Origin of the sequence: Mesoflavibacter sp. CH_XMU1404-2 (assembly GCF_037029465.1) — a bacterium.
Lineage (GTDB): Bacteria > Bacteroidota > Bacteroidia > Flavobacteriales > Flavobacteriaceae > Mesoflavibacter.
In genome coordinates this window covers 1-55,220 of the sequence record NZ_JAYMEM010000002.1, presented here as the reverse complement: position 1 = coordinate 55,220, position 55,220 = coordinate 1, and the positions used below count along the sequence as shown (strand labels likewise).

58 protein-coding genes and 2 tRNA genes are annotated in these 55,220 nt (G+C 31.4%); 39 read left to right on the top strand and 21 right to left on the bottom strand.

Annotated elements, in window-relative coordinates; translation table 11 throughout:
• The first annotated feature begins 92 nt into the window (after positions 1 to 92).
• Positions 93 to 275, top strand: coding sequence for a hypothetical protein (locus WA327_RS01560; RefSeq protein ID WP_336065667.1), 183 nt, complete (start codon positions 93 to 95; stop codon positions 273 to 275).
• A gap of 157 nt (positions 276 to 432) precedes the next feature.
• On the opposite strand, the gene WA327_RS01555 is transcribed toward WA327_RS01560, so the two are convergent.
• Positions 433 to 663, bottom strand: coding sequence for a hypothetical protein (locus WA327_RS01555; protein ID WP_336065665.1), 231 nt, complete (start codon positions 661 to 663; stop codon positions 433 to 435).
• Between the two features lie 247 nt (positions 664 to 910).
• Here WA327_RS01555 and WA327_RS01550 point away from each other — a divergent pair, with 247 nt between their 5' ends.
• The 22 genes from WA327_RS01550 to WA327_RS01445 all read left to right on the top strand — a co-directional run bounded on the left by WA327_RS01550 (position 911) and on the right by WA327_RS01445 (position 17,609).
• On the top strand, positions 911 to 2,449 hold the full coding sequence (locus tag WA327_RS01550; RefSeq protein ID WP_336065663.1) for a hypothetical protein: 1,539 nt from the start codon (positions 911 to 913) through the stop codon (positions 2,447 to 2,449).
• The gene (locus WA327_RS01545) at positions 2,449 to 3,279 is read left to right on the top strand and encodes a hypothetical protein (protein ID WP_336065660.1); all 831 of its coding nucleotides are present in this window, start codon (positions 2,449 to 2,451) and stop codon (positions 3,277 to 3,279) included. The genes WA327_RS01550 and WA327_RS01545 overlap by 1 nt, the downstream gene beginning before the upstream one ends.
• A 22-nt stretch (positions 3,280 to 3,301) precedes the next feature.
• A complete protein-coding gene (locus WA327_RS01540; RefSeq protein WP_336065657.1) occupies positions 3,302 to 3,769 on the top strand; it encodes a hypothetical protein in 468 nt (155 codons plus the stop codon).
• 84 nt (positions 3,770 to 3,853) lie between these two features.
• Positions 3,854 to 4,438: a hypothetical protein gene (locus WA327_RS01535; protein ID WP_336065654.1), complete on the top strand. Its 585-nt coding sequence runs from the start codon at positions 3,854 to 3,856 to the stop codon at positions 4,436 to 4,438.
• Positions 4,439 to 4,530: 92 nt separating this feature from the next.
• Positions 4,531 to 4,920 (top strand): hypothetical protein, encoded by a 390-nt coding sequence (locus WA327_RS01530; RefSeq protein ID WP_336065652.1) that lies wholly within the window; start codon positions 4,531 to 4,533, stop codon positions 4,918 to 4,920.
• A 17-nt stretch (positions 4,921 to 4,937) separates the two neighbouring features.
• On the top strand, positions 4,938 to 5,291 hold the full coding sequence (locus WA327_RS01525) for a hypothetical protein (protein ID WP_336065648.1): 354 nt from the start codon (positions 4,938 to 4,940) through the stop codon (positions 5,289 to 5,291).
• A gap of 15 nt (positions 5,292 to 5,306) precedes the next feature.
• Entirely contained in the window at positions 5,307 to 6,218 is a 912-nt protein-coding gene (locus tag WA327_RS01520; RefSeq protein ID WP_336065647.1) for a hypothetical protein, read from the top strand.
• 9 nt (positions 6,219 to 6,227) lie between these two features.
• Positions 6,228 to 6,389, top strand: coding sequence for a hypothetical protein (locus WA327_RS01515; protein WP_336065646.1), 162 nt, complete (start codon positions 6,228 to 6,230; stop codon positions 6,387 to 6,389).
• A 12-nt stretch (positions 6,390 to 6,401) separates the two neighbouring features.
• Positions 6,402 to 6,959: a hypothetical protein gene (locus WA327_RS01510; RefSeq protein ID WP_336065644.1), complete on the top strand. Its 558-nt coding sequence runs from the start codon at positions 6,402 to 6,404 to the stop codon at positions 6,957 to 6,959.
• 9 nt (positions 6,960 to 6,968) lie between these two features.
• Positions 6,969 to 7,355: a hypothetical protein gene (locus WA327_RS01505; protein WP_336065641.1), complete on the top strand. Its 387-nt coding sequence runs from the start codon at positions 6,969 to 6,971 to the stop codon at positions 7,353 to 7,355.
• On the top strand, positions 7,355 to 7,798 hold the full coding sequence (locus tag WA327_RS01500; RefSeq protein ID WP_336065638.1) for a carboxypeptidase-like regulatory domain-containing protein: 444 nt from the start codon (positions 7,355 to 7,357) through the stop codon (positions 7,796 to 7,798). Before WA327_RS01505 ends, WA327_RS01500 begins: the two co-directional genes overlap by 1 nt.
• A gap of 3 nt (positions 7,799 to 7,801) precedes the next feature.
• Complete coding sequence (locus tag WA327_RS01495) at positions 7,802 to 9,562, top strand: sialate O-acetylesterase (RefSeq protein WP_336065636.1); 1,761 nt, start codon at positions 7,802 to 7,804, stop codon at positions 9,560 to 9,562.
• 65 nt (positions 9,563 to 9,627) lie between these two features.
• Complete coding sequence (locus WA327_RS01490; RefSeq protein ID WP_336065634.1) at positions 9,628 to 9,996, top strand: hypothetical protein; 369 nt, start codon at positions 9,628 to 9,630, stop codon at positions 9,994 to 9,996.
• Between the two features lie 87 nt (positions 9,997 to 10,083).
• Positions 10,084 to 10,533 carry a TIGR02594 family protein gene (locus tag WA327_RS01485; RefSeq protein WP_336065632.1) on the top strand — a complete coding sequence of 150 codons (450 nt, stop codon included), beginning with the start codon at positions 10,084 to 10,086 and terminating at the stop codon, positions 10,531 to 10,533.
• A gap of 93 nt (positions 10,534 to 10,626) precedes the next feature.
• Positions 10,627 to 11,079, top strand: coding sequence for a hypothetical protein (locus WA327_RS01480; RefSeq protein WP_336065630.1), 453 nt, complete (start codon positions 10,627 to 10,629; stop codon positions 11,077 to 11,079).
• 2 nt (positions 11,080 to 11,081) lie between these two features.
• Complete coding sequence (locus tag WA327_RS01475; RefSeq protein ID WP_336065627.1) at positions 11,082 to 11,456, top strand: hypothetical protein; 375 nt, start codon at positions 11,082 to 11,084, stop codon at positions 11,454 to 11,456.
• Complete coding sequence (locus WA327_RS01470) at positions 11,446 to 12,054, top strand: glycoside hydrolase family 19 protein (protein ID WP_336065625.1); 609 nt, start codon at positions 11,446 to 11,448, stop codon at positions 12,052 to 12,054. The genes WA327_RS01475 and WA327_RS01470 overlap by 11 nt, the downstream gene beginning before the upstream one ends.
• The gene (locus tag WA327_RS01465) at positions 12,051 to 12,587 is read left to right on the top strand and encodes a glycoside hydrolase family 19 protein (protein ID WP_336065623.1); all 537 of its coding nucleotides are present in this window, start codon (positions 12,051 to 12,053) and stop codon (positions 12,585 to 12,587) included. Before WA327_RS01470 ends, WA327_RS01465 begins: the two co-directional genes overlap by 4 nt.
• Complete coding sequence (locus tag WA327_RS01460; protein WP_336065622.1) at positions 12,584 to 13,048, top strand: hypothetical protein; 465 nt, start codon at positions 12,584 to 12,586, stop codon at positions 13,046 to 13,048. The genes WA327_RS01465 and WA327_RS01460 overlap by 4 nt, the downstream gene beginning before the upstream one ends.
• Positions 13,049 to 13,050: 2 nt before the next feature.
• Positions 13,051 to 16,773 (top strand): hypothetical protein, encoded by a 3,723-nt coding sequence (locus WA327_RS01455; protein WP_336065620.1) that lies wholly within the window; start codon positions 13,051 to 13,053, stop codon positions 16,771 to 16,773.
• 114 nt (positions 16,774 to 16,887) lie between these two features.
• Complete coding sequence (locus tag WA327_RS01450; RefSeq protein ID WP_336065618.1) at positions 16,888 to 17,199, top strand: hypothetical protein; 312 nt, start codon at positions 16,888 to 16,890, stop codon at positions 17,197 to 17,199.
• 2 nt (positions 17,200 to 17,201) lie between these two features.
• On the top strand, positions 17,202 to 17,609 hold the full coding sequence (locus WA327_RS01445) for a hypothetical protein (RefSeq protein ID WP_336065616.1): 408 nt from the start codon (positions 17,202 to 17,204) through the stop codon (positions 17,607 to 17,609).
• 90 nt (positions 17,610 to 17,699) lie between these two features.
• Here the strand turns inward: WA327_RS01445 and WA327_RS01440 are convergent, their stop codons facing one another.
• The 4 genes from WA327_RS01440 to mutS form a co-directional block, all read right to left on the bottom strand.
• The gene (locus WA327_RS01440; RefSeq protein ID WP_336065614.1) at positions 17,700 to 18,968 is read right to left on the bottom strand and encodes a tyrosine-type recombinase/integrase; all 1,269 of its coding nucleotides are present in this window, start codon (positions 18,966 to 18,968) and stop codon (positions 17,700 to 17,702) included.
• A gap of 57 nt (positions 18,969 to 19,025) precedes the next feature.
• Positions 19,026 to 19,110: transfer RNA gene (locus WA327_RS01435), tRNA-Leu, on the bottom strand.
• A gap of 28 nt (positions 19,111 to 19,138) precedes the next feature.
• A tRNA-Gly gene (locus WA327_RS01430) sits at positions 19,139 to 19,210 on the bottom strand.
• A gap of 103 nt (positions 19,211 to 19,313) precedes the next feature.
• Entirely contained in the window at positions 19,314 to 21,887 is a 2,574-nt protein-coding gene (mutS, locus tag WA327_RS01425; RefSeq protein WP_336065675.1) for a DNA mismatch repair protein MutS, read from the bottom strand.
• A gap of 183 nt (positions 21,888 to 22,070) precedes the next feature.
• On the opposite strand from mutS, the gene WA327_RS01420 reads away from it, so the two are divergent.
• Positions 22,071 to 22,535, top strand: coding sequence for a DUF1573 domain-containing protein (locus WA327_RS01420; RefSeq protein ID WP_336065611.1), 465 nt, complete (start codon positions 22,071 to 22,073; stop codon positions 22,533 to 22,535).
• Positions 22,536 to 22,604: 69 nt separating this feature from the next.
• On the top strand, positions 22,605 to 23,150 hold the full coding sequence (locus WA327_RS01415; RefSeq protein WP_336065610.1) for an RNA methyltransferase: 546 nt from the start codon (positions 22,605 to 22,607) through the stop codon (positions 23,148 to 23,150).
• A 21-nt stretch (positions 23,151 to 23,171) separates the two neighbouring features.
• Here WA327_RS01415 and WA327_RS01410 read toward each other — a convergent pair whose 3' ends face one another.
• Positions 23,172 to 23,651, bottom strand: a complete 480-nt coding sequence (locus WA327_RS01410; protein ID WP_336065608.1) for a GyrI-like domain-containing protein — start codon at positions 23,649 to 23,651, stop codon at positions 23,172 to 23,174.
• Complete coding sequence (folK, locus tag WA327_RS01405; protein ID WP_336065606.1) at positions 23,623 to 24,774, bottom strand: 2-amino-4-hydroxy-6-hydroxymethyldihydropteridine diphosphokinase; 1,152 nt, start codon at positions 24,772 to 24,774, stop codon at positions 23,623 to 23,625. Before folK ends, WA327_RS01410 begins: the two co-directional genes overlap by 29 nt.
• A gap of 71 nt (positions 24,775 to 24,845) precedes the next feature.
• Here folK and WA327_RS01400 point away from each other — a divergent pair, with 71 nt between their 5' ends.
• The 4 genes from WA327_RS01400 to rpsU all read left to right on the top strand — a co-directional run bounded on the left by WA327_RS01400 (position 24,846) and on the right by rpsU (position 29,556).
• Positions 24,846 to 25,550 carry a queuosine precursor transporter gene (locus WA327_RS01400; protein ID WP_336065603.1) on the top strand — a complete coding sequence of 235 codons (705 nt, stop codon included), beginning with the start codon at positions 24,846 to 24,848 and terminating at the stop codon, positions 25,548 to 25,550.
• Between the two features lie 94 nt (positions 25,551 to 25,644).
• A complete protein-coding gene (locus WA327_RS01395) occupies positions 25,645 to 28,317 on the top strand; it encodes an AsmA-like C-terminal region-containing protein (RefSeq protein WP_336065600.1) in 2,673 nt (890 codons plus the stop codon).
• Between the two features lie 103 nt (positions 28,318 to 28,420).
• Complete coding sequence (locus tag WA327_RS01390; protein ID WP_336065597.1) at positions 28,421 to 29,284, top strand: RNA polymerase sigma factor RpoD/SigA; 864 nt, start codon at positions 28,421 to 28,423, stop codon at positions 29,282 to 29,284.
• A 77-nt stretch (positions 29,285 to 29,361) separates the two neighbouring features.
• Positions 29,362 to 29,556, top strand: a complete 195-nt coding sequence (gene rpsU / locus WA327_RS01385) for a 30S ribosomal protein S21 (protein ID WP_336065594.1) — start codon at positions 29,362 to 29,364, stop codon at positions 29,554 to 29,556.
• A 52-nt stretch (positions 29,557 to 29,608) separates the two neighbouring features.
• Here the strand turns inward: rpsU and murI are convergent, their stop codons facing one another.
• The 8 genes from murI to WA327_RS01345 form a co-directional block, all read right to left on the bottom strand.
• Positions 29,609 to 30,388 (bottom strand): glutamate racemase, encoded by a 780-nt coding sequence (murI, locus tag WA327_RS01380; protein ID WP_336065591.1) that lies wholly within the window; start codon positions 30,386 to 30,388, stop codon positions 29,609 to 29,611.
• 66 nt (positions 30,389 to 30,454) lie between these two features.
• Positions 30,455 to 30,964 (bottom strand): OmpH family outer membrane protein, encoded by a 510-nt coding sequence (locus tag WA327_RS01375; protein ID WP_336065588.1) that lies wholly within the window; start codon positions 30,962 to 30,964, stop codon positions 30,455 to 30,457.
• A gap of 83 nt (positions 30,965 to 31,047) precedes the next feature.
• A complete protein-coding gene (locus tag WA327_RS01370) occupies positions 31,048 to 31,896 on the bottom strand; it encodes an OmpH family outer membrane protein (protein ID WP_336065586.1) in 849 nt (282 codons plus the stop codon).
• Between the two features lie 211 nt (positions 31,897 to 32,107).
• Positions 32,108 to 34,723: an outer membrane protein assembly factor gene (locus WA327_RS01365; RefSeq protein WP_407942423.1), complete on the bottom strand. Its 2,616-nt coding sequence runs from the start codon at positions 34,721 to 34,723 to the stop codon at positions 32,108 to 32,110.
• Positions 34,695 to 35,378, bottom strand: a complete 684-nt coding sequence (locus WA327_RS01360) for an isoprenyl transferase (RefSeq protein WP_336065669.1) — start codon at positions 35,376 to 35,378, stop codon at positions 34,695 to 34,697. The genes WA327_RS01365 and WA327_RS01360 overlap by 29 nt, the downstream gene beginning before the upstream one ends.
• Before the next feature lie 54 nt (positions 35,379 to 35,432).
• Positions 35,433 to 36,122 carry a DUF6089 family protein gene (locus WA327_RS01355; protein ID WP_336065584.1) on the bottom strand — a complete coding sequence of 230 codons (690 nt, stop codon included), beginning with the start codon at positions 36,120 to 36,122 and terminating at the stop codon, positions 35,433 to 35,435.
• A gap of 98 nt (positions 36,123 to 36,220) precedes the next feature.
• On the bottom strand, positions 36,221 to 37,090 hold the full coding sequence (locus WA327_RS01350; RefSeq protein ID WP_336065582.1) for an NAD kinase: 870 nt from the start codon (positions 37,088 to 37,090) through the stop codon (positions 36,221 to 36,223).
• 1 nt (position 37,091) lies between these two features.
• Positions 37,092 to 37,751 carry a CBS domain-containing protein gene (locus WA327_RS01345; RefSeq protein WP_336065580.1) on the bottom strand — a complete coding sequence of 220 codons (660 nt, stop codon included), beginning with the start codon at positions 37,749 to 37,751 and terminating at the stop codon, positions 37,092 to 37,094.
• 94 nt (positions 37,752 to 37,845) lie between these two features.
• Between WA327_RS01345 and WA327_RS01340 the strand changes: the two genes are divergently transcribed.
• The 6 genes from WA327_RS01340 (at position 37,846) to clpX (ending at position 43,211) form a co-directional block, all read left to right on the top strand.
• The gene (locus WA327_RS01340) at positions 37,846 to 38,559 is read left to right on the top strand and encodes a pyridoxine 5'-phosphate synthase (protein WP_336065577.1); all 714 of its coding nucleotides are present in this window, start codon (positions 37,846 to 37,848) and stop codon (positions 38,557 to 38,559) included.
• The gene (locus WA327_RS01335; RefSeq protein WP_336065575.1) at positions 38,560 to 39,321 is read left to right on the top strand and encodes an alpha/beta fold hydrolase; all 762 of its coding nucleotides are present in this window, start codon (positions 38,560 to 38,562) and stop codon (positions 39,319 to 39,321) included.
• Positions 39,322 to 39,343: 22 nt separating this feature from the next.
• Complete coding sequence (locus tag WA327_RS01330; RefSeq protein ID WP_336065572.1) at positions 39,344 to 39,697, top strand: phage holin family protein; 354 nt, start codon at positions 39,344 to 39,346, stop codon at positions 39,695 to 39,697.
• Positions 39,698 to 39,825: 128 nt separating this feature from the next.
• Entirely contained in the window at positions 39,826 to 41,154 is a 1,329-nt protein-coding gene (gene tig / locus WA327_RS01325; protein ID WP_336065570.1) for a trigger factor, read from the top strand.
• A gap of 131 nt (positions 41,155 to 41,285) precedes the next feature.
• Entirely contained in the window at positions 41,286 to 41,963 is a 678-nt protein-coding gene (gene clpP, locus WA327_RS01320) for an ATP-dependent Clp endopeptidase proteolytic subunit ClpP (protein ID WP_336065568.1), read from the top strand.
• Positions 41,964 to 41,978: 15 nt separating this feature from the next.
• Positions 41,979 to 43,211 (top strand): ATP-dependent Clp protease ATP-binding subunit ClpX, encoded by a 1,233-nt coding sequence (gene clpX, locus WA327_RS01315; RefSeq protein ID WP_336065565.1) that lies wholly within the window; start codon positions 41,979 to 41,981, stop codon positions 43,209 to 43,211.
• 244 nt (positions 43,212 to 43,455) lie between these two features.
• Here clpX and WA327_RS01310 read toward each other — a convergent pair whose 3' ends face one another.
• Positions 43,456 to 44,970, bottom strand: coding sequence for a GH3 auxin-responsive promoter family protein (locus WA327_RS01310; RefSeq protein WP_336065563.1), 1,515 nt, complete (start codon positions 44,968 to 44,970; stop codon positions 43,456 to 43,458).
• Between the two features lie 43 nt (positions 44,971 to 45,013).
• On the opposite strand from WA327_RS01310, the gene WA327_RS01305 reads away from it, so the two are divergent.
• Positions 45,014 to 45,808 (top strand): DUF2797 domain-containing protein, encoded by a 795-nt coding sequence (locus tag WA327_RS01305; protein ID WP_336065562.1) that lies wholly within the window; start codon positions 45,014 to 45,016, stop codon positions 45,806 to 45,808.
• Positions 45,809 to 45,865: 57 nt separating this feature from the next.
• Positions 45,866 to 46,087, top strand: a complete 222-nt coding sequence (locus WA327_RS01300) for a hypothetical protein (protein ID WP_336065559.1) — start codon at positions 45,866 to 45,868, stop codon at positions 46,085 to 46,087.
• A 129-nt stretch (positions 46,088 to 46,216) separates the two neighbouring features.
• On the opposite strand, the gene WA327_RS01295 is transcribed toward WA327_RS01300, so the two are convergent.
• The 3 genes from WA327_RS01295 to WA327_RS01285 form a co-directional block, all read right to left on the bottom strand.
• Positions 46,217 to 46,732 (bottom strand): gamma carbonic anhydrase family protein, encoded by a 516-nt coding sequence (locus tag WA327_RS01295; RefSeq protein ID WP_336065558.1) that lies wholly within the window; start codon positions 46,730 to 46,732, stop codon positions 46,217 to 46,219.
• 231 nt (positions 46,733 to 46,963) lie between these two features.
• Positions 46,964 to 47,698 (bottom strand): LytTR family DNA-binding domain-containing protein, encoded by a 735-nt coding sequence (locus WA327_RS01290; RefSeq protein ID WP_027880468.1) that lies wholly within the window; start codon positions 47,696 to 47,698, stop codon positions 46,964 to 46,966.
• Between the two features lie 47 nt (positions 47,699 to 47,745).
• Positions 47,746 to 49,911, bottom strand: a complete 2,166-nt coding sequence (locus WA327_RS01285; RefSeq protein WP_336065556.1) for a histidine kinase — start codon at positions 49,909 to 49,911, stop codon at positions 47,746 to 47,748.
• A gap of 208 nt (positions 49,912 to 50,119) precedes the next feature.
• On the opposite strand from WA327_RS01285, the gene WA327_RS01280 reads away from it, so the two are divergent.
• Positions 50,120 to 51,124 carry an SIMPL domain-containing protein gene (locus WA327_RS01280; protein ID WP_336065554.1) on the top strand — a complete coding sequence of 335 codons (1,005 nt, stop codon included), beginning with the start codon at positions 50,120 to 50,122 and terminating at the stop codon, positions 51,122 to 51,124.
• A gap of 56 nt (positions 51,125 to 51,180) precedes the next feature.
• On the opposite strand, the gene WA327_RS01275 is transcribed toward WA327_RS01280, so the two are convergent.
• Positions 51,181 to 52,197 (bottom strand): type IX secretion system membrane protein PorP/SprF, encoded by a 1,017-nt coding sequence (locus WA327_RS01275; protein WP_336065551.1) that lies wholly within the window; start codon positions 52,195 to 52,197, stop codon positions 51,181 to 51,183.
• A 262-nt stretch (positions 52,198 to 52,459) separates the two neighbouring features.
• Here WA327_RS01275 and WA327_RS01270 point away from each other — a divergent pair, with 262 nt between their 5' ends.
• A complete protein-coding gene (locus WA327_RS01270; protein WP_336065549.1) occupies positions 52,460 to 53,362 on the top strand; it encodes a NifU family protein in 903 nt (300 codons plus the stop codon).
• A 99-nt stretch (positions 53,363 to 53,461) separates the two neighbouring features.
• Here WA327_RS01270 and WA327_RS01265 read toward each other — a convergent pair.
• The coding region (locus tag WA327_RS01265) for a T9SS type B sorting domain-containing protein (protein WP_336065546.1) at positions 53,462 to 55,220 on the bottom strand (1,759 nt) is incomplete at its 5' end.

Below are 55,220 nucleotides of genomic sequence, written 5' to 3'. Positions count from 1 at the left end.
ATAAATATTAACTCACGATTGCCGATGCGTAGCCATTACGCTGCCCGTTATGCTACAATAAGCAATCTTTTAGAATTTTAAAATTATTTAGCATGAAAGAATTATTAGAATTACCAACCCATTTGTTAAGCACTAAAGACTTGGCAAAACTTTTAATGAAAGCTTATCAAGAAGGAATTAAGGATTATGCAAATGGTGAATTAAAAGGAAAATCCATTGAGGAATTGAAAAGTTTTGTAAATCCCAAGTTTATGGATATAATTTTAAAAGGCTGATTGCGTGCCTCGATGGCTATTGTAGCATAACACCAAGCTAAACGAAGTTTTGCCTAAAGCAAAATTTTGTTTTAGCGACTGTTATGCGCAGTATTGCCATAAAGCAATATTGCGCACCAAAAAAATCAAACAAACAACCGTAATTTTACGTTTTTTTTTATTTCCAATTTTCAATAACTTTTGCAGCTTCAGATCCTTTTAAGCTTTTTACCCATTTAGCTTCTTGCAAACTTATATTTCTACTTTCAGCAATAATATTATTAATATCTGGCATTAGTTGTTTTTCGTAAGAAAATAAATTAAATAAATGCTTTAAATCCTTTTTTGTACAACCTTCAATACTGTACTTATCAAATAATTCTTTTTGGGTTAATTGTGTTACACTCATGTAATTGTGGTTTTTTTATATGGTATAACAAAAATATAAAAAAAACTTCATCAAAATACATAACAACTTCATCAATACACATAACAACTTCATCAAAGCACAACAAACCAAACAAACAACTATAATTTAAGCTAATATTTGTAACCAACAGTTATGGTAAATTCATAAATGGTTAGTATTGGTAAAATTAAAAGCTAGCCTATTTTTTAGGTTAGCTTTTTTTATTTAAAAGTTATTTGAAATAAAAATGAGCGAAAATGCAGCTAAAAGAGTTATAAAAAAAGGTAGTCAGTTTGAAAAGTATTTCAAACCTTTTTGTAATACCACTTTTTTAGGTTATGGTAATACCGATTTGTCTATTAAAATAATGGCAAAATGGGTAAAAAAATACAAACACCAAACCAAACAACTAGCATTAGATCATTTTGCAGGATATAACCTTTTAGATACGGTTAATAAAATCTATCAATTTGCACACGATCATTTTCAGTACAAATTAGATGGTGCAGATCAACAAATAAGAAGTCCTTATTGCGCATGGTTAGATAGGTATAACGGTATAGATTGTAAAAGTTATAGTGTAATAATTGGTACTATCTTAGATAATTTAGGTATCAATTATTACTTTAAAAAAACAAAACAACCAGGTTATTCTCCAGATCAATTTACGCACGTTTACGTTTCAATACCAAAAAACCAAAAAACTAACAGTTTAGAAGATTATTACATAATTGATGCCACAATACATAACAACATAGAATTACCATACTTAGAAGCAAAAACAAAGCTTATGAGTAGTAAAGGTTTAAAACATTACGGTTTAGGTAAACCAGCTTTAGGTTATCCTAATCCTTTTAACCAATTGGATAATCCATATTCAGTACCAGCACCAAATTTTGGTTTAGCTGGTTATAATGGTTTAGCTGGAGAGAATAATCAAGATATTTTTAATCAAATAGGAGATTTTTTTAAAGACTTAGATTTTGGAAATCTATTTTCATCTATTGATTGTTGGGGCGGTACAGCTTTTGACGGAAATATATTACAGGATTTAATACCTAAAATAGTAGATTATTTTTTATCTAAAATAGATATTTATAATCAAGCAATAGCAAATCAAGATTGGCAAAATATACACAAAATATTAGCTGAAATTTACGCGCGTAAAGATTTAATGGTAAGAACTTTTCATGCTAAACAAGCTTCTAAAGATTGGAATAGTTGTAGTAATAGTTCTTTTAATTTTGTTAGTAATTTTTTAATAAACAAAATAGAAGGTGTTTTACTTACAGCTTTACACGCTCATAATGTTAAGTATTTTACAGGTCCACACCCAACACCAAACCAATTTACATTTACACAACCAGCACATTCTGGAGATATGTTTGACGGTGTTAAACTTTGGGGTACTGCAATACCTAATCCAGTAGAATCAGAAGTACACGCTTATACCACAATACAGCAACCTAAATACGATGTAATACCAGCTTTTACAATTACACCAGAAATAGAAAATGCTTTAAATAGTGATGTTAATACTAGCAATTTTAATGTTACTAATTTTTTACAAACACTCGCAAACACAGCACCAATAATATACGATACTGTTACAGGTAATAATACAGGATCAAATAACCCAACAGATAACTCACAAAACACAGGGCAAGACTTAGATAATCCAAGCCAACAAAACGCTGGTTTTAGTTTAACGCAAGGATTAGTTTTAGCTGGTTTAGTATTTGGTGCTTATAAGTATTCTCAAACATCTAAAAAATCTAAAAAGTAATGATTATTAATCTAGTTAATAAAATAGATAACAACAATACCTATTTAAGAGAAAAAAAGTGTGGTTGGTTTTGTCGTAAATGGAAAAAACTAGCAACCGCAGTTGTAACACTTGTTACAGCAGGACCAATAGCAGCTATAGGATATGCTTTAACACAAGACTGGTCAATGGATGAAAATAAAATATCGTTATCTGACTTTATGGGAGATGATGCAGAAATTTCAGAAAAAGAAGCCAGACCTTTAGATATATGGGTAAGAAATAATTTTTTACCTAAATACGACGCTTTACTTAAAGAAGCTAATACTATTTTAGATAGTAATTCACTTCAAAATCAGTTATCAGATATTAACAATGTATTAGATAAAATTTATCTAGTAAAAAAATATGTTGCGTTAAAAACTTTTCCTTATCAAACACCAGAAGGAAGAACACTAATTAATGATTATGTACAAGATCTTTTAAAAGATGTTGAAGATGTTATTGCAACTATTTTAGATAATTCTGAAATTGAAATAGAGCAATTTTCTAAAACAGTTAGTTCATCAGTTGAAAAATTAGAGCCAATATTAGATAAGCAGTTAATAACAAATGAGATAATTAACTATAATCATTTTTCAACTAGCAGTATTAATTATAAAGTTTCAAAAACCAATACAAGTGATACAGTATTAACTATTAATGATGCGCCAACAGACTTAAATCAAACAATTAATGCTAATACACCAGACACAGTTAGCACAGCAAATTCAAGCAGTTTAAAATTATTAGGCTGGTCTATTTTTGCTTTTGGTGTAGTAAAAGTATTAACCAAAAAAAACAAAAAATAATTATTAATAAATTCAGTTAAACATGAAAATCGGTAAACCAAACACAAAAAATACTGAAAAAACTTTAATCATGGGTGGTGGTGCTGTTGCAGGTGCTATTACAAGTGATGTTGTTGTAGAAAAAGCAGCAGCTAAGTTTCCTTCAGTAGAAAAAAACAAAAAAATCGCTAGAGGTGTAATTGCAGCTATTGGCGTATTAGGCTATTTATCTGTAGGAGGATCAGACACAGCAGCAGATTTAACCAGAGGTGCATTTTTAGGAATGACAGTACAACAAGGTGGTAGATTAGCAGCAGAAGCAGTTAATAAAGCCTTACCAGAAACAGTAAAAGACGAAGCTACACGCAAAGCTTTAGGTAGTCCTTGCGGTTGCAATAGCACACCAAGTTATCAAGCTTTAAATGGTCCTAGAAGAAGATCTTTAGGTATTCCTGTAAATGGATACCAAGCACCAGAGCAGATGCAAAGCGCACCTACAATGATTGCTTAATCATTTAGTATTTACCGATACAAACCATATAAGAATACCACAAAAACAAAACAAAATTTTTAAAAACTTATAAAAACAAAAACAATGAAGTATCAATTAGTAATCGCCTTTTTAGGCATGGTATCGTTCTTATTTCCAGAGCAAACAAGAGCAGCTATCCAAAGCAACAAATTAAAAGTAACAGACACTGCTGTCTATATTCGTAAACAATTTACAGCAGGTAATACCGCTAAGTTAATTGACGGATCTACAGATAAATTAGTAGGTATTACCAATGTAGACGGTAATAAGTTTGATGCTTTCCGTAATCTAGTTATCACAGATATTTCTGTAAAATACGGTAAAGATGCAAGTGCTACAGATGCAGCAGCAATAGATTATAACGCAAACGCTATGCCAGCAGCTTTACGTAATGCAGAGTTAGTAGTACGTCAAGGTAGTCGTGTAGTTGTTAGTATGCCATTATCAACTTTTGAGCCTGGTAAAAATGCATCGCCAGCTTCTATTGGTGCAGATGCTTACAGTCTTAAAACATGGGCAGTATTAGTAGAAGGACAACCATTTACTTGTAATATCGAGTTTGCAAACGGTGCAACTATTGCAGGTACAGACAACCACTTTGTAGAAGTGCAGTTCTTCGGTGCAGAAACAGGATCAAGAGTAAACTAATCTTGTAAAATACACAGTTAAAAACGAGTAATAATAATCAAAAAAGGCAATGGTTACTCATTGCCTTTTTTTGATAAAAACAAACAATAACTATGGAATTTCTACAAGGATTTAACCCACTTACACACGTCTTAAAGCACGAAGTTGTTAATCTAACTATTGCAAACGGTACTAACAAAGTAATAGGATCTATAGATGTTAGAGAAGGCGAAGTAATTGGCGTTTTAGCAGATACAGACGGTACAGAAAAAGCCAATAACAATATGTGTTATTTAGGCATACAAGACGGACGTAGACAATACCACGAAGAGCCTGTTAGTATAGAGTTTTACAAAAAACCAGCAAACGGTTATAGCGGTATTAGACCACTACAAATGACAGGCGGACAAAAACTATACGCCGAAGTCAGTACACTAAACAACGTAACAGCAGCAACAAAAATACAAGTAGTATTTATTGTTAAGCAAGAACGTAAAGCATAATTAATTAATCATAACAAATGGATATTATCAAAGCATTAGCACAGCAGTTTTCTAAGTTTTTAGTAGAAATTAAAAGCTTTTTAAACGAGTTATCATTAAGTAAACCAACAGGAAGTAGTTTAACATTTCCTATTACTGAAGATACAACAGAACATTTTGACGGTGTTATAAAACCTAGCTTTTATAATGCTGGTAACGTACCAGTAGAAGTAGACGGTTTTCCTATTCAGCCAGGTGTGCTAATACATTGGGATTATCCATTTGTATATGTTGGTAAGACGGTAAAAATCAAATTCAATCCAGATGGTGTTACCGATCCTAATCAGTTACTATATATCTCTTGGGGATCTTACCACACTAACAAATATTAAAAATCCTCTTTAAAAATGTCAAACCGTTTAGAACAAATACAAACAGAGTTAGAGAAACTAAAAAACAAATATGTTTTTCAGTTTGTCAATAAATCTACCGCAGATAAGCTTACAAAAAACGAGCCTGGTAAATACAACTCAAAAGTAGTTTGGTCATACGATGATGTTGTAAGCTATTTCGGAAGCTTTATAGGATTACTAAAGCACATGCAAAATAATCTTAATGCCGAAGGTGTCAATATTCTATTTAGAAAACCTAACGGATCAAGAAGCATAGCAACAAAAAAAGAAGCTTTAGATATTTCTTTTAAAAAATCACAACCTATGAATAATACTACACCACAAACAACACAAAGCGTAACACCAGCAGCACAAAATCAAACATATACTCCAGCACCAACACCAAATTTTGGTTTAGGTGGTCCAGGACAAAGCATTGGTTTAGGTTTTGCACAAGTTTTAGACTACGAAAAAAAAGCAAACCGTTTAGAGTTGTTAGAAGAACATCATGCTAAACAAAAAAAACAAATAGAAACGTTAGAAACGCTAAATACCAAACTGCAAAGAGAGTTAGACGAAGCTAACAGTAAATGCAGATTAGCTGAAGACAGAAAAAACTTTGAAGTAGAAAAAGCCGAAGCTAAAAAGCAATCTTTTATTACACCAGAATTGATTGATGCAGTTATGAAAAATGCACCAGGTATTTTACAATCATTTTCTGGACAAGGTAGTGCAACACAACCAAACACAGACACAGGTTTAGGTAATCCATACGCTAACTTAACAAAGGATCAGCAAACCTTAATAAACGAGATAGCACAAGGCAATTTTACCGAAAACCAACAATTTATAATCTATCAAATTGTAGAAGGCTTAAAAACCAATCCAAACCTAGAAGTACAACTAGCAGCAATGTTTAACCAATAACAACTAACTATGAGCGCAATAGAAACAGCACAAAGACAAAAAGCAATAAACCAGCTTAACGCATTAGATACAGAAACCCTAGTAGATTTAGGTAATCTAGCAGCCAACCCAAAAGCAGTACAAAAGTTTAAATCTAACCGCAAAATGATAAAAACATTTATCGGTATTTAAAACACACTAAAAATGGCAACAGAAGTAGCAAAAAAAACTAACAAAACCGCTAAAGTAAAAGACAGCGTTACTAAAAGCATTAACAAAGCAGGCGATTACGCAAAGAGCAATCCAAAAACCGTGCTTTATGTTGTTGGTGGTTTAGCTGCAATCTATTTAGGTTACAAAATTGTAAAAGGATTTTTACCAGCAAAAATAGATAATAGCGTTTCTGGTACAGGTGGCAGCACAGTAGGTGCAACACTAAGCAGCACAGAAGCAGCAAACTTAGCGCAGCAGTTGTTAGATGCTTTTAATGCTAAAGAGCCATTTTGGGGTACAGACGAAGATACCGTAATAGGCGTGTTTAAATTGATAAAAAACAATGCCGACTTCTGGAAAATCTCTAACGCTTTTGGCGATAAAGATTACAACGGTTACAACAGTCCGCCAGAAGGTGCCTGGAGTTGGTTAGATAGTTACGAAAAAAGAAACCTAGTCTATTGGTTAAAAAGCGAAATTAAACCAGGTGACGGAGAAGTTTACGACATCGTAAAACAAAGATTAACAAGCTTAGATATAGCGTTTTAAACTAATACAATGAATTTACAAAAAACAGCAACAATAGTAAGTATTTTGGCAGGCGTAGCAGGATTATACTCATGGAACAAAAACCGTCAAGCACAAAGCACAAATACACAACCAGAACAAAGCATAGTAGATAAATTGTTAGGTAAAACAGCTTATGCAGCACAACCAAAAACAATCGTTAATCTAGCAAAAAAAGAAGGTACACTTTGGACAGATACAAACACACAACGTCTTATAGTTAACCAAAACAATACCATAGGTACAGTAATAGCAGTAGTAACAGATCCATACATAAAAACAGACATCTACCTAATAATAGATATACCGTTTTATGTAGGTAGTCCAACACAAGTAGGACACGGTATAATTAAATTAGAAAACGTAAAATTTCAATAATGGTAACAACAGGAACAGGCTTAATAGCACCACCAAAAACAATAAGCGGTGTAGTAACAGATACAGAAGGTAACATCTTAGAAGGCGCACACGTCTTTTATAACAATGGTAAAGAAAACATTGGTATAGTTACCAATCAACATGGCGAGTTTTGGCTGGACCAGGTACCAGCAACCGCAGTAGTAAAATTTAACTACCAAGAACAAGAGTTAGCAAAGTATTTTACGTATGAATTGCCAAAAAAAGTTGTTTTAGACATTACCAATCAATTAGACGGTGTATATCTAACCAATAAAAAAAGCAACTTAAAATGGTGGATAGCAGGATTAGCAACAGTTTTAGTTGTTAGACATATCTCAAAAAAAAATAAAACAACCAACACAAAAAAGTCTAATAAAAAAGGACTAGGTAAACCAAAAAAAGTAAAAGAAGTAACACTATAAAAAATGGGTGTAGTACTATATAATCCAAGTTTAAACGCAAACAACAACACAGCACAAGTAAACAAACTTAAAGTGCAACAAATGCTTACAACAAGTCCAGACAATGTAGAGCCTGGTTATGTAAGTTTACAGTATGCAGATGCCGAACTTGAAGCCGACCAATACATAACAAACCTAGTATTTAACACAGATTTTAGCCAATATCTAAACGAGTTTAAAGACGTTGCAGGATCAAACAGCTTTGTAGTAAAAATAACCAACCTAACTAAAGAAACTACGTTGTTAGGTACAGTTACAAACATAGCCAACACCGAAGTAAAAATAACAATTGCTACAGACGACGAAAAAAGCTTCACAACACAAGAAATAGACGTAGAAGATGAGTTAATTATCGAGTTAGATTTTATAGATAAAGATGATTATTTATACGCAGGTTTTTCTGGACAATCTAACATGAATTGCATAGTAGAAGGACAAACAGGTGGCGGTGATGATACTATAGATGATGATATTCAAGCTTGGGATGATATTCAAAACATTTGGGTAACAGCAGATTTAACTAAATATCCTTTTGGTGAACGTGTAAGTGTTGGAGGTGCTGATATTAGCGGTAATAATAACCTTGCTTTTCATACTGCAAAAAGGTTAAAAGAAAGAACAGGAAAAAAAATAAGAATATTATTCAAAGCTTATTCTGGTATATCAATAGATAGGTGGTTATTATCTAGTGAAACTCATGCAGCTTGGGATGGACTTTTAAATGTTATTAATTCTTCTGGTACAAAAAAATTAGATGTTTTCTATTTTTTTCAAGGCGAAACAGATAGTAATAACGCTGTAGACTTACCAACAATATATGCAGGTAAAATAAAAGAGTTTATAAATCAAATAAGAAGTTTAGAAGTTTCTAAAAAAGAAATACCTTTTATAGCTGCCGAATTAGATAGCCAATATAGGCTTAATGATGTTTTTTATAGATTTCCTCAATATTTAAAATACATAGAAGATAAAAACTTTACTGTTATTAAAACAGAAGATTTACAAAGATTAGATACTATACATTTAACAGGACCTTCTATTGTTACTGCTTCTTCTAGGTATGCAGATGCTTTTTTAAGCTTACCTGTACAAGTCGATAAAATTTTTGATTTTAATTATAAAACACTAACTAATAATGGAGAATTTATTGATCCTAATATAAATTATGTAGAGTTAGATGTTTCAACAGCTTCTAAAAACTTTTCTTTACCTTATCTAAATACTTACAAAAAAGTAACTATAAAAATAATAGGTACTTCTAACTTAAATTTTGCTCGAATTAACACAAAAACAGGAGAATTTTATAATGACGGAACAACTAATAAAATTGATTTATACGGTGTTGGTACAGAAATAACTGTAGTTTCTACACCAGAAGGGCATAAAATAGTTAAAGAAAAAATCAATAATATCCATACAAGAGAAATAACAGGGACTTCATCAGTTACAAATATTACATTAACAAAATATTCATCTAAACATATAATTGTTAGAGGTAGTACAGATACTGCAAACGTTAATATTACACTTCCTCAACATTTAAAAGGAGATGATATTTATATAGAACGAGAACCAGGAACAACGCATTCAGTAAATATTATTAATGCTTCTGGTGCTGAGATAGATAATAGTGGTTCTAATTTCACAATTAACGACGGAGATTTAATGAGGTTTTATTATTCAGAAGAAGTGCAGTTATACCGTTGGCAAACCATAAGAACTTAAAGTGTAAAAAAATGTAAATAATCTATTAACCTAAAAATTTAGCAACATGAAAAAATTAAGATAACATGCAACAAAACCCAATTAAAACAGCAGTAGAAGTTGTAGAAGCAGCGTCTAACATTCCAGCAACACTAAAAGACATACTACTATTTGCAGGTTGTATCTTTTTTGGTGGTTTCTTTAAGATGTATAAAGCTAAAGAGAAAAATAAAAGCCAAAAAGTAACGCTATCATGGATATTGGCAGAATTAGTTGTAGGCTTATTTGTAAGTGTGCTTGTATTGGTAATTTTAGATTATTTAGTACACCTACCAAAGTTGTTAACCTATATGTTATGCGCCTATGCAGGTAGTTTAAGTGCATCAGTACATGATACTGTAGAAGAAAATATAAAGCTTCTTATCAATACATTATTTAAAAAAGTAACAAAATGAAAACTCAAGTAATTTCATACAAGCAAATCGTAATGTTAATTCTAGCGGTGCTATGCTTTGTTATAGCATTTGCATAAATTATAAATCATGGTAAACACCTGCAATAAAGAATATCTAATCATAGCTTTAGCCGAAGCCAGACAGCAAGAAGTAAAAGGCACGCAAGATAACCCTCGCATCATACAATATTTTGAAGATCTAGGCTTTGACGGTGCAAAACTAAAAGACGAAACAAGCTGGTGCAGCGCATACATTAATTGGGTATGCTTGCAGGCAGGTTTACCACGTAGTAACAAATTAACAGCTAGAAGCTGGCTTAAAGTAGGACACAAAGTAGAAAAAGACCAGCAAGAAATTGGCGATGTAGTAGTTTTTTGGAGAGAAAGTCCGCAATCCTGGAAAGGTCATGTAGCCTTTTACATACGTGAAGATAAAAATTGGATTTACTGTTTAGGTGGCAACCAAAGCGATCAAGTAAAAGTAAGTGTCTACCCAAAAAGTAGATTATTAGAATACAGACGTTTAACAAGCTATTAAAATGAAAAAACACCCATTAGCAACAGTAATAGCTATCTGGTTTATCTTTTTGTTAATACTGTTAGCTGCAACGTTTAATTAAACACCAGGACCATGAAAAAATTAATACTTATCGTTATACTCTTTAGTTTGTTTAGTTGTGACGTTCAAAAAAAAGCGATTAAAAACAAAACAGATCGTCAATTAACAGAGCAAATAGAAACTAAAACCTATCGTCCAGGCGATACCATAAGTATTGATATACCAAACATCAAGCTAAAAGATACGGTTATAGAAAGAGTAAGCTATAAATATAACAAACCTTCAATAGCAAGAGTAACTTATGATGAAAACGGAAACATAAAAGTAGAATGTTTACAGGCTCAAATTGAAGAAACTAACCGAATTAACAGACAATTATTAGAAGTAATAAAAGATAAAAACCAAGAAAAAACAGAAAACTTTAAACCGCAGTATTTTATTTACGCATTAGCGGTTTTAGTGCTATTTGTGGTTATCGGTTTTGTGATAATTTCTAATAAAATCAATAAGATAAAACTACTTTAATTATGGATAAAAAGTTAAAAATAGCAGGCGTAGCAGCAGGATTAGGATTAGCGTATTACTTTTTAAACAAAACATCAGTTTCGTTTTCAAACTTTGATCCGCAATTAAAAACAGTAGACGTTAATGTAAGCGTAGGACTTAGTACCTACTCTACTACAATAGATATTTCAACACCAAAAAAAGATGCTTTTAAATTTTTAAACAAAAACGTAAACCTAGCAATTACCAAAAGCGGTATAGTTAGCGTAGTGGTAACCAATCAAAACAAAGAAGAATTAGATAAAGCTATGTTTAAGTTTTCTGCACAACCATTAGAGCCAGCAAACTTAAATAATATCGAAGTGCAAGAAGTTAAAGAAGTAAGGTATGAAAAATAAAAAAATAATAGCAGGTGCAATTTTAGGGTTATTTGCCATTAGCGGTTTAGCAGCTTCAAAAAATGTAAGCTTACAAAACCAAGCAATTAATGCGGCAACCAACACATTTGGTTTTTTAACTTCAGAACAACAAAACAACATACGTTTAATAACCAACGCATTTACAAAGTATGGCGATGGCGATAATAGTAAACTAGCCTACATTTTAGCAACCGCATGGCACGAAAGCTGGTTAAAACCAATTAAAGAAATTAGAGCAGCACAAGGTACAAGTCTATACAATACCCAAAACCAATATTGGTACACAGGTTATTACGGACGTGGTTTTGTGCAATTAACATGGCAAAGTAATTACCAAAAAATGGGTAATTGGTTAGGTATAGACCTTGTTAATAATCCAGACTTAGCATTACAGCCAGATATTGCTGCAAAAATATTAGTCTACGGTATGATTAACGGAAGCTTTACAGGTAAAAAACTATCAGATTACATAACAGGATCGTATAACGACTTTTACAACGCTAGACGTGTTGTAAATGGCTTAGATCAAGCACAAAAAATAAACAATTACGCAATAAGTTTAACACAATACGCATGAAAACACTACACACCATATTAATAGGCGCAGCGCAAAGTGCATTTGGCTTTTTAACTTCAGAACAAATAAACAACATACGTCTTATAACCAATGCGTTTGCAAAGTATGGCGATGGCGATAATAGTAAACTAGCATACATTTTAGCTACTGCATGGCATGAAAGCTGGTTAAAACCAATAAAAGAATACAGAGCAACGCAAGGCACAGCACTTTATAACACACAAAACCAATATTGGTACACAGGTTATTATGGACGTGGTTTTGTGCAATTAACATGGCAAAGCAATTACCAAAAAATGGGTAATTGGTTGGGTATAGATTTAGTAAACAATCCAGATTTAGCACTACAACCAGATGTAGCTGCAAAGATATTAGTCTACGGTATGATTAACGGTAGTTTTACAGGTAAAAAACTCTCAGATTACATAACAGGATCGTATAACGACTTTTACAACGCTAGACGTGTTGTAAACGGATTAGATCAAGCACAAAAAATAAACAATTACGCAATAAGTTTAACACAATACGCATGAAAACATTACACACTATATTAATAGGCGCAACAGCATTAGCAATGTATGCATACAACAAAGCAAATAATACGGTTACAGAAGCCAAAAATATTATTGACAACCTAAAGGTTAAAGTAAAAAAAATCAATAATATAACACAAGGTTTTGGAAAATTAACCATTAATCTCGATATTGCGTTAATAAACCAAACTAACCATAATTTTGAAGCTAATTTTGGCGACACAGCAACGCTTAAAAAATTAGAATTATACACCAATACAGGCGTATTACTAGCAACCGCAAACAAAGAAGTAAGCAATTTAAACCTGCAACCTTATACAGAAACGGTAATACAAAATGTAAACGTAGATATAGACACTTCTAACATTGTATCTACCATAACACAAATTTTATCATTAACACCAGAAAATATAGTTGTGCAAGCACATGTACAGGTATTAGGTAAAAACTTTGTGATTTAATTATGGAAAAATTAATCCAAGAATACAACGCATTACACGGAAAAGTTATTGATTACGATACACTTTATGATTTGTTTGAAAAAATGGAACAAGTAGACGTTTTTGACAATGATTATCATAAAGGAAACACAGAAAATAAAATAGGAAAACAATTTAGTGATGCAACAGCAAAGCTAGAAAACCTATTAATGAATAACCCAGACACCACACATTTTAAAATTAACCTTTCAGAAAAAATAGACCTACCAACAGGTTTAGGCGCACCAAGACATAAAGGTATTGCAAAAGAAGCATTAACCGATTGCGGTAGACTTAAACCTGGTTACAAATACGTAAAAGGTGGTAAGATTGAAAAGGTTGCTGCTAAAAAAGAAAAATCTACCGTTAAAATAGATGCAGATATTTCTGAAAAATATAACATATCCAGATATGGTAAAAAAGGATTTCAAATTACTTCAGATGATCCTTATGTAAAAAAAGCTTTAAAAATATTTAATTCAAAAAAATTAAATATAGAAAACTATCAAGATGCTGTTTTATGGGGAAAATCTAATTTTGAAAAAATTAAGCCAACTAAAAAAAATGAAGCTTCATATATCAATGTAAACCGAAATATAAAAACACTTTCGGATACAGAATTAAAAGCTTTAAGTAAAGAATATGCTAACGATATACTTTGGAAGCCAGACGTTGTTAAATTCATGGAAAAAGTACGTGAAGAAATTATTTTACGTAAAGAAGTAACAAAAAAAGCAATTAAAAAACACCTTTTAAATCAATCTAAAGAAAAATTAGCAGATAATTACGCTTATATTTTTAGTGCAGATTTAGATCGTGTAGAAGCAAGATTATTAGATAGTAAAGCAGAATACAAAAAACATCTTAATAAATTAGTAGATAAGGTTTTTGATAATAAACAGCATTTAAGCGCTATTGATTTTAAATTATCGGAAAATTCAAAAAAAAAAGATGATCCGCAATTAGATTTATTTAAAGGTTTAGCGGGTCCGCAACATGAAGGTATTGCAAAAGTAGCTTTAAATAGTTGTGGTAGGCTTAATCCTGGTTATAAATATGTAAAAGGAAAAGGTATTGTAAAAGTTAAACCAAAAGCTAAAGACAAACCTACTCAAAAAGAACATCCAAAACTTAAAAAATATCAAAAACAATTAGAAGATTTGTTTTCTAAGGTTTCAGGCTTAGAAACCCAAAAAGATAACTTTCAGAAAAAAATAGACAAAGCAGAAAACTTTTCTGAAAAAAATGATTTAATGAGAGAAAAATTTGCGCTCGTTAAAAAAATAAATAATCTTTTAAAAGAACAAACCGCTTTAGTAAATATAATACTTGCGGTAGATAATGGTGGCGATGTAATTAGTGTTACCGATAAAAAAGGTAAAAAACATAATGACATTGCAGACTTTACCAAAGTAAATACGCAAGAAATTGTGTTTAATGAAGAAACAATACTTACCGATAAAAAACCTATTTACATACCAGCATTAGACGAAAAAGCTTTAGAAAGTCATGGTTTTGTGTTTGATGCTATAAAAACAAAAGAAGATACTTATTTAGTAAGTGTTAATAGCTTTCAAGACACTAAAGACAATGTATTTGTGCTATTAACATTAGATCAGTTAGTATTAACAAGTATGTACTATACAACCAGAGCAAAAGCGTTGTACAAACAACAAGCTGAAGATAGTACAAAAAGACAAAAAGAGTATTACAATAATCTACCAGAAGAACGAAGAAAAAAATACTTTACCGTTAACAGCGCAAAAGCATTATACAACAGTCTACCAGCAAAAATTAAGAAAAAAATAACGTTAGCTGAATATGAAAAATTAGACTGGAACGAAAAAGAAGCACTTTACAAGCCATACAAACGTTATGGTACAAAACGTATAAAATCTAAGCTAGATAGTAAGCATATGTGGGCATCAACACACTATATGTATGAGCGTTTTGTCAACCCAAAAGCAACAATGCCAAAACCACGTACAGCAAACCCAGAAGTATTTGAGTATTGGCGAGAATTTAGACAGTTTTTAGACTTTAAAATAAACGATATTAATGTTCAGGCGCAAGACTATTCAGATAGTCGTAAAAAAGGCTTAGAAACAGCTTACGGTATAAAAAACACAAGTAAAGAACTATTTGATAAATATGGTATTTTAATAAAACGCCAAAACGGTAGTAATTTAACCGTAGCACAAATAGAAAACACGCAAGATGCATGGCAAAAAATATTAGATACTTATGGTAATTTAGTGCCAATAGCCAAAGATTATGGTTTAAAAATATCACATACAGGATCTAAATTAGTTTATGCACGTAAAGCATTAGGTGTATTTAATCCTAATTTTAACGCTATATCTGTTAGTGCAAAATATGGTTTTGAAAACTTTACTAATATCATGGCGCACGAGGTAGCGCATTTGTTAGATTATTTAGAAGGTCAAAAAACAGGTAAACGTTACGCAAGTGACAACTACGAAAGTCTTGCAGGTCAAATAGCAATTACTTTTAAAAAGAATATGAATGCAAAAAGCTCTAGTAGTTACATAAATAGTATAAAAGAGTGTTTTGCACGTGCATTAGAGCAATATTTTGCTTTACAAAATTACGGAGATACAGCAACCGCATATTATATAGAAATGATAGGCGATTTAAAACAAGAGTTTCCTTATACGCAAGTAGATCAATATGTAGGATTAACAAATTTCAATACTAAAGTTAAACCGCTTATAGAAGATTTTTTAAGCAGTTTTAAGAGTAAAAAAAACAAACCAACCAAACAAGGCTTAGGTAATCCTAAACCAAAAACAATAGAAGTAGATTTAAGCCAAGTGCCAAATCCAGCACCAAAAGCATTAGGTAATCCAAATACAGAAGTGCAACCACAACCACAAACAGAAGCATTACATCTGGAGAGGTCAAAACCGCAATCCGTTAATACGCAAAAAGAGGTCGTAAAGACGGATGCGGCTTTGCAAAACACAGCTAGTAAAGTAATAGGTTTAAAAAGCAGTAAAGAGCAAAGAGAAAACGCAAAACCTATTAATTATTTTGCTTTAAATGGTACAATAGCCAAGTTTTTAGGAAACCTAGAGAAAAAGCATAAAGAAAGTTTATCTATTAACATATCTGGTCCAGCAGGATCAATGAAAACACGTTTTAGTTTTCAGTTTGTAGACGAACTTTTAACGGACGGTTTAACCGTAGGATTTGCAAGTTTAGAAGAACATTACCAAAGCGCATTGTTTAGAAACAAAGAAGATCAATATATCAAACCGCAAAATTTAGAACACTTTTATCCGTTTAGTGATTTGCCAGATACTTTTGAGCAGTTTGTAGCAATAGTAAATCAATGCGATGCATTTTTTACAGATAGTTGGCAAAAGCTAGTAGAAAAATATGGTAACATAAATTACGATAGTCAATTTAGAAAAGCTATTGACGGTAAAATATTGTTTACTATTTTTCAAGAAACCACAGACGGAAAAACACGAGGCGGATCTAAAACAACATTTGACGGAGATATTATTTTAAAAGTAGACGTAACACCAGAAGATTATACAAACAACTATGTATATGCACAAAAAAACCGTTACGAAACAATACCAGGCGCAAAGTATTACATACATGATAAAAAATTGGTAACACCGCAAGATGAAGCAGCAGCGCAATTACCGCAAAGTATAGAAGTGTCGCTAAGTTAGTGTATTCATTTTTATTTAGTTAGTTAGTGTCAAAAGGCGTAAAGTTTTAAACTTTGCGCTTTTTGTGTTAAAAAAAATTGTAATTTTGTTATACCATATAAAAACTACCATAAAATGAAACCAGACTTCACTCAAATTATGCTGGACCTAAAAGAAAAAGCATACAACCCACAAAACAACACTTACAGTTATAAAGAAGCTAACCATGTATTGCGCAATCATTTATACCAACGTAAAAAGCGTTTAAGCTATCATTTTAAACAGTTTTTTATATTAATGTTACTTAGTAGTTTATTCTTGTTTTTAAGTTTTTCTGTATGTAAAGCAGCTTATAATTACGTACACTTTACAGATCCAGTAGTAGATGTTTTTTTAATCATAACCAACTACACCTTAGCTATATTATTAACCAAAAAATTAGTTTAATTATGATAATCCAATTACAAAATTTGTTAATAGACATGGCTCATGTAATTAAAGTAAAATTTACAGAGTACCAAATAGAGATTACTTACGATAACAAAGACGTAGACTACATATCGTTAGCTAAGTTGTTAAATGCGCCATACAAAACAGTTTTAGAATTTAAAGATTGCCATAATATTGATAAAAACCTTGTTAATCAATATTCTGGAACAAGCCCAGAGGTTTTAAAAAGGTTACAGTCAGACGATTTGATTAATTTATACGATAAAGATGATTTGTGTGCATACCTATATCAAAACAACCACATTATAAGATACTACAACCATCAATTAAGTGAAGCTATGCGAGTTTCAAAAAAAACACCACATAAAATAATACAACACAACCCTAAAAATATTATTCCATTATAACTTTAAAAGATTTCCCAGAACACCTAACGTTTTTCTTTATAAAGAATAGAGAGTATTAATAAGTATTAATACTTATTAATACTCTTAATTTTAAAATTTTACACTAAAATTACTTCCGTATTGTTTTGGTAGGTTGGCTTGCACGTCACGTAAGTATTTACGTGTTACTTCTGGTCCGCTATGCCCAATTATAATAACCAGTTTGTTTATAATTTCGTAATCGTTTAAACCTTGTTTTTTGTAATGGTTATAATTGTCTATTGCTGCACTATGCCTAAAGCTGTAAAGTCCGTAATGCTCATTAAACCCTAAATGTTTCTTAGCCTTTTTAAAACGTTTCCTAAAATGATCGGTTTTTGTTTTTTCGGTAGCTTGCCAGTTTTCAATCTTGTTATTGTTGGTAAAGAGATATTCATCTTTATAAATTTTACCTTGCTGCATGTATTTTAATACAACGTCTTTTAATTGAGGTACTAAAACCTTAGTTTTAAAAACATCGGTTTTAGTTTCTACCCTATACACGTTATTCTCCAGATCAATATTTTTAGGTTGTAGCCTTATAATTTCGGTAATACGTAAAAATCCATAAAACACAAACTTTATAAAATCTACCATGTAAGGATCTGTTTGTTTTAAATGCTTGGTTATTGTTTGTATTTGTTTGGGTGTAAATGGTGTGTTCTTTTTTGGTTTACTTTTTAATGTAGGTAACTCTTTAGCAATGTTTGCATTTATAATACCTTCTTTGCTTAAATAACCAAAGATAGCACTTAGCGCACGTTTATAATTATTTACAGAGGTATTGCTTAACTCTAAAGTGTTTAAAAAGGCTATAACATGTTTTTTTGTAATGCTGGTAACATCGTTATTGTGTACCCCAACTTTTTTACACCAGTCTAAAAAATGCCCTAATCTAAAATTATAATCTTTAATAGATGCGGTTTTAAGTCGCTTAGACTTTTGCTCTAAAACATAATTAACAGCTTCAGTAAGTGTATATGTTTTATTGCTTTCAAAAGTGTTTGTTGGTAAACCTTCTTTTAAAAATGGGTTGTAGCCACTTTCTAGTAATTCAGTTAAAGCTTCTACAATTTGCTTTGCGTAGTGTTTGCGCTCGCTAATTGTTTTGAAGCGATTAAGACCGTACTTATAAATAAACTTTTTCATTTTATTACTATCTGGATCACGGTAGTAATAATAAACATACCAATTGTTACCTGGTCCAACAATAGGTGTTTTGTTGGCATCACGTCTAATATAAATTTTAGGTAAACTATACTGTTTTTGCATGAGTTTTATAGTATGCTTTACAGGTACGTTTGTAGGTACGTTTTTAATAAAATACACTTTTTCAGTCATAGCAAAAAAAGTGTTTAAAAACGCAAAAAGCCTTTAAAATAAAGGCTTTTTGCTTTGTACTGAAGGCGGGACTTGAACCCGCACGACCAAAACGGTCATTGGATTTTAAGTCCAACGTGTCTACCAATTCCACCACTTCAGCATCTTGGTATATTTTAAGAAAGTATCAGAGCGAAAGACGGGATTTGAACCCGCGACCCTCACCTTGGCAAGGTGATGCTCTACCCCTGAGCTACTTTCGCAGTCTTTTAAATGAACGAGCAATATTGCTATTGCGGATGCAAATTTAAAATATATTTACTAATTCCAAAGCCTTTTTTAAAAAATAATTTAAAAAATTTACACTTACTTCTTTTTCAACAACATACGTTTGATCTCATTTAGCTTCATTAAGGCTTCTACTGGAGTTAATGTGTCAATATCGGTTTCTAAAATTTCTTCTTTAATATTTTCCAGCAATGGATCGTCTAAATTAAAAAAGCTTAATTGCATTTCATCTTGCATAGATTTCACCTTATCTGTTAACTCTTCACTAGAATGACTCTTTTCTAATTTCTTTAGAATTTTATTTGCTCTATGTAGTACTTGTTGTGGCATTCCTGCCATTTTTGCAACATGTATTCCAAAACTGTGCTCACTACCACCTTCTACTAATTTACGTAAGAATAATACATTATCTTTAAGTTCTTTAACCGAAACATTAAAGTTTTTAATACGATTAAATGTTTCTGACATTTCATTTAACTCGTGATAATGCGTTGCAAAAAGGGTTTTAGGTTTTGCTGGATGTTCATGTAAATATTCGCTAATTGCCCAAGCTATTGAAATACCATCGTAAGTACTTGTACCGCGACCAATTTCGTCTAACAATACTAAACTTCTATTTGAAATATTGTTAAGAATAGACGCTGTTTCATTCATTTCTACCATAAACGTAGATTCTCCCATAGAAATATTATCACTCGCGCCAACACGTGTAAAAATCTTGTCTACAACACCAATTCTAGCTTCTTTTGCTGGCACAAAACTTCCTATTTGTGCTAGTAAAACAATTAAGGCAGTTTGACGTAATATTGCCGATTTACCAGACATATTTGGTCCAGTAATCATAATAATTTGTTGCGTTTCTCTGTCTAAAAATACTGAATTTGCAATATACAATTCGTCTATTGGTAGTTGTTTTTCTATTACTGGATGACGACCATCTTCAATCTGTAAATCAAAAGAATCATCCAATTGCGGATACACATAATTATTTTGTGTTGCCAATTGCGCAAAACCACATAAACAGTCTAATTGCCCAATTAAAAAGGCATTTTGTTGCACTGGTTTGATGTATTGATTCATCCATTGCACTAAATCTGCAAACAACTTCTGTTCAATTGCAAGAATACGCTCTTCTGCTCCTAAAATTTTAGCCTCGTATTCTTTTAATTCTTCAGTAATATAACGCTCTGCACTTACTAAAGTTTGCTTACGTATCCATTCTTCTGGCACTTTATCTTTATGCGTATTTCGTACTTCAATATAGTAACCAAAAACGTTGTTAGATGCTATTTTTAATGAAGTAATACCTGTACGTTCACTCTCTCGCTCTAACATCTTGTCCAAATAATCTTTTCCTGAAGTTGATAGTTCTCTAAGTTCATCTAATTCAGAAGAAAATCCGTTTGCAATTGTATTTCCTTTTAAAACATTAACCGGCGCGTCTTCGTTTAAAGTTTCTTTAATTTTTTCGCGTAGCACATTGCAACTTTGTAAATTATCACCGATAATCTTTAAAGATTCGTTATCACAATTGGTTGCCAATGTTTTTATTGGCACTATTGCTTCAAGTGAGTTTTTTAGCTGAATAACCTCACGAGGACTTACCTTTTGTGTAGCAATTTTAGAAATTAAACGCTCTAAATCGCCTATGTTTTTTATATAATTTTGAATTTTATGTAAAACCGTATCATTGTCTTTTAAATAAGAAACTACCTCATGACGTTGCTTAATTTTATCTGCATGTTTTAACGGTAATGCTAACCAACGTTTAAGCATACGTCCGCCCATAGCTGATATGGTTTTATCTATTACATTTAAAAGTGTAACTGCATTATTGTTTGTAGAGTTATACAGCTCTAAGTTTCTAATAGTAAACTTATCCATCCAGACATAATCATCTTCGGCAATTCTAGAAATTGAAGTAATATGCTCTAGCTTATGATGTTGTGTTTCGGCTAAATAATGTAAGATAGAACCTGCTGCAATAACACCTTCTTTTAAGTCTTCTACACCAAAACCTTTTAATGATTTTGTATCAAAATGTTTTAGCAAAGTTTCATTAGCAAAATCGGGTTGATATACCCAATCTTCTAAATTAAAGGTATGAAAATCGTTACCAAAAGCTTCTGCAAACTTATTTCGTTTTGGTTTAGAAACTAAGACTTCACTCGGACTAAAATTTTGAAGTAACTTATCTATATATTCTGCATTACCTTGCGCGGTTAAAAACTCTCCCGTAGAGATGTCTAAGAATGAAATTCCTATGGATAATTTTCCAAAATACACCGAACATAAAAAATTGTTAGTTTTAGATTGTAGCACTTCATCATTTAAAGCCACACCAGGAGTTACCAACTCGGTCACACCACGTTTTACAATGGTTTTTGTTTGTTTAGGATCTTCTAACTGATCACAAATTGCAACACGCTCGCCAGCCTTTACCAACTTTGGCAAATAGGTATTTAAGGAGTGATGCGGAAAACCTGCTAATTCGGTTTCGCTATCACTTCCTGCGCCTCTTTTGGTTAAAATAATACCCAAAATTTCGGCAGCTTTAACAGCATCTTCACCAAAAGTTTCATAAAAATCACCAACTCTAAACAGTAATAAAGCATCAGGATATTTCGCTTTTATAGCGTTATACTGCTTCATTAAAGGTGTTACTTTTTTGGATTTCGTTTTTGCTGCCAAAGGGATTATTTTTTGATTTTGGTTTGATTGCGAATTTAATTAATTTACTAGTTGCTATAAAATGATGTTTAAATTATTATTTAATTAACTAAGTAAGTATATCGTTTTTACTAAATTTGTGAGATAATCCAATAATTTATTACGATGAAAAAAATAATATTGTTAAGTTTCGCTATAATCGGAATGTTAACATGTAGCGTTGCTCAAACAGCAGAAAAAACAGAAACTGCTAAAGAAGCAACCAATGAAAAAGGCGCAAAAATTGAATTTGAATCTGAAACAATAGACTATGGTACTATTGAAAATGGCGCTGACGGAAACAGAGAATTTAAATTTACAAATACAGGAGATGCTCCTCTAGTAATTACTAACGCTAAAGGATCTTGTGGTTGTACAGTGCCAACTTGGCCAAGAACACCAATTGCACCAGGAGAATCTGATGTTATTAAAGTACGTTACGCAACTAATAGAACTGGTGGTTTTTCTAAAACAGTTACATTAACTACAAATGCTGTAAACTCGCCTTCTGTTAGATTAAGAATTAAAGGTACTGTTAAGCCAAAAGTTGAAGAGGCTAAAGAAACAGAAACTAAAGAAGAGGTACACTAAACCTTATTTAAATACTTTTTATTAAAACTTCCTTTGAAAAAAGGGAGTTTTTTTTTGAATATTTGCATTATGAGAAAACTAAAAAACAGCGAGCTAGACCGACTAAGTGTTGAAGATTTTAAACACTCTAAAAAAACACCTATTATTATTGTGTTAGACAACATTAGAAGTTTAAATAATATTGGTAGTGTATTTAGAACAAGTGATGCGTTTTTAGTTGAAAAAATTTATCTCTGCGGAATTACAGCTACGCCACCACACAAAGACATACATAAAACTGCATTGGGCAGTACAGACACTGTTGATTGGGAATATGTAGAAAACACTGTTGAGTTAGTTGAAAAACTTAAAGCCGAAAATTGCAAAGTTTTAAGTATTGAGCAAGCCGAAAATGCGGTTATGTTAGACCAGTTTACACCAGAAGTAAACACTAAATACGCATTAGTTTTTGGCAACGAAGTAAAAGGTGTCTCTCAAAAAGTAGTTAATGCTAGCGATAATGTTATTGAAATACCGCAATTTGGCACCAAACACTCTTTAAATATTAGCGTAAGTTGTGGCGTTGTAGTTTGGGATGTATTTAGTAAGTTGAAAGGTTTGAATGTTGAAAATTAAAGGTTTTCGACAACCTAACTTCTACTTAATAGGAATCCAAATTTCTTCCTTATTTACAGCTTGATTTGGGTTATAATCTGGACCAAGTCTTTCAAAATGTGGTCTGTTATCTATGTCAAATTCTGAATTTGGTAGCCAATTAAAATGAAGGTCTTGCCAAAACCCTACAAACGCTTCTATAGTTCCTTCAAAATTTATGACTAAATATTTGCCAGCATATATGGTTAAAGTTTCCATTTGGCCTGGTACAGATTGTAAGTTATTTACCTCTACACCAATCCATTTTTGAAACGTTTGATTGGGATTAAATTCTGAAATATTAAAATTTGAGTAATCATGAAGTGACAATTTAAAGTTGTCTTTTCTATGTATTACTTCACCAACTCTAGGCATAAATTGTCTTGCTAACTGACCAGTTATTTGATTAGTATTTAAAAAATTAGCAGTTGCACTTAAACCTACAATTAAAATTTTATCGGTCTTGACTATCTTGTACTCCATTATTTATTTCGTTTAAAAGCCATAAATAGTCTGCTCTATTTTTCACAAAATCTTTATCTGAAATATCAATAATTTTTACATTAAAATCTGACTGACTTTTTAAGAAATCTAAATAACCTGCATTAATTTTTTCTAAATAATCGTCTGCTATTTCGCTTTCGTATTTTCTACCTCTTTTTTTGATGTTAGCCTGTAAACGCTCAGTATTTTGATATAAATACACATATAAATCTGGCTTAGCAATATCTTTATACATCAAATAAAATAACTTTCGGTATAATTTAAACTCGTCTGGTTGCAGCGTAATTTTTGAGAAAATTAAAGATTTAAAGACATCGTAATCGCTAACAATAAAATCTTTAAACAAATCTAGCTGACTTAAATCGTCACTAATTTGCTGGTAGCGATCTGCTAAAAAAGACATCTCTAAAGTAAATGCGTAACGATTAGGTTCTTTATAAAACTTAGGCAAAAACGGATTGTCTGCAAAACGCTCTAAAATTAATTTTGCATTAAAATCTGACGCAATTTGTGTTGATAAACTTGTCTTACCAGCACCAATATTACCTTCAATAGCTATATAGTTATTTTTAGATAATTTATACTGCTTAATTGGGTTTTTTAGCCAGATATTATAAGGTTCTAAAGCGGTTTGATCTTCGCAAGCTTCATAAAGTTCTTCAACTGTTTTTTCTAAAACAGGATGTTCTGTTTTAGCTGCAATTAGTTTTAAGGGTTCTAAAACAAATTTACGTTTATGAGCTTCTGGATGAGGAATTACCAAGTTACTTTCATCTAAAATTTCATCTTCAAAAAAAATGATATCTAGATCGATTTCTCTAGACTCGTAACCTTCACTTTTTTTAGGTGTTCTACCTAATTTCACTTCAATGTCTTGAAGTATTTTAAGTACTTTTTTAGGTGTTAGTTTTGTATTTACAGCTATACATGTATTTAAAAAATCGTCGCCTTCAAAGCCCATTGCTTGACTTTGATAGACTTTTGAAATACTAATTATTGTGCCAATTTTTTCAAAAATAGCATCTACTGCAAGTTGTAAATTTTTAAACTTATCTCCTTTATTACTACCTAATGCTATGTATATGGTTTTAGAATCCTTCATAAATCTTTGGCAAAATAACTAAAAGAAATTCACTTAGTCCTTATCTTTACACAAACTGTTAATAAGTTTTTATGACCTTAAAAGACAAACTAGCTGCTCAAAAAATCTACCTTTTTTTAGGTGCCTTATTTATAACCTCTTTGGTGGTTTCTAATCTGATTTTTCAGAAATTTTTTTATTGGCATCCTTTTGATATTGAAATTTTTGGCGCTAAGTTATTTGAGATTTCTGTTGGTATTCTTCCTTACCCGATTACCTTTTTAATTACCGATTTAATTAGTGAAATTTATGGTAAAAAACGCGCAAACCAAATTGTAATTGCTGGTATTTTTGCTTCAATTTTTTCTTTATTAATTGTTTACACTGCAAATCATGTTCCTGCTACAAGTTGGTCGCCTGTTGGCGATTCGCTTTTTACCACAGTATTTGGTAATACCATTATTGCCGTTTTTGCCAGTATGATGGCATATTTACTAGCGCAACTGGTAGACATTCAGATTTATCACTTTTGGAAACGATTAACCAACGGAAAAATGCTTTGGTTACGTAATAATTGTTCAACTTTTTTATCTCAGTTTGTAGATACCTTTTCAGTGTTATTTTTACTGTGTTCTTTTGGTGAAATTGGTTGGGATAAATTTGCTGGTTTACTAATTAGCGGATTTATTTTTAAGGTATTAATCGCTATTTTAGACACACCATTTTTGTACTTAGGTGTATATCTTTTTAGAAAGCGATTTAAGCTTAAAGTTAATGAAGAGATAAATCTGCTTTAAAAATGCTAAACTTATATTAAATCTAAGCTTATCAAGATCTTTTTACCTAATTTAATACGTAAATTCGTATGAAAATTCAACTTAAAAAGTTCTCATGAAGAAAAAGCTTAAAATTATCGGAATTTCATTTTTAATTCTACTATTACTTTTAATAGCTAGTCCGTTTATTTTTCAAAATCAAATAAAGGATTTGGTTAAAAACTTCATTAATAACAATGTTAATGCAAAGGTTGAATTTAATGATGTAGACTTAAGTTTTATTAGAAGTTTTCCGCAAGCTAATGTGACTTTAGACAACTTAGTTATCACCAATTTTGAGCCTTTTAAAAATGATACCTTAGCCAGTGTAAAGCAGTTATCCTTAGATATGTCTGTTAAAGAACTTTTTAAGACCGCTAGCGAAGATCCAATTATAATAAACAGTATAAATGTTGATGAGGCCTTAATTAATTTAAAAACAAACAAAGACGGACAAGTAAATTGGGATATTGCAAAAGAAAACACCAACAACACATCATCAGACACTTCAAATAATGATGGTTTTGCGTTTGATATTGAAAATTACAGCATAAATAATAGTGCTTTTAATTATACAGATGAAAGCGCTAATACACTAATAAAAGTTACCAACATCAACCACACAGGTAACGGAATTTTTTCTGGAGACACTTCCCAATTAGACACAAAAACAGAAGCTAACGTAACTTTCAGCATTGATAGCACAGAATATTTAAGTAATAATCTAATCAAACTTGATGCTTTAATAGATTTAGACATACCTAATCAAACTTACACATTTAAAGATAATGAAGGTTTTGTAAATGATTTACCGTTGCAATTTAAAGGTTATGTAAAACAACTTGAAGACGGACAAGAGATTGATATTTCTTTTGAAAATCCTGGTTCTTCATTTAAAGAGTTTTTAGCAGTCATCCCTGAAACTTATGCTAAAAACTTAGATAACGTAAATACAACAGGAAATTTTAAAGTAAACGGAATTATTAAAGGAAAAGTAACTGAAGAAACCATACCTACTTTAGATATTAATATTCTTTCTGACAATGCGTCTTTTAAATTTGCAGATCTACCAAAACGTGTAGAAAACATCAATATTAACGCACAAATAAAAAACGAAACTGGTTTAGTAGACGATACTTACGTTAACTTAAATGCGCTTAATTTTAAAATAGACCAAGATGTTTTTAAAAGTTCGGCTACTATAAAAAATCTAACGACTAACATGCTAGTAAACGCTAATATTGATGGTGTTTTAAATTTAGCTAATATCACAAAAGCGTACCCAATTGAACTTGAGAATGAATTAAAAGGTATTTTAAAAGCTAAATTAAATACCAGTTTTGATATGAATGCTATCGAAACTAATGCATACGAACGCATTAAAAACAACGGTATGGTTAGCGTTAGCGGATTTGAGTTTTCTTCAGCAGATATAGTAAACCCAATTAATATAAGTAGCGCAGAAGTAAATTTTAATCCAGGCACTATAAAACTTGATAAGTTTAATGCAACAACAGGTCAATCTGATTTAAACGCAACTGGTACAATAAATAATTTACTTGGTTTTTTATTAAGCAATAAAAAGCTAAAAGGAAATTTTAATGTCAACTCAAACAAATTTTTAGTTAGCGACTTTATGATAGAAGGCGGTAGCGAAGCACCAGTAAACCAAAGTACAGAACCAGATACCGCACTAAAAATACCAGAATTTTTAGATTGTAACGTAACAGCAAATGCAACCACTGTAGTTTATGATAATCTTACTTTAAAAGATGTAAAAGGAAGCTTAAACATTGCAGATGGCAAAGCCAAATTAAACAACATGACGTCAAGTATTTTTGATGGTAATTTAACGCTTAATGGCTTGGTTGACACCACAAAAGAGCAATCTACATTTAACATGCAACTTGGCGCTTCCAACTTTAATATTTCAGAATCATTTAATGGTTTAGATATGTTACAAGCCTTAGCACCAATTGCCAAAGCTTTAGAAGGAAAATTAAATAGTTCTATTGATATTTCTGGTACTTTAGGGCAAGATTTTACACCAATTTTAAATACAATTTCTGGTGACGCTTTCGCGGAATTATTAACCGGAGAATTTAAACCTAAAAACGAACAGTTAATTGCAACTCTTGAAAATAAATTAAGCTTTTTAGATTTTAGTAAACTTGATTTAAAGGATCTAACCGCTAAACTTTCTTTTAACAATGGTCAAGTTAACGTGCAACCATTTGAATTAAAATATAAGGATATAAAAATGACTGTTGGCGGATCACATTCTTTCAGCAACACCATGAATTACCAAGTGGTTGTTGATGTACCTGCAAAGTATTTAGGAAGCGATGTAAACGCACTAATAAACAAAATTAATGATCCAGCGGTAAACAATATTACAATACCTGTAACCGCTTCTATTTCTGGTAACACTACAAAACCACAAGTGTCTACAGACTTAACTAGTGGCGTAAAAACATTAACACAGCAGTTAGTTGAAATTCAAAAACAAAAATTAATCAATAACGGAAAAGACAAACTAAACGACGCTATTGGTGATATTTTAAACGGAAATAATAAAAACAACGACAGTACATCAACCACTACTAACAATCCTGTAAAAGATGTTATCGGCGGACTTCTAGGCGGAAATAAACCCAAAGATTCAACAAAAACAGATACAGTTAAAACAAAAAATAATGTAAAAGATGTGTTAGGCGGTATTTTTGGAAAAAAGAAGAAATCTGATTAATTTTTTTAAAAACTTCACAACAAAACACATAAAAAAGTGTTAAATATTAGGAATTGTCGAATATTCTGTTAGATTGAGAATGTTAAACTTTAAACTACACTGAATGCGACAATTAAAAATCACGAAACAAGTTACCAACCGCGAATCTAAATCACTTGACAAATACCTACAAGACATAAGTAAACTTCCAATGGTTACTGCTGAAGAAGAAGTAGAATTAGCCAAAAAAATCAGAGAAGGATGTCAAGAGTCTTTAGATAAATTAACTACCGCTAACTTACGTTTTGTTGTTTCTGTTGCCAAACAATACCAAAATCAAGGTTTAAAACTTCCAGATTTAATCAATGAAGGAAATGCAGGTTTAGTAAAAGCTGCAAAACGTTTTGACGAAACTAGAGGTTTTAAATTTATTTCTTACGCTGTTTGGTGGATTAGACAAGCCATTCTTTCTGCATTAGCAGAGCAATCAAGAATAGTTAGATTACCACTTAACAAAATTGGAAGCATCAATAAAATAAGAAAAGTAACCTCTCACTTAGAGCAAGCTAATCAAAGACCACCAAGTGCAGAAGAAATTGCTAAAGAGTTAGACTTAACCATTAGCGATGTTAAACAATCCATGCGTATCTCTAGCAGACACGTATCTATGGATGCACCTTTAAAAGAAGGTGAAGATTATAGCCTTTATGATTTAGTAAAATCAGGAGAATCTCCAAACCCTGATAATCATTTAATGCATGAGTCTTTAAATATTGAAATTGAACGCGCTTTAGAAACATTAACACCTCGTGAAAGTGATGTGATTAGATTAAATTTTGGTTTAGGCAATCAACCAGCAATGACTTTAGATGAAATTGGAAGAACATTTGATCTAACAAGAGAACGTGTAAGACAAATTAGAGAAAAAGGTATTAGACGATTACGTCAAACCTCAAAAAGCAAGATATTAAAGACCTATTTAGGTTAAAATTTAAAATTAAATCAATAATAATTTGAATTATCCTAATATTTAAGGGATATTCGCAAAAGATATAAAACTCAGATATGTTAAGAATTGAAATTAAAGAAGGCGAAAACATAGAACGCGCCTTAAAACGTTACAAACGTAAACACAGAAACATTAAAGTAATGCAAAACTTAAGAGACAAGCAATACTTTACAAAACCTTCTGTTACTAGAAGAAAACAAATCCAAAAAGCAGCTTACATCCAAGGGTTAAGAGACGCTGAGGAAGTATAGAATTGAAAATATATAATTAAAAAGCCAAGTTTAACACTTGGCTTTTTTTATTTTAAAAGTCTTTTTGATTTACTTCAAATTCATTATTTAAAAGCTGAGACATCACTTTTGGATTTGAATTGATGTAAAACTTCAAATCTGGCTTTATGTTAGACAAATTAAGTAAGTTTAGTTGTTTTAAAACAGCTTTAGTCTGTCTTGCAACTGCTTCACCAGAATCAATTATTTTAATATGATTTGGAAGCATTTTTAAAAGCTGTGGTATAAGATATGGGTAATGTGTACAACCTAATACTAAATAATCGATATTAGCCTTTAGCATTGGCTTTAAATAAATTTCTAAAAGCGCTTTCATCTCTTCAGAATTTATTTTACCACTTTCTATTAACTGTACTATACCTTCGCCTTCTTGTTCAACTACTTCAATTCCGTTAGAATAAAGTTGAGATGTATTATAAAATAATTCACTGCTTAAAGTTCCTTTTGTTGCTAAAATTCCAATTGCTTTTGTCTGTGTTTGTAAAGCTGCAGGTTTTATTGCTGGCTCTATACCAATAAATGGCACATCATATTTTTGTCTTAGGTGTTTAATAGCATTAGTAGTAGCTGTATTGCAGGCTACAACAATAATTTTAGAGTTGTGATTAAGTAAATACTCTGTGTTTTTTTCTGATAATGCAATAATCACATCTTTACCTTTTGGTCCATACGGTGCGTTGGCACTATCTGCTAAATAAATAGTGTTTTCAAATGGCAACAAGGCGTGTATTTCTTTCCAAATAGAAGTACCGCCAACACCAGAATCAAAAATACCAATAGGTTGTTTACTCATAAGTTATTACATAAAAAAAGCTGCCTAAATTTAGACAGCTTTATTGTATTTTAAAAGGGATTTTAATTAAAATCCTAATTCTTTTTGAACGTCTTTTAATAAATCTTTTCCTTCTGCCATAATTACACCAGATCCTTGAGAAGAATCTAACACGTAATCAAACCCTTGTGCTTTTGCTACTTTTAAGATAGCTTCTTTAGCTTTTTTAGTGATTGGCTCTAAAAGATCTAATTCTTTTTGTTGTAATTGTTGTTGTGCATTAGCTTGAAACTGTCTAATGTTTTGTTGCATACCTGCTAACTCTTCACCTCTTTTTTGGTTATCTTCATTAGTCTTTGTAGCTGCTTCAGCTTCGTATTGCTTAGCTTTAGTTTTATACTCATTCATCATTTCTTGGATATCTGTTTCAAACGTCTTACCCATTTGTTCCATCTCTGCTTGAGCTGTTTTCATCTCTGGCATAGAAGTAACAAGCTCTCCAACATTAATATGCGCTACTTTTGATTGTGCATTAGTAAAACTAGTTGCTCCAATAAATAATGCTGCAGCGAATAAAAGTGATTTAATTTGTTTCATTTTAAATAGTATTTGTGTTATAAATTATTAGTGTTTGTCTTAGAACTGCTTTATTTTAAATATTTAGCTTCATTCTAATATTGTTAATCCTCTTTCTCGTCTTCGTTATTTTTATCTCCATCAAAAGATGGGTTTTCTTCGTTTTGCGCTTCTTGTCTGGCTTTTAATTTTTCTTCTCTGGCTTTTTCTCTTTCTTCTATAATTTTTTGCCTTCTTTCTTGCGCTGCTTTTTTCTTAGCTTCTCTTTCTTCTAAGATTTCTTGTCTTCGTTTTTCTGCTGCTGCTTCTCTTGCTGCTCTTTTATCGTCTAGTTCTTTTTGTCTCGCTTCTTGTGTGTCATTTATATCTTCTACAACTTCTTCTTCTTTAGCCTCTTTACGCTCTTGTCTGTTTGTTGCTTGTTTACGTTTTGATGCTCTTGTAATTGTTCTAATTACTAAATCACTTATATCAAAGCGTTCTGCTGAATATAGCATTACAACGTCTGCCGATTTATCAAAAACAAAATCATATTTTTTTGTTTCTGCTATGTCTTGTACTGCTTGAAAAATTTGATCTTGAACAGGCTGCATTAATTGCTTTTTCTGTATCATTAAATCACCACTAGGACCAAAGCGCTTTTGTTGATAGTCTAATATTTCTTTTTCTTCAAAAAATATATCCTCTTCACGCTCTTCTATTAACTCTTTGGTTAATAAAGCTTTTTCGTTATTAAGCGCTTCACGTTTTTGTTTAACAGTATTTAATCTACCTTCAATTTCAGTTTTCCATTTTTGCACTTTAGACTCTAACTGCTTAGTTGCTTCAGTATATTCTGGAACGTTTTCTAAAATATATTCAGTATCTATATAACCTATTCTTACGCCACGTTGCGCATTTGCTTGAAACGACACGCTTAATATGAACAATACTAAAAGAACTTTAAATTTCATATTGGATTTATTTTATTTTTTTGGTTTAAACTTAAACACCAAATCATTAGTTTTTAAGCTACTATTTTCAAAATAACGAATTTTAATTATAAAAATTTTAATTCTTTTATTAAATCCTCATTTTGTTAATAGAAAATATCGTGCCAAAAATAAAAAAATTAGTAAACTAACAAGTGCATTTACCTATTTTATTGGGCTTTAGCATAGTTTTTTAAAATTGTTGTCCGATAATAAAGTGTGTTTCCCAACCGTGTTTTGAAGTTTCTCCTGGTTGTGGATCAAACCCGTGACCAAAGTCTATACCTAATAATCCAAATGCAGGCATAAATATTCTTACACCAAACCCTGCTGATCTTTTTAAGTTAAAAGGATCGTACTCTCTAAAATCATTATAAGAATTACCCGCTTCTAAGAAAGTTAATGCATAAATTTTAGCCGATTGTTTTAAAGTAATAGGATAGCGTAATTCTAATGAAAACTTATTATAAATAGATCCACCATCTTGACTTGAAAGCGCTTGATTTTGATATCCTCTTAATGCAACTGCCTCTCTACCATCTAAACTGTAATTACCTAATCCATCACCTCCAACAAAGAATCTTTCAAAAGGAATTACTCCTCTATCTTGGTTATAAGCTCCTAAGAAACCAAACTCTACACTAGGACGTAAAACTAGTTTATCTACTAATTTAGTGTACCAATCTCCTTTAAATTTAACTTTATAAAACTCCAACCACTTAAAACGCTCTTGGTCAATTTGACTAACTCTATCTGAAGCTGTATTTCTTTCAGTTGTAGTACTGTTTGGATCGTTTAATATGCTTATATTTTCATCTCTTTCTTCCTTTAAAGCTTCATAATCAACATTATTAAACATTGAATATGGCACAGACATTTTAGCTGTCACAGAAAAGTTAGATCCACCCATTGGGAAAATAGGGTCGTTAAACGTATTGTTTCGAGTTAATCCAATTGTGTAGGATAAGTTGTTTGAATAACCATCACCAAACGTAAAGAGTCCTGTGTTGTAATTTTTTAAATTATAATGTTGGAAACTAATCGCTTGAGATAATGTAAAATAATCATCTGGAACTGATAAACGCTTAGCTAAACCAAATGTAATACCAGTAATATTAAAACGTCTGTCTTTATCTGCATTTCTAGTTACAGGATTATATAAAAATTGTTTTGTTTGTGATAAAGAAGTAGAAAACTGCACTGGTTTTTTACCTCCTAACCAAGGTTCTGAAAACTGGAAACTATAGGTTTGGAAAAATCTACTTGCTTGTAATCTTAATGCTAAACGTTGTCCATCTCCCATTGGGATTGGTTTATATGCTTCCTTTTTGAAAATATCTTTTAAAGAGAAATTATTAAAAGACAAACCTAATGTCCCAATAAATCCACCACCACCGTAACCTCCTTGAAGCTCGATTTGGCTAGAACCAGATTCTACAACAGAATATTCCATATCTACTGTTCCTTCTTCTGGATTTACATTTTTAAAGTTAGGTGTTAATTGTTCTGCATCAAAAAATCCTAGTTGACTTAACTCTCGTATTGTTCTAACAACATTTTCTTTACTATACAATTCTCCTGGACGTGTTCTTATTTCTCTATAAATAACATGATCGTTAGTTTTATTATTACCAACAACAGTTACTTTATTAAAATAAGCTGGTTTACCTTCGCTTATTCTAATTTCCATATCAATAACATTACCGTCTGCATTAACCTCAACTGGATTTATTGTTGAAAATAAATATCCGTTATTTTGATAAAGGTTTGTAAGATCATCTGCATCTGGTCTAGAATCGTCAGCTATTCTTTTTTGTAATTCTACACCATTATAAGTATCTCCTTTTTCAAGTCTCAACTTTCTTCTTAAAAAGTCATCAGAATATACTGTGTTACCTATAAAGGTGATATCACCAAAAGTATATTTTTCTCCTTCTTCAACTTTAATATTAAGTGAAACTGTTTTTTCTCCGTTGTAAACCAATGTATCAGAAATGATACGCGCATCTCTATATCCTATTTCTTTATACTTGTTTACTAAAGACGTTAAATCTTCTTTGTAATCTGCTTCTATATATTTTGAACGTTTTAAAATACGAATCGGGTTTTTCTGCTTCGTATTTTTCATAGCTTTTCTTAGCTTCTTATCAGAAAGCACTTCGTTTCCTTCAAAGTTAATTTTCTTAACCTTTACTTTTTCTCCTTTATCAATAGCCACAAACATGTTTACTTGCGGTTTGATTAGAGAGTCATTTACAACTTCGGTTGTGTTAACTTTTACATCTGCATTTAAAAATCCATCTTTTCTGTATTTACTTTCAAGATAGTTTCTTGTTGTTGTCACAAGGTTTTCTGTAACTTTTGTTCCTTTGTCTAGCTTATTTTCTTTTATTACTGTTTCTTTTTTACCCTTTTTAATACCAGTAATAGTTACTTCATTTAACTCTGGAAGATCTGACAATCTGATTTCTAAAAATGCGTCATTACCTTCTGTGTTTACAAGATAAACTTCGATATCACTAAATAAGTTAGAGTTCCATAGCTTTTTTATAGCGTTACTTATTTGCTCACCTGGTATTTGAATCTCGGTATCTTTTCTTAAACCTGAATAAGTGATTATGGTTTGCTCACTAAAGGTTGTGTTTCCTTTTACAGTGATACCGGCAAGGTTATATTTTTTACCGTCTTCGTAGTCTAGTTCTTGTGCATTACCTATTGCAGACATGGCAAATATGAAGGTAATTAAAACGTATTGTAATGCTGTTTTCAATGGTAATTGTTTAGCTAATTTGTTCACTTGTTTTCCCAAATCGTCGTTCTCTTTTTTGATATTCTATAATAGCCTCACTTAAGTGTTGCTCTGTAAAGTCTGGCCAAAGTACTGGTGTAAAATACAACTCTGCATAGGCTATTTGCCATAACAAAAAGTTACTTATACGTTGCTCTCCACTAGTACGTATAAGCAAGTCTACATCTGGTAAATTGTGCGTGTAAAGATGCTTATTTATAACTGACTGGTCAATACTTTCTTCAGAAATTATATTATTTTTAACTTTATTACTGATTTCTTTAACAGCTGTAACTAACTCTTCTCTAGAGCCATAACTAAGTGCTAAAGTCAGATTCATATGTGTGTTTTTACTAGTTAACTCAATAACTTCGTGTAATTCTTTGTACACTTTTTTTGGCAATAGTGACAAATTACCTATTGCGTTTAATTTTATATTATTATCTAAAAGTGTGTTAATTTCTTTTTTTAATGAAGACACTAAAAGTTTCATTAACGTGTCTACTTCTAGCTTTGGTCTATTCCAGTTTTCAGTAGAAAATGCATAAAGTGTCAAATTTTCTATACCTAGCTTTGCGCAAGACTCTACTGTTGTTCTAACTGCTTTAGTTCCATTTTCATGACCTATAGCACGAAGCATTCCTTTTTGTTTTGCCCAACGACCATTTCCATCCATTATAATAGCTAGATGTTTTGGTAAATAGTCTTTATTTATTTTATCAATACTCACTTAAAATGCGCAATAACAAGGGTTTCTTCCAAAGGTATAGGTTAAGGTTACACCTGTAAACGTATACCAATCATTATTATTTAAATTTCCAAAGCTTCTACTTTGAAGCTCTTCTGCATCGGGTACACTTCCATCAATTTCATCTGAAAATGTATAGCGTGCACCAATTTCAAAAGCTAACACAAAATGTTGTGCAATTGCTGCTTTATAACCAACTACCATTGGTATACCATATGCAAAACTCTCGGTTCCTTCTGGTTCTAATTGACCTGAATTAGCCAAGAAAAAATTATCGTGTTTTGTTACGGTAACACCTGTATATAAATATGGTGTTGATACAAAACCACCTTTATGAAGATTAAAATCTAAAAAAGTAAACTCCATTCCGGCAGATAATTCTATAATTTGACTATTAAACTCTAACCCTCTAATTTGACGACTTGGGTCATCAGAGTTTTTATCAATTCCTTCTAATTCACTAAACAGTAATGAAATTCTATACGAATGTCTCGGACTTCTATTCCATTTATAAATACCACCTATAGTTAGGTTTTTTGGCGCAATATAATCTGTTGCACCAACATCTCCTATAAAGTTAGAACCGCCTAAATACAAGCCAATTTCGTGTATTTGAGCAGCGCTAAATTGTATACTAAATAGTGTTATTATGATTACTGTTAATTGCCTCATAAATCTTCAAAGTTTGCAAATATAATAAATAAGATTAGCCTATAACAATTCTATTGAAATAGTTACTCATTTAAACAGATTTAGGCAAAAAATATTGTTTAATTACGCTTATCTTCTCCCCAAAGTAATTTTTTGCGAAGCGTATCTAGAAACGTTTCATTATGAAGTGAAATCATTTTAACAGAAAATGGGGCTTTTTTTATAGTGATTTCTGTTTTATTAGACAGAGTTGCAATACGCGAGTCTAGAGATACTAAGTGTTTTTTCTCTCTACCATCTACTTTAAGTTTTATTGTAATTGAGTCTTCTATAACTAAAGGTCTTGCACTTAAATTATGTGGCGCAATTGGTGTTAATACAAAACTTGCTGCTTTGGGTGTAATTACTGGTCCGCCGCAACTTAAAGAATACCCTGTAGATCCTGTTGGTGTAGAGATTATTAAACCATCACTCCAATAAGACGTAAGATATTCTCCATTTAACTCGGTTTCAACCGTTATCATAGATGTTGTATTTTTTCGGCTAACTGCTATTTCGTTTAAGGCGAAATTGCACGACTCGATTTCTTTATTAGGTTCAGAAACTGAAATACTTAATAATGTTCGTTCTGAAATATTATAGTCTTTTTCTATGATAGATTTTATAGCGTCTTCAATTTCGTCATGTTGAATGGTTGCTAAAAAACCCAACCTACCGGTATTGATTCCTACCATTGGTATATCTAAATCTCTTACTAACGTCACAGCGCGTAAAATTGTACCGTCACCACCAATGCTTATTAAAAAATCGTAAGAACTATCTAAACTAGAAAAAGTGTTTAATGTCTTTTTTATTTTGGATGAAATGTTTTTAAAAAAGGTTTCTTCAATAAAAACATCAAAATTCTCTTTCTCTAAAACCTCTAGTAATACTTCTAAAGATGCTAAAGGTTTTTTCTTTTGAAATTGACTGTAAATAGCAACCTTCATCTTAAATATCTAGATATTTTTTTAAATAATCCGATCGTTCTTTCAAGCCTTCTAAATAGGTATCTTCTTCATGACCAGACACTATGTTATAACTATATCTTCTAAAGGTTTGCATAACATCATTTAAACTGGTATTACCAATTTTTAAGGTTATTTGAGCCACATCATTTTCAATTTTTGAAATAAAAGCACCTAATAATTTTCCATTATTACTTTCTACAATCTGACTAATTTCGCTAAATGAATAATCCTGAATACCTTTTTCTACAATTAAAACTCCTCCGTTTGCCGAGAAAAATGGAGTTTCATTAAACAATCCAATGACATCATTAAGCTCATAATACCCTAAGTATTTATTATTTTTATTTAAAACAGGCATTATGTTAGTGTGGTTTTGAGCAAAAGCCTCTAAAACATCTAACCAGTTAGTTTCTTCTCTTACAAAAAAACCTTCTACAGAATACGCTATATCGCTTATCACTTCAGAGCCTTTAAAACAATGTGCATCATTTTCAGAAACACAACCTATATATACATCATTTTGATCCTTAATTGGTATATGCGAGAAGGTTAACTGATTAAACAGCAATTGCAAATCGCTTATTTTATCAGCACTTGATAAAGGTTTAATATCGTTTAAAATGTATTCTGAAAGATTCATTTAGTTTAACTTTTTGTTTATGCAAATTAATTAAATTTTAGCATAAAAAGCCTTTAAGAGTTCGTATTTTTGTGTTAAAATAAACTTTAAGTTAATGACAAAATTAAGCGTTAATATTAATAAAATTGCTACTTTACGTAATTCTCGTGGTGGCGATGTACCAAATGTTGTTGAATTTGCAAAAGACGCACAACGTTTTGGTGCAGAAGGAATCACTATCCATCCCAGACCTGACGAAAGACATATTAGATATCAAGATGCTCACGATTTAAAACCTGTTGTTTATACAGAATATAATATAGAAGGTAATCCAATACCAAAATTTATAGATTTAGTATTAGCAACAAAACCTACACAAGTTACTTTAGTACCTGATAGCATAGACGCAATTACTAGTAATGCTGGTTGGGACACTATTAAACACAAAGACTTTTTAGTTGAAGTTATAAAAGAATTTAAAACTAACGGAATTAGAACATCCATTTTTGTTGATCCTGTTTTAAAACAAATTGAAGGCGCTAAAGAAACCGGAACTGATAGAATTGAATTATACACCGAAACTTTTGCACACCAATACAGCTTAGGCAACAAAGATGCTGTAATACCTTATGCAGATTGTGCAAAATTAGCAGATAGTTTAGATTTAGGTGTTAATGCTGGTCATGATTTATCATTAGATAATATAGAATTTTTCAAACAAAGCATTCCTAATTTATTAGAAGTATCTATTGGTCATGCTTTAATTGCAGAAAGCCTATACTTAGGTGTAGAAAATGTAATAAACATGTATAAAAACAAACTAAAATAAATGATTTTATATTCACAAATACTTGGTCAAGGCAAACCATTTGTTATTCTTCATGGTTTTTTAGGTATGAGTGACAACTGGAAAACTTTAGGAAATCAATTTGCAGAACATTACGAAGTTCATTTAATAGACCAACGTAATCACGGTAGAAGTTTTCATGATTCAGACCATCATTATGAAGTATTATCAGAAGATTTAAAACACTATTTTAAACATCATAACATTGAAGACGCTATTGTTTTAGGGCATTCTATGGGCGGAAAAACAGCTATGTTTTTTGCCTGTAAATATCCAGAATTAGTAAATCATTTAATTGTTGCAGATATTTCACCTAGATTTTATCCTGTTCATCACGATACTATTTTAGCTGGCTTAAACAGTTTTGATTTTGATCAAATTAAAAGTCGTGGTGCAGCAGATAAACAATTAGCTAAGTTTATCCCGCAAGTTGGCGTTAGACAATTTTTACTTAAAAATTTATATTGGATAGAAAAAGGAAAACTTGCCTTTAGAATGAATCTTGAAGCATTAACTGAAAATGTTAGTGAGATTGGCGAAGCTCTTCCACTTAATTTTAAATTTGATAAAAACACATTATTCTTAAAAGGTGATAAAAGCGAATATATTGGCTCACAAGACGAAGCTATTATAAAAAGACAATTCCCAAAAGCAGAGATTAAAACAATTACCAACGCTGGACATTGGCTACATGCAGAAAACCCAGAAGAATTCTACGAAGCTGTAATTAATTTTGTAAATTAGAATAACTCTTAACACATAAATTATGAATCAAATTCTTAGACTTTTACTTAACGCAGTTGCTGTATTTATCTTAGCTCATGTCTTAAACGGCGTTAGTGTAGACAGCTATGTAACTGCAATTATTGTTGCATTAGTACTAGCTATTCTAAACCTCTTAATAAAACCTATCTTAGTCATATTAACGTTACCAGCAACTATTTTAACCTTAGGATTATTCCTTTTTGTAATTAATGGACTTATCATTTTATTAGCAGATAAATTTATAGATGGTTTTGCTGTTTCAAGTATTTGGACCGCTATTTTATTCAGTATTTTACTATCTATTTTACAGTCGATTTTACAATCTTTATTAAAAACAGATAAAAAATCTGAGTAAACACAAAAAACTCTGAAATACAACAGCTTAAAAAATTGGTTGGAGTGTAAAAAAGTAGTACTTTTGCACTCCTTTTTAAATTAAAAACTAGTGTTAAATGCCCTTAAGCGGGCTTTATATCATTTATAATGAATATTACAAGAGAAAACATTGATGCATTAAATGCTGTAGTAAAAGTAGATATCGCTAAAGAAGACTATAGTGATAAAGTAGAAAAAATCTTAACAGATTACCGTAAAACAGCTAACATTCCTGGATTTAGAAAAGGTCATGTACCAATGGGAATGGTAAAAAAACAATATGGTAAAGCTGTATTGGTAGACGAGGTAAACAAATTACTTCAAGATGCATTAAATAAATATTTAACAGAAGAAAAACTTGACGTTTTAGGACAACCGTTACCAAAACAACAAGATGATATAGATTGGGATGGAGATAATTTTTCTTTTGAATTTGAATTAGGTTTAGCTCCAGAATTTTCTGTAGATATTAAAAGTAAAAAAGCCATTACGCACTATAACATCGTAGCAGATGACAAAATGATAGATGAGCAAATAGAGCGTATCCAAAAACAATACGGAAAATTAGTATCTCAAGACACTGTTGAAAAAGATAGCGAGATAACTGGTACTTTCAAAAACGAAGAAAAAGAAATTGACAACACTGTAACTTTAACTTTAGACAAGTTTAAAGGAAAAGCTATAGAAAAGAAATTTATCGGTGCTAAAGCTGGTGATGTAATCACTTTAAAGACTAAAGGTCTTTACGAAGATGATCACGAGTTAATGCATGCTTTAAAAGTAGCTCATGATGATGCTCATGGTTTAGACATTGAAGTAACATTTACAATTACTGAAATTAACAAACGTGAATTAGCAGATTTAGATCAAGAGTTATTTGACAAGTTATTTGGAAAAGACAACGTAAAATCTGTAACCGAGTTAAAAGAAAAGATTAAAGAAGATGCAGAAAAGCAATTCGTTCAACAATCTGATCAAAAACTATTAAACGACGTTACTGAGTATTTAGTAGAAAACACTAAGTTTGATTTACCAGCAGAATTCTTAACAAAATGGATGCAAGTTGCAGGTGAAAAAGAAATGGATGAAGCTACTGCTAAAGAAGAATACGAAAAGTCTGAAAAAAGCTTACGTTACCAATTAATCGAAGCAAAACTTATGGAAGACCATGGTTTAAAAGTAGATTTTGAAGACGTAAAAGACAGTGCTAAAAACATGATAAAAATGCAAATGGCACAGTTTGGACAATTAAATCCTTCAGACAAAGAATTAGATGATATTGCAGCACGTGTATTATCAAATCAAGATGAAGTTAGACGTATTTCTGAGCAAGTAGTTAGCCAAAAATTACTAGAACTTTACAAAGAAAAAGCAAACATCAAAACTAAAGAATTATCTTACGATAAGTTTGTAAAAGAAGTTTACGGAGATAAATAAATTTCCTTTTAAACCTCTAAAAAAGCAATACATTCTTTAGTATAGGTTTAACAAAATAATCATTATCTTTAGGCGTTGTTTACTCAAATTAACAACGCCTAATTTTATTTAAAAACATATTTATTATAACTATGGATTTCGGAAAAGAATTTGAAAAGTTTGCTATAAAAGACCAAGGGATAAACAGTAACTACTATAACAAAATTATTAGTAGTATGTATCCAACTAATTTAACGCCAAATATTATTGAAGAGCGCCAAATGAACATTGCTATCTTCGATGTATTTTCTCGTTTAATGATGGATCGTATTATCTTTTTAGGTACTGGAATTAATGACCAAGTAGCAAATATTATACAAGCACAATTATTGTTTTTAGAAAGTGTAGATGCTAACAAAGACATTCAAATATATATTAACTCTCCTGGAGGAAGTGTTTACGCTGGTTTAGGTATTTATGATACCATGCAGTTTATAAAACCAGATGTAGCAACAATTTGTACAGGTATGGCTGCATCTATGGGAGCAGTATTATTATGTGCAGGAGAAAAAGGAAAACGTAGTGGTTTAACACACTCGCGCGTTATGATTCACCAACCTTTAGGTGGGGCACAAGGACAAGCAAGCGATATCGAAATTACTGCTAGAGAAATCCTTACTTTAAAAGAAGAATTATATAAAATAATAAGCAAACATTCTGGACAAGATTACGATAAAGTTTACAATGATAGTGATCGTGATTATTGGATGAAAGCTGATAAAGCTAAAGAATACGGAATGATTGACGAAATTTTAACTAGAGGCGAGTAAAATTTAAAATTAATAATGGCAAAAGAAGAATTAGAGTGTTCATTTTGTGGTAGGAAAAAGCCAGAAACAAATTTATTAATTGCTGGTTTAGATGCTCATATATGCGACAGATGTATAGAACAAGCGCATGGTATTGTAGTAGAAGAATCTAAACAAAACGATGATAATGGTTTATCTGCAGAGTTAATGCTAAAAAAACCTTTGCAGATTAAAACCTTCCTTGATCAATACATTATTGGTCAAGAATATACAAAAAAGGTAATGTCTGTAGCTGTTTATAACCATTACAAGCGTTTATTACAACCAGCAAGCAACGACGATATTGATATACAAAAATCAAATATTGTCATGGTAGGACAAACCGGTACAGGTAAAACATTAATGGCAAAAACTATAGCCAGAATGCTAAACGTACCTTTAGCTATTGTAGATGCAACAGTACTTACAGAAGCTGGTTATGTTGGTGAAGATGTAGAAAGCATTTTAACTAGACTATTACAAGCAGCAGATTACAATCTTGACAAAGCCGAAAAAGGTATTGTTTTTATAGATGAAATTGATAAAATAGCGCGTAAAAGTGATAACCCTTCAATTACCAGAGATGTATCTGGTGAAGGCGTACAACAAGCGTTATTAAAACTTTTAGAAGGAACAGTAGTTAACGTACCACCAAAAGGCGGACGTAAACATCCTGACCAAAAGTTTATAGAAGTAAATACAGAAAACATCTTATTTATAGCTGGAGGAGCTTTTGATGGTATAGAACGTGTTATTTCAAAACGTTTAAACATGCAAGCTGTAGGTTATAGCGCTTCTATTAAAGAAGAAGTTGTTGACCAAAATAACTTGTTACAATACATCATTCCTAAAGATTTAAAAGACTTTGGATTAATCCCAGAAATTATTGGTCGTTTACCTGTCTTAACTTATATGGATCCTTTAGATGATAAAACACTAAGAGCCATTTTAACCGAGCCCAAAAATGCTATTATCAAACAATACAAAAAACTGTTTGAAATGGATGAAATTGAGCTTAACATAACCGATGGCGCTTTAGATTACATCGTAGAAAAAGCTATCGAATATAAATTAGGCGCTAGAGGTCTGCGTAGTTTATGTGAAGAAATCTTAACAGACGCTATGTTTGAGCTACCTGGTAGTGAAACCAAAAAGTTTAGTGTAACAAAATCTTACGCTGAAGAAAAGTTAAGTAAAACAAAACTTAAAAAACTTAAAGCAGTTTCTTAATTAGTAAACGCTTTTTGAAATAAAATTAAACCACTCATTTTTTTGAGTGGTTTTTTTATAAATACCACTAATAAAAAAACCACTTTATACATTTACCAATATAAAGTGGTTTTCCAATTAAATGTTAATTTGACGTTTTCCCCTATGTCAGATTAATAGCATTTAAATGTAATTATTTTTTAAATAACTTCCAAATTAATCTGTACTTAATTCTCTGAAATAAAAAGATATACAGTAAATAAATTTAACTATTTAAAGAAAGTAGTTCATCAATATACTGACGTGTATTTGATAATCTTGGTACTTTATGTTGTCCACCAAGCTTGTTATTTTTCTTTAGCCAATCGTAGAATAAATTTTCTCTTGCCACATTAATTTTAGGCTTGTTTAAAGTCATATTATTATAACGTTTAGCTTCATAATCTGAATTTAAGCTTTTAAGCGCGTTATCAAATAACTCACTAAAATAATTAATATCTTTTGGAGGTGTTTTAAACTCTATTAGCCACTCGTGTGCACCTTTTTCTTTTCCTTCCATAAATATTGGCGCAGCAGTGTAGTCTTTAATTTCTGCTTGAGTTCTTTTACACACTTTTTTAAGTGCATCTTCTGCATTTTCTATAATTAATTCTTCACCAAACACATTAATATGGTGTTTTGTTCGACCAGACACTTTTATTCTATAAGGGCTAATTGATACAAATCTTACGGTGTCACCTATCTTATAACGCCATAAACCTGCGTTTGTAGTAATAATAACTGCATAGTTTTTATTTAACTCTACCTCGCTTAACGGTATTACTTTTTCGTCTTTTGTACCATAAGTATCCATTGGAATAAATTCGTAAAAAATCCCGTAATCAAGCATCAACAATAAATCACCTGAATAGTTTTGGTCTTGTATTGCAAAAAAGCCTTCAGAAGCATTATAAATCTCGTAATACTTAAATTCTTTCTTCGGAAGAATAGCGCGATATTGTTCTATGTATGGGTTAAAACTTACGCCACCATGAAAGTAAACTTCTAGGTTTGGCCAAACATCAAAAATGTTGTTTTTTCCTGTTTTCTCTAAAACATCGTTAAGTAAAACCAACATCCAACTTGGTACGCCAGCAAGGCTTGTTACATTTTCTTCAATGGTTTCATCTACAATAGCAGCCATTTTAGTTTCCCATTCACTTAACAAACTTACTTTGTTACTTGGCGTACTACTAAACTCTGCCCAAAACGGCATATTATCTATCAAAATAGCACTTAAATCGCCAAAAGCAGTACCGTTTTCTTTGTATAGTTCTTTGCTACCTCCAAGTCGTAAACTTTTACCTGTAAAAAGCTGCGACTCTTCATTATTATTAAGATACATACATAATAAATCTTTACTAGCCGCATAGTGACAGTCTTCTAAACTATCCATACTTACAGGTATAAATTTACTTTTGGCATTGGTCGTTCCGCTAGATTTTGCAAACCACTTAATAGGTTTTGGCCAAAAAATATTGGGTTCGCCCTTACGTGCGCGTTCTATATCTTCTTGTATATCTTCATAAGATGAAATTGGTACACGCTCAGCAAAAGTTTTATAACTTTTTATGGAAGAAAAGTCATACTTTTTACCAACTTCTGTGTCTTTTGAAATATCGATAAGATTAGACAGTAACTCTTGTTGCACCTCATTAGGATACTTTAAGAATAACTCTATTTGGTGAAAACGCTTCTTTAAAAACCAAGAAGCAATAGAATTAACAAGAGGAAATGGCATAGTTATTTGTATCTTTAAAGTTTTAAAAATAATACTTTTTTTTATGACCTACCAAGGTGTTTTAACAAAAATGCAGACTGAGTTTTTAGACCCAATCTCTTACTATTTGGTTTTTAAAAACGACTTTATAAACTTTAATCAACTATTAGACAAAACCATAACATTTGAATTTGTTGGGTATGAATGTTTAAACTGTCGTTTAAATAAACCAATCTACCGTCAAGGCTTTTGTAAAAGCTGTTTTTTTGATATACCACAAGCTGCAGATTGGATTATGAAACCCGAATTAAGTCAAGCACATCTTGATATTGAAGACCGAGATTTAGAGTATGAAAAAAAGGTACAATTACAACCGCATATTGTTTATTTAGCCAATTCTAGCAACGTTAAAGTTGGTGTTACCAGAAAAACACAAGTCCCAACCAGATGGATTGACCAAGGTGCTCATGAAGCTATTGAAATTGTAGAAGTCCCAAACCGTTACCTTGCCGGCATTACAGAAGTGGCGTTAAAAGATCATATTAGTGACAAAACCAACTGGCGTACCATGCTTAAAAATGATATTAAAGATGAAAATTTAGTAGAATGGCGTGAACGTTTGAAAGCATACATACCAGATGAAGCTAAAGAATACTTTATTGAAAATAATAGCGAAACCGAAATACACTTCCCCGTTTTGCAATATCCTAAAAAACCAAAATCTTTAAATTTTGAAAAGACCAAAACATATACTGGCGTTTTAAAAGGTATTAAAGGTCAATATTTAATTTTTGAAGATGATACAGTTTGTAACATTAGAAGTAATGAAGGTTATGTTGTAAACATCTCTATTTTATAATTACATTAACGCATTAAAATCCTGGTTTTTAGTAATTTGTAAATAAAAATTACAATTATGAAAATTCCAGTGCTATTTTGGGTAGCAATTACTACCATACTTTTAGTTACCGTTACTATAATGGTATCCATGAATATGCCTTTTAATTGGGTGTTTTATTTAACCTGTATTGGTCAAGTTTTAGTTGGGGTTATGGTTTACAAAGTGTTAACAGATAACTATACAACCGACAAAACGTTTAAGCATTTTTATGAAGACCGACCTATTGATTATCGTTAGTCATTTTGCTTTAATAAATGACCATTGATTATGTTAACGTTAGGGATTGAGGCATTGTTGGAGCACATCTTTGATTGCGACTGCCGAAAGCCCGACCCGATAGGATAACGCCCAAAAAATATGACAACATTATTCTTTAAACCAACTAGAATATTTAACATAGTTATTGGCTATTCGGTTGATTTCGCCATTAATTAGTTCTTCGCTAATGTCTTTTACTTTTTTGGCTGGTACGCCTGCGTAAATGCTTCCAGACTCGACTATCGTATTTTGCGTAACGACTGCGCCTGCCGCAATAATACTATTACTTTCTACCACGCAATTATCCATTACAATACTGCCCATTCCTATCAAAACATTGTCTTTTATGGTGCATCCGTGCACTATAGCGTTGTGACCTATAGACACATTATTACCGATGTTTGTTGGGTATTTTTGATACGTACAATGGATAACAGCTCCATCTTGAACGTTAACTTTATTACCCATTTTTATATAGTGAACATCGCCACGTATTACGGCATTAAACCAAATACTACATTGGTTACCTGCTTGTACGTCTCCTACTATTGTTGCGTTTTCGGCAATGTAGCAGTCTTCTGGAAGTTGTGGTGATTTACCGTTTACTGGTTTTATGATTGGCATTTTGATTTACGGTTTTAAATTTTTGATTTACGAATTACTACTTGTTCTCGATACATTTTGCTCATAGTTCGCAAAACACTCGAACTGACGTATGTTAAATTTTATGTTTTGGTCATACTTTTCAATATATATGAACTGAATTTGATATATAATTTAGTTTTGGACTGCGCTCAACCTGACAACGTTTATTAATTGTTTTCTTTCTTAGAGATTCCTGCTTGCGCAGGAATTTTAATTAAAATACGATAATAATCCTGATTTTTTGGATGCAGATACCATAATTTCTTTTCCGTTGCTTAAGATAACGCTTCCGCCTTTTCCTTTAACGTATTTAACCACTTCTGAGACATTTATTAAGTAACTTTTATGTACTCGTGCAAAACCAGATTCTGATAAAATATCTTCAAAATATTTAAGCGTTTTACTAACTAATTTCTTTTTGTTATTATTTAAGAAAATTTGTGTGTAATTATCATCTGCCTTGCAATACAAAATGTCTTTGGTGTTTAATACTTCAAAGCCATCTTGCTGCGGAATGGTTATTTTACCTTCTACACTATTGGTTTTTGGGATTAGTACTTGGTCTTGTAAAGCGTCTTCTTTGGTTTTTATTTCGGCAACATAATCTACTGCTTTAATCAGCTCGTCTATATCTATCGGTTTCATTAAATAATAAGACGCGTGCGCATTTAATGCATCCATTGCATAGTGATTATATGCGGTTACAAAAATAGTCTCAAAATTACGATCGCCAACCTTATCTAATAAATCAAATGCATTACCGTAAGGCATTTCTACATCTAAAAACACGAGGTCTAAATCTAGTTTTCTTATGAGTTCTAAACCTTCGTTTATGTTTGAAGCTTCTCCTAAAATATTAACTTTTGGACAGTATTTGGTCAAGTAGTTTTTTAAAATTGTTCTACTTTGTTCTTCGTCTTCTACTAGTATAGCGTTTAGTTTCATTGTATTTTGTTTGAAGCTTGAAGACCGAAGTCTGAAGCTTTTTTTTGTTAATCCTTCTTTAAAGTTACTATTACTTTTGTACCAACATCGTCTGCATCTGTTTGATTATCTTCTATGCTGATATCAACTTTATCTTTATACATTTCATTTAAGATAGTAACTCGTTTTTTTATGTTTCCTAAGCCTTTTGAATTATGTTTTTTCTGATTTTCGGTCTTTAATGCTTTAGATTTTTTGCGACCAATACCGTTATCTGCAATAGTGATTTCTATTTCGTCTTTACGCTTTTTAGTGATTTTAATTTCTAAAATTCCTTTTTCTTCTTTGTAACGTAATCCGTGCCAAACTGCATTTTCTATATAGGGTTGCAATAGCATTGGCGGTATTTTATAAGCTTCTATATCTATAGTGTCTTCAACAGAAATTTTATAATCAAACTTATCTTTAAACCTGAAATGCTCTAGCTTGGTGTATAATTCTATTAGCTGAATTTCTTTTTCTAAAGGAATAAAATCTTCTTCTGAATTTTCTAAAACTGCTCTCATTAATTTTGAAAAATCAGAAAGGTATTTATTAGCTGTACGCTCGTCATTAGTGGTAATAAAACTGTTAACCGAGTTTAATGCATTGAAGATAAAGTGCGGATTCATCTGACTTCTTAAAGATTTTAAAGCCAGTAAATTGTTAGCTAATTTTTGTTGTTTGATGTATTTATACATTAAATACGCCAAGACAGCTAATAAAAATAAACCGCCAATTAATGAGTAAATAATAAGTTGTTGGCGCTTGTTTTTCTCGTCAGACAATTGCATTTGGCTAAGTGTAAGTTGTCTGTCATTTTCTAGCGAAAGAATACGATTTTGCTTTTCGGCAATACTTTTTGAAATTCTTGCTGCTTGAGATATTTCTTGTTCTTTTTTTATGTAAAGCTGGTCAACTGCTTCTGTATAAGCGTTAAAGGCTTCTTTAGCTTTTTCAAAATTACCAGAAGCTACAAATACATCGGCTAACTTTTTGGTGGCGTCTTTTTTAACTATTAAATCTTCTTTTTTATCGGCTTCTTCAATACTTTCTTCTAAGTACGGAATAGCTTCATCTAAATTATTTTTTAAAAAATAAGCGTTACCAATTTTATAGTTTTGTTTTTGTTTGGTTAAAGCACTTTCGTTAGTGATGACTGAATCTTTTTCAATTACATCAATATCTTTGATAATCTCTTTTCTTAATTGAATTTCTTTATCAAATGCTCGGTTTGTATTCTGGAAATCGGCTATTTTTATCTTTTGCTCTAACGCTTTGGCTTTGTTTTCTTTAGAGGCTAAATTGATAGAGTTTGTAAAATAGCTTTCTGCTTCATTTTTGTTACCGCTTTCACTGTAAGCGTCACCTAATTTTGAGTTTAAATCTGTGATTTTTGGTTTTATCTTATTGTCTTCGGCGACCTTTAATCCTTGTTTAAAAGATTGTGTTGCTTGATTTGTTTTATTTTGTTCTAAATAAACATCTCCTAAACCTTCATGTTTTTCAATTTGCTGCCAATTATTTAAGGTTTTATCTTCTAAACCATTATAAATATCTAGACTTTTTTGATAGTTGTTATTGAGAAAATAAGCTTTAGCTAACTTTAACTTTACATCTATATTATCATCATTTTTAAGGCTTATACGGTAATTTGTAGTAGCTAAATCGTATTGTTTCCAATACATATTTATATCGCCCAAAACTTCAAATGCTTGCGCATTTTGTTTAACAGATGTACTTTTTGAAATACTTTCTGTAATAAATTGAATACTTTTTTCTGCTGAAATTTTCTTATAAAACTGTGCCGAATCTATTGCACTTCTAAAAGTGTTTTCTTTTGTTTTTATTTTTTGCACGTAACCGTATACTCCAACTTGCTCTACTTCAACGGTGATGTCATCATCATCTTTAATGGTATAGTAAACAGTTTCAAAATCATCGTGACTAATGATAATTTGATCACCTTTTTTTACTTGAATTCTAAAAGTACCATCCAAAGAAGATTTTGCATAGCTACCACCATTCACCTGTATATCTGCATCAGATATTGGATCACGACTATCGCTTTCTCTAATATTACCTCTAACAGTAAAAGTTTCAGCATCGTTAAGTGAGCTATTATTTTGCCCACTTACAATTTGAAAACTAAACAATAGGAATATCGTTAATAAAAGGTATTTTAAAAATTTCATTTTAAATTAAATATCGAGTATAAATCTACACGTTTTAGCCCATTAAATAAAATGCCATTTTTAATATTTTGCTTTAAAAACTAGGCAAATAGCATGTTTTACTCAATCATCTTTTCCATTAACTCAATTAAATATACCGTTAACTCATTGCTTGTTTTTATTGAAAAAAGTTGCTTTTAAGTTTATGCCGAATTTAAAAAAACAAATTATGAAAAACCTTCGCTTACTTTTATTTATCCTAATTGTTGCAACTGTTAAAGCACAACATAAGGGTAATTTTAATCAAGAAATATCAAGAGCTAATATTGCTGGTAATGCTATTGTTTATGGTCACTCTCCTAAACGTATGCAACAAAATCTAAATCCTAACAGCACTTTAATTATTGATGTTAGAGCTTTACAAAATGTAAAAGCATCTAGTTACACAGCAGTTTTTAATATCTCTCAAATTGCAGAAACAGCAGAAGCTACAAAAGATTTAATGAGCATTAAAATTGAAAATATTAAAAGTGAATTGACTAAAATTGGATTGAAAGAAAGTGATATTGCTATTGATGTTATTTCATTTATTCCTGTTTACGAAGTCGAAGTAACCAAAAAATTATTTAGTAAGACATATACTGAAGTCCCGAAAGGATTTGAACTTCAACAAAATATTCATATTCAATTTACGAAAACTAGTCAATTTGAAAACATTCTTTCAGCTTGTGCTAATAATGAAGTGTATAATCTTGTTAAGGTGGATTATTTTATTGATAATATTGCTGAAGTCTACCAAAACCTACAAACTCAACTTTTAGCATTAATTAAAAATAAAAAAGAATATTACTCGGTTTTAGGGTTTGATTTAAAAGAATATAACGTTCTAATGGCAGATCAAAAGTATTGTTACTTCCCAAAAGATTTTTACAACCATTATCAAGCATTTAACAGCATTTCTTTTGAAGCTTTAAAGCAAAAAAGAGGAGTTACAACTGTAAAAAAACAAACATCTTATTACTACCAGCCTTTAACGTACGAAAATTATGATATTGTCGTTAATCCTTCTGTTTTAGAGCCCGTTGTACAAGTTGGTATGGAAATTAAATTACACTACAATCCAAAACCAATAGAAGCCAAGCCAGAACCAATAGTAAAAACCGAAATTGAACGTAAATATTACGTAATCTCGCCAAATGGAGATATTGATGTAAAAGAATTGGACACTAAATAATTACAAACAAAAAAGCCTTGAGAAATCTCAAGGCTTTTTTTATTTATTTTTTTAATCTAGTTAACCGCTGGACAGTTACAGCTATAAGCTGCTCTACCACAGTTAAAGTTATAACCTAAAGTAATTTGATGAAAACCACCACTATTATAAACGATATCGTTTGTTTGATAGTTATAAGAATAAGCAAACATAAAATCTTTTACGTTAACTCCTAAAAGCGGCGTAAGGTATTGAAGCTTTTGGCTGCTTACAGATTGTCCGTCTAAGTACTCTGCGCCATCTAAAGAACGTCTGTAAGATAATCCTCCCCAAACTTTACCAAAGTCCATTTCTTTATAAACTTTTAAGTTTACATCAAAAAGAGATTCTTCTGTAGATTCTCTATATAAAAATAATGCTGAAGGCTCAAAGCTCCATTCGCTTCCATAACTACCAAAAGTATTACCAATTGTAAAGATGTAAGTTCTTAAGTTGTTAAAGTTTAAGTTACCAGGGTTATTATTGTAGTTTACACCATCGTTGTTTAATAAGTTCTTTACTGTTGCGTGTGCATAAAAATCGTAAAGATTGTAAGAGAACCCAAAATCCACATTAAACTCAGTTGCAGATTGCTCTATCCCAGCAATTAATGGATCATATCCATCTGCTAAGAAAGATGTTTCATCTAACTTATATTGAATTGCTCCAACGCTTAAACCAAAAGACAACTGGTTTAAATCTGCTGTACTACGAGAAAACATTAAGTGATGTGCATAAGTTAAGTAAGCTCCTGTTTGAGAATGGTATCCATTTCTATCGGAATATACAATTGCTCCAACACCAGATTGCGATTCTCCTATTCTACCATTAACACTTGCCGTAATTAATCTTGGTGCATCTTCATCTCCAAACCATTGTTGTCTACCAGTAATTCTAACCTTTGAACAGTTAGCAGCACCAGCCATAGATGGATGAATTAAGTAATAGTTATCAGTTAAATAATCTGAATAAATAGGAAGTCCTTCTTGAGCTTTGACAAATTGCGAACCAAATAAAGTTACAATTGCTATAAATAGAATATTTTTTAATCTCATAATCTCTTTTTTCCGAGGTCGTATGGTCTGTTGTTATTTCAAATTAACTATGATTATAACTTAATTTTAAGCAAAAAATTATAAACGTTTGTAAATATATAAATTTAGAGCGTATAATTAAGTTGAAAATAGTTAAAGGTTTCAATATAAAATTCTTTTAGCTTAAATACTAAAGTTAATTTAAATATTTCAACATATATAAACCTCAAATATATGGATATCTCTGCTATTGTTTTAGTATTTTTGCAAAAAAATTAATGGTATGAGCACTTACAAAATCACTATACAAAATACAAGTAACCCAACAATTATCAAATTTGATGTTAATCAGTTTATTACAAAGCATCAAAATTATGAGTATAACAACATAGATGAAGCTAAAGATTCTCCTTTAGCACAGCAATTATTCTATTTACCTTTTGTAAAGAAGGTTTATATCTCTAGTAATTTTATAGCTGTAGAGCGTTATAATATTGTAGAATGGGATGATGTTAAAGATGAAGTTGCAGAACAAATTGAAAACTATTTAAATAACAACGGAGTTATTGTTACCGAAACTGCAACTACACAAAAAGTACCTGTAACGGTATATACAGAAAGTACACCTAATCCTGCTGCTTTAAAATTTGTTGCTAATAAAAAATTGGTTACTGCAACTTACGAATATGACTCTATTGAAAAAGCAAAAACATCTCCTTTGGCGACTGCACTTTTTCATTTTCCATTTGTAAAAAATGTATTTTTTGACGAAAACTATATTTCTATCACCAAATATGATATTGCAGAATGGAATGATATTACGTTGGAACTTAGAGATTTTATAAAAAATTATATAGAAGAAGGTAAAAATATTATTAATCCTGATGCTCCTGAAGTTATTGAAAAATCTACCGAAAAAGTTGAGCAGCACTTTGAAAACTTAGACACAACATCTCAAGAGATCATAAATATTTTAGAGGAATACGTAAAGCCAGCAGTTGCTAGCGATGGTGGTAACATACAATTTGAGTCTTATGATGAACCTTCTAAAAGCGTAAAAGTTGTTTTACAAGGTGCTTGTAGTGGTTGCCCATCATCTACTTTTACACTAAAAAACGGTATAGAAAACATGCTTAAAGAAATGTTACCAGGTAAAGTTAATACCGTAGTAGCTATTAACGGTTAATTAATTTCATTAAAACACACTTAACAAAAAAGCCTGAACGTTATGTTCAGGCTTTTTTTGTTTCTATTTGTTATTGTTTTATTTGGCTAGGATTACTTCCTATCGCTTCAGGGTAAAGTGTGCTCTAAATTGCTTCTTCACATCACTTGTATCTCCTGGCTCTCTATACTCTACTGTAAACCAATAGTCACTTGTTGGTAATGGGTTACCGTTGTAATTTCCATCCCATCCTGGTCCTGTTGGGTTTAATTGCTTTAACAGCTTTCCGTATCTATCAAAAATGTATATCACTGCATCTGGCTGATCACTGATTCCGTAGATCTGCCAAGTTTCGTTATACGTATCTCCGTTTGGTGTGAAGAAGTGTGGATAATCCATCACCATTACCGTTGTACTTGATTCTCCACATCCGTTGATATCTCTTACCGTTATAGTATGCTCGCCGCCACTTACGTCATTAAAGATGTAAGTATTATCGTTTGGCTCATTGTTATACCACGGTCCTCCATCTAACTGGAACTCGTAAGTTGAGATTCCTGTTCCGGTTGCTGTGACTTGTATACTGTGTACTTCTGCAAATGCTGGTGTTATCACATCTGCGACGATACTTGGCGGCGCACTTTCTTCTACTAACGTAGTATCTGTGCTTGTACAACCTGTTAGGTTATCTTCTATAGTTACTGTATAAGTGCCTCCTTGTGTTGGCATAATACTACTTCCTGTTCCTACAACGGTTCCTCCTAGTGTCCACTCAAACGTATAGTCTGATGTGCTTAATCCAGTATCTATAACTAATGGATTGATCACTTCTGTTCCATTAGTATCTACACATAATAAATAGCTTGTATCCAAATCTACTACTGGTAATGGGTTTACTTGTAATGTGATTGTTGCTATCTCATAACACACTGAGCTGTCTGCTAAGTTATCTACATTACCATCTCCGTCTAAATCTACTGCGTCTGCTATTCCATCTCCATCGATATCTATTTCTTCTATTAGACCGTCACCATTTGTATCTGTTGCATCTGAAACGCCATCTCCATCTACATCTATTAAATCATACACGCCATCTCCATCTGTATCCATAGTATCAACTGTCCCATCTCCGTTAAAATCAATAGGTGATGTTAATGCTGCTAAATCTAATGCTAATGGTGTTACTTCCATCGTATTGTTATCTACGCGTACATAAATAACTTGTGGATTTGAAGTGTTCTCGTATAATAACGGTAAGGCATTTGTTGCTGCTTCTGCATCTGCTAAAGTCTCGTAGTAGCTTGTAATATAGTTTGCTGGATCTTGCCCCATAAGTACTGCTACATCTTGACTTGATAAATCAAATTGTACTTGATCGTCTGTTGGGTCTCCATCAAATTCTATATTATCATCACACTCATAATATGTTGGCATTGCTTGATTAGCTTGCGCTGCTTCGTTAACTTCTATATTAAACATTGTTGTAACATCACATCCTGTGATTGTGTTTGTAATGTTGACATAAATAACTTGTGGGTTACTTGTGTTATTATATGGGCTTACCAAAGCATTGATTCCTGAGTCTGCATCTGCTTGGGTATCGTGATATGTTACCGTAAAGTCTGTTGCATTTTGACCATTTAATATCTCATCGGTTTTACTTTCTAAATCAAAGCCTGCTACTTCATCTGTATTTAACTCACAGATGATGTAATCTTCGATTGGACTTACTACTGGTAATGGGTTTACTGTAATATCAAAATCTACTAAAGTAAAACATCCTGTTCCATTTAAGCCTGTTTCATCATCTCCATTTGTTATTCTTACATATATAGTTTGAGGATTAATGGCTGATCCTGGGTTGTCTGGATCTTCATTA

What these genes read in the sequence shown, in the direction of transcription:
- WA327_RS01560 (WP_336065667.1), top strand. Translation starts at nt 93, where the DNA reads ATGAAAGAATTATTAGAATTACCAACCCATTTGTTAAGCACTAAAGAC.
- WA327_RS01555 (WP_336065665.1), bottom strand. Translation starts at nt 663, where the DNA reads ATGAGTGTAACACAATTAACCCAAAAAGAATTATTTGATAAGTACAGT.
- WA327_RS01550 (WP_336065663.1), top strand. Translation starts at nt 911, where the DNA reads ATGAGCGAAAATGCAGCTAAAAGAGTTATAAAAAAAGGTAGTCAGTTT.
- WA327_RS01545 (WP_336065660.1), top strand. Translation starts at nt 2,449, where the DNA reads ATGATTATTAATCTAGTTAATAAAATAGATAACAACAATACCTATTTA.
- WA327_RS01540 (WP_336065657.1), top strand. Translation starts at nt 3,302, where the DNA reads ATGAAAATCGGTAAACCAAACACAAAAAATACTGAAAAAACTTTAATC.
- WA327_RS01535 (WP_336065654.1), top strand. Translation starts at nt 3,854, where the DNA reads ATGAAGTATCAATTAGTAATCGCCTTTTTAGGCATGGTATCGTTCTTA.
- WA327_RS01530 (WP_336065652.1), top strand. Translation starts at nt 4,531, where the DNA reads ATGGAATTTCTACAAGGATTTAACCCACTTACACACGTCTTAAAGCAC.
- WA327_RS01525 (WP_336065648.1), top strand. Translation starts at nt 4,938, where the DNA reads ATGGATATTATCAAAGCATTAGCACAGCAGTTTTCTAAGTTTTTAGTA.
- WA327_RS01520 (WP_336065647.1), top strand. Translation starts at nt 5,307, where the DNA reads ATGTCAAACCGTTTAGAACAAATACAAACAGAGTTAGAGAAACTAAAA.
- WA327_RS01515 (WP_336065646.1), top strand. Translation starts at nt 6,228, where the DNA reads ATGAGCGCAATAGAAACAGCACAAAGACAAAAAGCAATAAACCAGCTT.
- WA327_RS01510 (WP_336065644.1), top strand. Translation starts at nt 6,402, where the DNA reads ATGGCAACAGAAGTAGCAAAAAAAACTAACAAAACCGCTAAAGTAAAA.
- WA327_RS01505 (WP_336065641.1), top strand. Translation starts at nt 6,969, where the DNA reads ATGAATTTACAAAAAACAGCAACAATAGTAAGTATTTTGGCAGGCGTA.
- WA327_RS01500 (WP_336065638.1), top strand. Translation starts at nt 7,355, where the DNA reads ATGGTAACAACAGGAACAGGCTTAATAGCACCACCAAAAACAATAAGC.
- WA327_RS01495 (WP_336065636.1), top strand. Translation starts at nt 7,802, where the DNA reads ATGGGTGTAGTACTATATAATCCAAGTTTAAACGCAAACAACAACACA.
- WA327_RS01490 (WP_336065634.1), top strand. Translation starts at nt 9,628, where the DNA reads ATGCAACAAAACCCAATTAAAACAGCAGTAGAAGTTGTAGAAGCAGCG.
- WA327_RS01485 (WP_336065632.1), top strand. Translation starts at nt 10,084, where the DNA reads ATGGTAAACACCTGCAATAAAGAATATCTAATCATAGCTTTAGCCGAA.
- WA327_RS01480 (WP_336065630.1), top strand. Translation starts at nt 10,627, where the DNA reads ATGAAAAAATTAATACTTATCGTTATACTCTTTAGTTTGTTTAGTTGT.
- WA327_RS01475 (WP_336065627.1), top strand. Translation starts at nt 11,082, where the DNA reads ATGGATAAAAAGTTAAAAATAGCAGGCGTAGCAGCAGGATTAGGATTA.
- WA327_RS01470 (WP_336065625.1), top strand. Translation starts at nt 11,446, where the DNA reads ATGAAAAATAAAAAAATAATAGCAGGTGCAATTTTAGGGTTATTTGCC.
- WA327_RS01465 (WP_336065623.1), top strand. Translation starts at nt 12,051, where the DNA reads ATGAAAACACTACACACCATATTAATAGGCGCAGCGCAAAGTGCATTT.
- WA327_RS01460 (WP_336065622.1), top strand. Translation starts at nt 12,584, where the DNA reads ATGAAAACATTACACACTATATTAATAGGCGCAACAGCATTAGCAATG.
- WA327_RS01455 (WP_336065620.1), top strand. Translation starts at nt 13,051, where the DNA reads ATGGAAAAATTAATCCAAGAATACAACGCATTACACGGAAAAGTTATT.
- WA327_RS01450 (WP_336065618.1), top strand. Translation starts at nt 16,888, where the DNA reads ATGAAACCAGACTTCACTCAAATTATGCTGGACCTAAAAGAAAAAGCA.
- WA327_RS01445 (WP_336065616.1), top strand. Translation starts at nt 17,202, where the DNA reads ATGATAATCCAATTACAAAATTTGTTAATAGACATGGCTCATGTAATT.
- WA327_RS01440 (WP_336065614.1), bottom strand. Translation starts at nt 18,968, where the DNA reads ATGACTGAAAAAGTGTATTTTATTAAAAACGTACCTACAAACGTACCT.
- mutS (WP_336065675.1), bottom strand. Translation starts at nt 21,887, where the DNA reads ATGAAGCAGTATAACGCTATAAAAGCGAAATATCCTGATGCTTTATTA.
- WA327_RS01420 (WP_336065611.1), top strand. Translation starts at nt 22,071, where the DNA reads ATGAAAAAAATAATATTGTTAAGTTTCGCTATAATCGGAATGTTAACA.
- WA327_RS01415 (WP_336065610.1), top strand. Translation starts at nt 22,605, where the DNA reads ATGAGAAAACTAAAAAACAGCGAGCTAGACCGACTAAGTGTTGAAGAT.
- WA327_RS01410 (WP_336065608.1), bottom strand. Translation starts at nt 23,651, where the DNA reads ATGGAGTACAAGATAGTCAAGACCGATAAAATTTTAATTGTAGGTTTA.
- folK (WP_336065606.1), bottom strand. Translation starts at nt 24,774, where the DNA reads ATGAAGGATTCTAAAACCATATACATAGCATTAGGTAGTAATAAAGGA.
- WA327_RS01400 (WP_336065603.1), top strand. Translation starts at nt 24,846, where the DNA reads ATGACCTTAAAAGACAAACTAGCTGCTCAAAAAATCTACCTTTTTTTA.
- WA327_RS01395 (WP_336065600.1), top strand. Translation starts at nt 25,645, where the DNA reads ATGAAGAAAAAGCTTAAAATTATCGGAATTTCATTTTTAATTCTACTA.
- WA327_RS01390 (WP_336065597.1), top strand. Translation starts at nt 28,421, where the DNA reads ATGCGACAATTAAAAATCACGAAACAAGTTACCAACCGCGAATCTAAA.
- rpsU (WP_336065594.1), top strand. Translation starts at nt 29,362, where the DNA reads ATGTTAAGAATTGAAATTAAAGAAGGCGAAAACATAGAACGCGCCTTA.
- murI (WP_336065591.1), bottom strand. Translation starts at nt 30,388, where the DNA reads ATGAGTAAACAACCTATTGGTATTTTTGATTCTGGTGTTGGCGGTACT.
- WA327_RS01375 (WP_336065588.1), bottom strand. Translation starts at nt 30,964, where the DNA reads ATGAAACAAATTAAATCACTTTTATTCGCTGCAGCATTATTTATTGGA.
- WA327_RS01370 (WP_336065586.1), bottom strand. Translation starts at nt 31,896, where the DNA reads ATGAAATTTAAAGTTCTTTTAGTATTGTTCATATTAAGCGTGTCGTTT.
- WA327_RS01360 (WP_336065669.1), bottom strand. Translation starts at nt 35,378, where the DNA reads ATGGATGGAAATGGTCGTTGGGCAAAACAAAAAGGAATGCTTCGTGCT.
- WA327_RS01355 (WP_336065584.1), bottom strand. Translation starts at nt 36,122, where the DNA reads ATGAGGCAATTAACAGTAATCATAATAACACTATTTAGTATACAATTT.
- WA327_RS01350 (WP_336065582.1), bottom strand. Translation starts at nt 37,090, where the DNA reads ATGAAGGTTGCTATTTACAGTCAATTTCAAAAGAAAAAACCTTTAGCA.
- WA327_RS01345 (WP_336065580.1), bottom strand. Translation starts at nt 37,751, where the DNA reads ATGAATCTTTCAGAATACATTTTAAACGATATTAAACCTTTATCAAGT.
- WA327_RS01340 (WP_336065577.1), top strand. Translation starts at nt 37,846, where the DNA reads ATGACAAAATTAAGCGTTAATATTAATAAAATTGCTACTTTACGTAAT.
- WA327_RS01335 (WP_336065575.1), top strand. Translation starts at nt 38,560, where the DNA reads ATGATTTTATATTCACAAATACTTGGTCAAGGCAAACCATTTGTTATT.
- WA327_RS01330 (WP_336065572.1), top strand. Translation starts at nt 39,344, where the DNA reads ATGAATCAAATTCTTAGACTTTTACTTAACGCAGTTGCTGTATTTATC.
- tig (WP_336065570.1), top strand. Translation starts at nt 39,826, where the DNA reads ATGAATATTACAAGAGAAAACATTGATGCATTAAATGCTGTAGTAAAA.
- clpP (WP_336065568.1), top strand. Translation starts at nt 41,286, where the DNA reads ATGGATTTCGGAAAAGAATTTGAAAAGTTTGCTATAAAAGACCAAGGG.
- clpX (WP_336065565.1), top strand. Translation starts at nt 41,979, where the DNA reads ATGGCAAAAGAAGAATTAGAGTGTTCATTTTGTGGTAGGAAAAAGCCA.
- WA327_RS01310 (WP_336065563.1), bottom strand. Translation starts at nt 44,970, where the DNA reads ATGCCATTTCCTCTTGTTAATTCTATTGCTTCTTGGTTTTTAAAGAAG.
- WA327_RS01305 (WP_336065562.1), top strand. Translation starts at nt 45,014, where the DNA reads ATGACCTACCAAGGTGTTTTAACAAAAATGCAGACTGAGTTTTTAGAC.
- WA327_RS01300 (WP_336065559.1), top strand. Translation starts at nt 45,866, where the DNA reads ATGAAAATTCCAGTGCTATTTTGGGTAGCAATTACTACCATACTTTTA.
- WA327_RS01295 (WP_336065558.1), bottom strand. Translation starts at nt 46,732, where the DNA reads ATGCCAATCATAAAACCAGTAAACGGTAAATCACCACAACTTCCAGAA.
- WA327_RS01290 (WP_027880468.1), bottom strand. Translation starts at nt 47,698, where the DNA reads ATGAAACTAAACGCTATACTAGTAGAAGACGAAGAACAAAGTAGAACA.
- WA327_RS01285 (WP_336065556.1), bottom strand. Translation starts at nt 49,911, where the DNA reads ATGAAATTTTTAAAATACCTTTTATTAACGATATTCCTATTGTTTAGT.
- WA327_RS01280 (WP_336065554.1), top strand. Translation starts at nt 50,120, where the DNA reads ATGAAAAACCTTCGCTTACTTTTATTTATCCTAATTGTTGCAACTGTT.
- WA327_RS01275 (WP_336065551.1), bottom strand. Translation starts at nt 52,197, where the DNA reads ATGAGATTAAAAAATATTCTATTTATAGCAATTGTAACTTTATTTGGT.
- WA327_RS01270 (WP_336065549.1), top strand. Translation starts at nt 52,460, where the DNA reads ATGAGCACTTACAAAATCACTATACAAAATACAAGTAACCCAACAATT.